The 55,383-nt window shown below is 72.2% G+C and carries 56 protein-coding genes and 1 riboswitch (1 of these 57 only partly in view); of the genes, 30 read left to right on the top strand and 26 right to left on the bottom strand.

All coding sequences use genetic code 11. The features are described from left to right. Nucleotides 1-444 carry the final stretch of an LLM class F420-dependent oxidoreductase gene (locus AB0D99_RS22940; RefSeq protein WP_362365131.1) on the top strand. Its footprint begins 567 nt before the window's first position, so the window shows 444 of its 1,011 coding nt (coding positions 568-1,011); its start codon lies off the left edge, out of view; it ends in the stop codon at nt 442-444. Between the two features lie 39 nt (nt 445-483). On the opposite strand, the gene AB0D99_RS22935 is transcribed toward AB0D99_RS22940, so the two are convergent. Further along, on the bottom strand, nt 484-1,026 hold the full coding sequence (locus AB0D99_RS22935; RefSeq protein ID WP_362365128.1) for a hypothetical protein: 543 nt from the start codon (nt 1,024-1,026) through the stop codon (nt 484-486). 430 nt (nt 1,027-1,456) lie between these two features. Between AB0D99_RS22935 and AB0D99_RS22930 the strand changes: the two genes are divergently transcribed. Further along, nucleotides 1,457-2,647: a transposase gene (locus AB0D99_RS22930; RefSeq protein ID WP_362365125.1), complete on the top strand. Its 1,191-nt coding sequence runs from the start codon at nt 1,457-1,459 to the stop codon at nt 2,645-2,647. A 62-nt stretch (nt 2,648-2,709) separates the two neighbouring features. Here AB0D99_RS22930 and AB0D99_RS22925 read toward each other — a convergent pair whose 3' ends face one another. After that, nucleotides 2,710-4,659: a helix-turn-helix domain-containing protein gene (locus AB0D99_RS22925; RefSeq protein ID WP_362365122.1), complete on the bottom strand. Its 1,950-nt coding sequence runs from the start codon at nt 4,657-4,659 to the stop codon at nt 2,710-2,712. 279 nt (nt 4,660-4,938) lie between these two features. Here AB0D99_RS22925 and AB0D99_RS22920 point away from each other — a divergent pair, with 279 nt between their 5' ends. Then, nucleotides 4,939-5,586 (top strand): 50S ribosomal protein L11 methyltransferase, encoded by a 648-nt coding sequence (locus AB0D99_RS22920; protein ID WP_362365119.1) that lies wholly within the window; start codon nt 4,939-4,941, stop codon nt 5,584-5,586. Nucleotides 5,587-5,725: 139 nt separating this feature from the next. Continuing rightward, a complete protein-coding gene (locus AB0D99_RS22915) occupies nt 5,726-7,285 on the top strand; it encodes a class I adenylate-forming enzyme family protein (RefSeq protein ID WP_362365116.1) in 1,560 nt (519 codons plus the stop codon). A 67-nt stretch (nt 7,286-7,352) separates the two neighbouring features. Here AB0D99_RS22915 and AB0D99_RS22910 read toward each other — a convergent pair whose 3' ends face one another. From AB0D99_RS22910 to AB0D99_RS22880, 7 genes are all read right to left on the bottom strand, one after another. Next, entirely contained in the window at nt 7,353-8,549 is a 1,197-nt protein-coding gene (locus AB0D99_RS22910) for a thiamine pyrophosphate-binding protein (protein ID WP_362365112.1), read from the bottom strand. Between the two features lie 14 nt (nt 8,550-8,563). Further along, nucleotides 8,564-9,775 (bottom strand): MFS transporter, encoded by a 1,212-nt coding sequence (locus AB0D99_RS22905; protein ID WP_362365109.1) that lies wholly within the window; start codon nt 9,773-9,775, stop codon nt 8,564-8,566. Nucleotides 9,776-9,869: 94 nt separating this feature from the next. Continuing rightward, complete coding sequence (locus AB0D99_RS22900) at nt 9,870-10,352, bottom strand: Rrf2 family transcriptional regulator (RefSeq protein WP_362365106.1); 483 nt, start codon at nt 10,350-10,352, stop codon at nt 9,870-9,872. 38 nt (nt 10,353-10,390) lie between these two features. Further along, complete coding sequence (locus AB0D99_RS22895; RefSeq protein WP_362365103.1) at nt 10,391-10,933, bottom strand: SRPBCC family protein; 543 nt, start codon at nt 10,931-10,933, stop codon at nt 10,391-10,393. Nucleotides 10,934-11,067: 134 nt separating this feature from the next. After that, nucleotides 11,068-12,144: a prenyltransferase gene (locus AB0D99_RS22890; RefSeq protein ID WP_362365100.1), complete on the bottom strand. Its 1,077-nt coding sequence runs from the start codon at nt 12,142-12,144 to the stop codon at nt 11,068-11,070. Further along, nucleotides 12,141-12,872 (bottom strand): class I SAM-dependent methyltransferase, encoded by a 732-nt coding sequence (locus AB0D99_RS22885; RefSeq protein ID WP_362365097.1) that lies wholly within the window; start codon nt 12,870-12,872, stop codon nt 12,141-12,143. Before AB0D99_RS22885 ends, AB0D99_RS22890 begins: the two co-directional genes overlap by 4 nt. Nucleotides 12,873-13,020: 148 nt before the next feature. Further along, complete coding sequence (locus AB0D99_RS22880; RefSeq protein WP_362365094.1) at nt 13,021-14,289, bottom strand: glycosyltransferase family 4 protein; 1,269 nt, start codon at nt 14,287-14,289, stop codon at nt 13,021-13,023. 318 nt (nt 14,290-14,607) lie between these two features. Between AB0D99_RS22880 and AB0D99_RS22875 the strand changes: the two genes are divergently transcribed. After that, nucleotides 14,608-15,282: a TetR family transcriptional regulator gene (locus AB0D99_RS22875; RefSeq protein WP_362365091.1), complete on the top strand. Its 675-nt coding sequence runs from the start codon at nt 14,608-14,610 to the stop codon at nt 15,280-15,282. A gap of 8 nt (nt 15,283-15,290) precedes the next feature. Here AB0D99_RS22875 and AB0D99_RS22870 read toward each other — a convergent pair whose 3' ends face one another. The 5 genes from AB0D99_RS22870 to AB0D99_RS22850 all read right to left on the bottom strand — a co-directional run bounded on the left by AB0D99_RS22870 (nt 15,291) and on the right by AB0D99_RS22850 (nt 19,339). Then, a complete protein-coding gene (locus AB0D99_RS22870; protein ID WP_362365088.1) occupies nt 15,291-15,788 on the bottom strand; it encodes a hypothetical protein in 498 nt (165 codons plus the stop codon). 141 nt (nt 15,789-15,929) lie between these two features. Next, a complete protein-coding gene (locus tag AB0D99_RS22865; protein WP_362365085.1) occupies nt 15,930-16,514 on the bottom strand; it encodes a hypothetical protein in 585 nt (194 codons plus the stop codon). Between the two features lie 63 nt (nt 16,515-16,577). After that, nucleotides 16,578-16,811 carry a ferredoxin gene (locus AB0D99_RS22860; protein ID WP_329121100.1) on the bottom strand — a complete coding sequence of 78 codons (234 nt, stop codon included), beginning with the start codon at nt 16,809-16,811 and terminating at the stop codon, nt 16,578-16,580. Beyond that, complete coding sequence (locus AB0D99_RS22855) at nt 16,811-18,280, bottom strand: aldehyde dehydrogenase (protein WP_362365080.1); 1,470 nt, start codon at nt 18,278-18,280, stop codon at nt 16,811-16,813. The genes AB0D99_RS22860 and AB0D99_RS22855 overlap by 1 nt, the downstream gene beginning before the upstream one ends. Before the next feature lie 147 nt (nt 18,281-18,427). Continuing rightward, nucleotides 18,428-19,339, bottom strand: coding sequence for a peptidoglycan-binding protein (locus AB0D99_RS22850; protein WP_362365077.1), 912 nt, complete (start codon nt 19,337-19,339; stop codon nt 18,428-18,430). A gap of 471 nt (nt 19,340-19,810) precedes the next feature. On the opposite strand from AB0D99_RS22850, the gene AB0D99_RS22845 reads away from it, so the two are divergent. From AB0D99_RS22845 to AB0D99_RS22815, 7 genes are all read left to right on the top strand, one after another. After that, nucleotides 19,811-20,848, top strand: a complete 1,038-nt coding sequence (locus tag AB0D99_RS22845) for an MBL fold metallo-hydrolase (RefSeq protein WP_362365074.1) — start codon at nt 19,811-19,813, stop codon at nt 20,846-20,848. A 191-nt stretch (nt 20,849-21,039) separates the two neighbouring features. After that, a riboswitch (cobalamin riboswitch) is annotated at nt 21,040-21,119 on the top strand. Nucleotides 21,120-21,214: 95 nt separating this feature from the next. Further along, nucleotides 21,215-22,471: a prenyltransferase/squalene oxidase repeat-containing protein gene (locus AB0D99_RS22840; protein ID WP_362365071.1), complete on the top strand. Its 1,257-nt coding sequence runs from the start codon at nt 21,215-21,217 to the stop codon at nt 22,469-22,471. 74 nt (nt 22,472-22,545) lie between these two features. Next, entirely contained in the window at nt 22,546-23,199 is a 654-nt protein-coding gene (locus AB0D99_RS22835; protein WP_362365277.1) for an SCO2322 family protein, read from the top strand. Continuing rightward, complete coding sequence (locus tag AB0D99_RS22830) at nt 23,196-24,293, top strand: energy-coupling factor transporter transmembrane protein EcfT (RefSeq protein WP_362365068.1); 1,098 nt, start codon at nt 23,196-23,198, stop codon at nt 24,291-24,293. Before AB0D99_RS22835 ends, AB0D99_RS22830 begins: the two co-directional genes overlap by 4 nt. Beyond that, the gene (locus tag AB0D99_RS22825; protein WP_362365065.1) at nt 24,290-26,041 is read left to right on the top strand and encodes an ATP-binding cassette domain-containing protein; all 1,752 of its coding nucleotides are present in this window, start codon (nt 24,290-24,292) and stop codon (nt 26,039-26,041) included. The genes AB0D99_RS22830 and AB0D99_RS22825 overlap by 4 nt, the downstream gene beginning before the upstream one ends. Continuing rightward, nucleotides 26,038-26,898 (top strand): ECF transporter S component, encoded by an 861-nt coding sequence (locus tag AB0D99_RS22820; protein WP_362365062.1) that lies wholly within the window; start codon nt 26,038-26,040, stop codon nt 26,896-26,898. Before AB0D99_RS22825 ends, AB0D99_RS22820 begins: the two co-directional genes overlap by 4 nt. 285 nt (nt 26,899-27,183) lie before the next feature. Continuing rightward, nucleotides 27,184-27,591, top strand: a complete 408-nt coding sequence (locus AB0D99_RS22815) for a transglycosylase SLT domain-containing protein (protein WP_362365059.1) — start codon at nt 27,184-27,186, stop codon at nt 27,589-27,591. A 131-nt stretch (nt 27,592-27,722) separates the two neighbouring features. Here the strand turns inward: AB0D99_RS22815 and AB0D99_RS22810 are convergent, their stop codons facing one another. Next, nucleotides 27,723-28,892, bottom strand: a complete 1,170-nt coding sequence (locus AB0D99_RS22810; protein ID WP_362365056.1) for a steroid 3-ketoacyl-CoA thiolase — start codon at nt 28,890-28,892, stop codon at nt 27,723-27,725. A gap of 276 nt (nt 28,893-29,168) precedes the next feature. On the opposite strand from AB0D99_RS22810, the gene AB0D99_RS22805 reads away from it, so the two are divergent. The 5 genes from AB0D99_RS22805 to AB0D99_RS22785 all read left to right on the top strand — a co-directional run bounded on the left by AB0D99_RS22805 (nt 29,169) and on the right by AB0D99_RS22785 (nt 33,183). After that, nucleotides 29,169-30,416 (top strand): cytochrome P450, encoded by a 1,248-nt coding sequence (locus tag AB0D99_RS22805; RefSeq protein ID WP_362365053.1) that lies wholly within the window; start codon nt 29,169-29,171, stop codon nt 30,414-30,416. A 144-nt stretch (nt 30,417-30,560) separates the two neighbouring features. Continuing rightward, nucleotides 30,561-31,619 carry a DUF2330 domain-containing protein gene (locus AB0D99_RS22800; protein WP_362365050.1) on the top strand — a complete coding sequence of 353 codons (1,059 nt, stop codon included), beginning with the start codon at nt 30,561-30,563 and terminating at the stop codon, nt 31,617-31,619. Beyond that, nucleotides 31,616-32,284: an O-methyltransferase gene (locus AB0D99_RS22795; RefSeq protein ID WP_362365047.1), complete on the top strand. Its 669-nt coding sequence runs from the start codon at nt 31,616-31,618 to the stop codon at nt 32,282-32,284. Before AB0D99_RS22800 ends, AB0D99_RS22795 begins: the two co-directional genes overlap by 4 nt. Before the next feature lie 31 nt (nt 32,285-32,315). After that, entirely contained in the window at nt 32,316-32,651 is a 336-nt protein-coding gene (locus tag AB0D99_RS22790; protein ID WP_362365043.1) for an antibiotic biosynthesis monooxygenase, read from the top strand. A gap of 55 nt (nt 32,652-32,706) precedes the next feature. Next, nucleotides 32,707-33,183 (top strand): GNAT family N-acetyltransferase, encoded by a 477-nt coding sequence (locus AB0D99_RS22785; RefSeq protein ID WP_362365040.1) that lies wholly within the window; start codon nt 32,707-32,709, stop codon nt 33,181-33,183. 94 nt (nt 33,184-33,277) lie between these two features. Here the strand turns inward: AB0D99_RS22785 and AB0D99_RS22780 are convergent, their stop codons facing one another. Continuing rightward, a complete protein-coding gene (locus AB0D99_RS22780; protein ID WP_362365038.1) occupies nt 33,278-35,332 on the bottom strand; it encodes an MFS transporter in 2,055 nt (684 codons plus the stop codon). Between the two features lie 150 nt (nt 35,333-35,482). Here AB0D99_RS22780 and AB0D99_RS22775 point away from each other — a divergent pair, with 150 nt between their 5' ends. Both AB0D99_RS22775 and AB0D99_RS22770 read left to right on the top strand, forming a co-directional pair. After that, entirely contained in the window at nt 35,483-36,718 is a 1,236-nt protein-coding gene (locus AB0D99_RS22775; protein WP_362365035.1) for a peptidoglycan-binding protein, read from the top strand. Nucleotides 36,719-36,898: 180 nt separating this feature from the next. Beyond that, on the top strand, nt 36,899-37,567 hold the full coding sequence (locus AB0D99_RS22770; RefSeq protein WP_362365032.1) for an HAD family hydrolase: 669 nt from the start codon (nt 36,899-36,901) through the stop codon (nt 37,565-37,567). A 179-nt stretch (nt 37,568-37,746) separates the two neighbouring features. Here AB0D99_RS22770 and AB0D99_RS22765 read toward each other — a convergent pair whose 3' ends face one another. Beyond that, nucleotides 37,747-38,529, bottom strand: coding sequence for an ABC transporter permease (locus AB0D99_RS22765; protein ID WP_362365029.1), 783 nt, complete (start codon nt 38,527-38,529; stop codon nt 37,747-37,749). A 187-nt stretch (nt 38,530-38,716) separates the two neighbouring features. Between AB0D99_RS22765 and AB0D99_RS22760 the strand changes: the two genes are divergently transcribed. The 4 genes from AB0D99_RS22760 to AB0D99_RS22745 all read left to right on the top strand — a co-directional run bounded on the left by AB0D99_RS22760 (nt 38,717) and on the right by AB0D99_RS22745 (nt 42,442). Continuing rightward, entirely contained in the window at nt 38,717-39,379 is a 663-nt protein-coding gene (locus AB0D99_RS22760) for an HNH endonuclease family protein (RefSeq protein ID WP_362365026.1), read from the top strand. A gap of 62 nt (nt 39,380-39,441) precedes the next feature. Beyond that, nucleotides 39,442-41,091, top strand: a complete 1,650-nt coding sequence (locus AB0D99_RS22755; protein WP_362365023.1) for an alkaline phosphatase D family protein — start codon at nt 39,442-39,444, stop codon at nt 41,089-41,091. Nucleotides 41,092-41,273: 182 nt separating this feature from the next. Next, nucleotides 41,274-41,726: a DoxX family protein gene (locus AB0D99_RS22750; protein WP_362365274.1), complete on the top strand. Its 453-nt coding sequence runs from the start codon at nt 41,274-41,276 to the stop codon at nt 41,724-41,726. 92 nt (nt 41,727-41,818) lie between these two features. Next, a complete protein-coding gene (locus AB0D99_RS22745) occupies nt 41,819-42,442 on the top strand; it encodes a VTT domain-containing protein (protein WP_362365271.1) in 624 nt (207 codons plus the stop codon). Here AB0D99_RS22745 and AB0D99_RS22740 read toward each other — a convergent pair. Then, complete coding sequence (locus tag AB0D99_RS22740) at nt 42,402-42,650, bottom strand: DUF2277 domain-containing protein (protein ID WP_362365020.1); 249 nt, start codon at nt 42,648-42,650, stop codon at nt 42,402-42,404. The genes AB0D99_RS22745 and AB0D99_RS22740 overlap by 41 nt on opposite strands. A 31-nt stretch (nt 42,651-42,681) precedes the next feature. Continuing rightward, nucleotides 42,682-42,906: a hypothetical protein gene (locus tag AB0D99_RS22735; protein ID WP_362365017.1), complete on the bottom strand. Its 225-nt coding sequence runs from the start codon at nt 42,904-42,906 to the stop codon at nt 42,682-42,684. Between the two features lie 191 nt (nt 42,907-43,097). On the opposite strand from AB0D99_RS22735, the gene AB0D99_RS22730 reads away from it, so the two are divergent. Next, nucleotides 43,098-43,856: a GntR family transcriptional regulator gene (locus AB0D99_RS22730; RefSeq protein WP_362365014.1), complete on the top strand. Its 759-nt coding sequence runs from the start codon at nt 43,098-43,100 to the stop codon at nt 43,854-43,856. On the opposite strand, the gene AB0D99_RS22725 is transcribed toward AB0D99_RS22730, so the two are convergent. Both AB0D99_RS22725 and AB0D99_RS22720 read right to left on the bottom strand, forming a co-directional pair. Beyond that, complete coding sequence (locus AB0D99_RS22725; RefSeq protein ID WP_362365010.1) at nt 43,798-44,634, bottom strand: MBL fold metallo-hydrolase; 837 nt, start codon at nt 44,632-44,634, stop codon at nt 43,798-43,800. The genes AB0D99_RS22730 and AB0D99_RS22725 overlap by 59 nt on opposite strands. Continuing rightward, nucleotides 44,634-45,179, bottom strand: coding sequence for a DUF4231 domain-containing protein (locus tag AB0D99_RS22720; protein WP_362365007.1), 546 nt, complete (start codon nt 45,177-45,179; stop codon nt 44,634-44,636). Before AB0D99_RS22720 ends, AB0D99_RS22725 begins: the two co-directional genes overlap by 1 nt. 341 nt (nt 45,180-45,520) lie before the next feature. Here AB0D99_RS22720 and AB0D99_RS22715 point away from each other — a divergent pair, with 341 nt between their 5' ends. After that, complete coding sequence (locus AB0D99_RS22715; RefSeq protein ID WP_362365004.1) at nt 45,521-46,486, top strand: DNA adenine methylase; 966 nt, start codon at nt 45,521-45,523, stop codon at nt 46,484-46,486. Between the two features lie 78 nt (nt 46,487-46,564). Beyond that, nucleotides 46,565-47,260, top strand: coding sequence for an HNH endonuclease signature motif containing protein (locus AB0D99_RS22710; RefSeq protein ID WP_362365001.1), 696 nt, complete (start codon nt 46,565-46,567; stop codon nt 47,258-47,260). 85 nt (nt 47,261-47,345) lie between these two features. On the opposite strand, the gene AB0D99_RS22705 is transcribed toward AB0D99_RS22710, so the two are convergent. Then, complete coding sequence (locus tag AB0D99_RS22705; RefSeq protein WP_362364998.1) at nt 47,346-47,747, bottom strand: hypothetical protein; 402 nt, start codon at nt 47,745-47,747, stop codon at nt 47,346-47,348. Between the two features lie 325 nt (nt 47,748-48,072). Between AB0D99_RS22705 and AB0D99_RS22700 the strand changes: the two genes are divergently transcribed. Both AB0D99_RS22700 and AB0D99_RS22695 read left to right on the top strand, forming a co-directional pair. Further along, nucleotides 48,073-48,690, top strand: coding sequence for a DUF1707 domain-containing protein (locus tag AB0D99_RS22700; protein WP_362364995.1), 618 nt, complete (start codon nt 48,073-48,075; stop codon nt 48,688-48,690). A 176-nt stretch (nt 48,691-48,866) separates the two neighbouring features. Next, complete coding sequence (locus AB0D99_RS22695) at nt 48,867-49,451, top strand: DinB family protein (protein WP_362364992.1); 585 nt, start codon at nt 48,867-48,869, stop codon at nt 49,449-49,451. Between the two features lie 98 nt (nt 49,452-49,549). On the opposite strand, the gene AB0D99_RS22690 is transcribed toward AB0D99_RS22695, so the two are convergent. The 3 genes from AB0D99_RS22690 to AB0D99_RS22680 form a co-directional block, all read right to left on the bottom strand. Beyond that, on the bottom strand, nt 49,550-50,338 hold the full coding sequence (locus AB0D99_RS22690) for a class I SAM-dependent methyltransferase (protein WP_362364989.1): 789 nt from the start codon (nt 50,336-50,338) through the stop codon (nt 49,550-49,552). A gap of 516 nt (nt 50,339-50,854) precedes the next feature. Then, the gene (locus tag AB0D99_RS22685) at nt 50,855-51,511 is read right to left on the bottom strand and encodes a hypothetical protein (RefSeq protein ID WP_362364986.1); all 657 of its coding nucleotides are present in this window, start codon (nt 51,509-51,511) and stop codon (nt 50,855-50,857) included. 124 nt (nt 51,512-51,635) lie between these two features. Further along, complete coding sequence (locus AB0D99_RS22680) at nt 51,636-52,049, bottom strand: hypothetical protein (protein WP_362364983.1); 414 nt, start codon at nt 52,047-52,049, stop codon at nt 51,636-51,638. 430 nt (nt 52,050-52,479) lie between these two features. Here AB0D99_RS22680 and AB0D99_RS22675 point away from each other — a divergent pair, with 430 nt between their 5' ends. Continuing rightward, complete coding sequence (locus AB0D99_RS22675; RefSeq protein WP_362364980.1) at nt 52,480-54,333, top strand: peptidoglycan recognition family protein; 1,854 nt, start codon at nt 52,480-52,482, stop codon at nt 54,331-54,333. A gap of 53 nt (nt 54,334-54,386) precedes the next feature. On the opposite strand, the gene AB0D99_RS22670 is transcribed toward AB0D99_RS22675, so the two are convergent. Further along, entirely contained in the window at nt 54,387-54,875 is a 489-nt protein-coding gene (locus tag AB0D99_RS22670) for a hypothetical protein (protein WP_362364977.1), read from the bottom strand. Nucleotides 54,876-54,940: 65 nt separating this feature from the next. On the opposite strand from AB0D99_RS22670, the gene AB0D99_RS22665 reads away from it, so the two are divergent. Further along, nucleotides 54,941-55,159 carry a hypothetical protein gene (locus AB0D99_RS22665; RefSeq protein ID WP_362364974.1) on the top strand — a complete coding sequence of 73 codons (219 nt, stop codon included), beginning with the start codon at nt 54,941-54,943 and terminating at the stop codon, nt 55,157-55,159. Nucleotides 55,160-55,383 lie beyond the last annotated feature (224 nt).

Below are 55,383 nucleotides of genomic sequence, written 5' to 3'. Positions count from 1 at the left end.
TGGCTGCCGCTCTACTGGTCGCCGACCCGCTACGCGGAGGTCTACTCGCTTCCGGACCGGCTCCCGGAGTCCTTCCTCGTCGCCCCCATGGTCCGCGCCCGGCTCTGCGACGATCCGGCCGAGGGGCTGCTGCCCGTCAAGGCGATGCTCGGCTTCTACATCGGCGGCATGGGGCACACGGCCCGGAACTTCCACGCCGATCTCATGGCGCGCATGGGGTACGAGTCCGAGGCCCGCCACATCCAGGAGCTGTTCGCGGCCGGTCGGCGCGAGGAGGCCGTGCTCGCCGTACCGGACGCCTTCGCCGACGAGATCTCGCTCGTCGGCCCGAGGGAACGGATCGCCGAACGGCTGGAGGTCTGGCGGAAGGGGCCGGTCACGGACCTGCTGGTCACCGCGCCGGACCCGGCCACGCTCAGACTGCTCGCGGAGCTCAACGCGTAGGCCGCGCCCCGATCGCCCGGGACCCTGCGCGACCGCGAGTCACCCGCCCAGCTGGGACGTGCTGGGAACCTGGTCGGTCACCACGGCGCCCGCGCTCCTCCCGGCGTCCTTCACGTCGTTGATGACGTCCTCGAAGGTCCCGATGTCCGCCTCGCCGGCCTCGCCCTTGCGGAGCTTGGTGCCCAGGTCCTTCAACTTGTCGATGCCTGCCGTCAGCGGTGCGACCGCCTTCGACAGCAGCTCGTCGCCCTTCGCGTTGTTCACCGCCGCCTTGAGGCGGTTGTACGCGAACGCTCCGGCGAGCCCCGCCTTGACCAGGGCGAACTTCTGTCCGTCGGCGCCCTTCTTGAACTTGCCCTCGCGGTACGGCTTGACGATCCACTGGTACGTCGCGCCGGCCGCCAGGCCCGCGTTGGCGACGAAGCGGGTCTTGGCGAGCCGTTGCTGCTCGACCGTGCCGGACGGCGACGCGCTGGCGCTCGCGCTCTCGTCGTCACCGCCGCACGCGGAGGTCGTCAGGAGCAGGGCGCAGGACAGGAGGAGCGCGGCGACTCCACGGCGTATCGGAACGGGACCGGGCACGACGTGACCTCCCTCGGGGGCTTCGGGCTCAGCCTCGTGCCGCCCCTTCGGCTCCGCCACCCGGGCGACGCCGTACGGGCGAGGGGCCCCGTTCCGGGGCCCCGACACGGTGGCGAGGTCACCCCTCGACCGTCCCGCGGCCGGCCGGGCGGGCCCGGCCCCGTCCGGCGAAGGGACCTGTCACCACCATCCGGGGCCGCCGCGCTGTGGTCCGGGCACACTGCCCGGGGCCCGTGCCGGTGGAACGTGCCGGGGCCGCCGGCACGGACGACGGGGTCACCCTGAGAGACCGCCGGTCGTGTGACCGGCGCTCCTTGTGCCGGGTCGCCGCCAGCCGGAAGCGTCTGAGGTGCGAAAACTCATTCGACGAGCGGCAGGAGGCCGGTCCGGCATGTATCCCATCGCTACGCACAGTGATGAGGACCTTTTCATGGACCTGAGCCGCGAGGTGTTCGCCTCGCTGCGCAGGAGCGACCAACGGCGCACCGCGGACCAGTACCTGCGGGGCATGCTCACGGTGCCGGGGCGCAAGACGGCACGGAACATCGCGACGCACTCCGGTGAGGCGGCGGCCGAACAGCGCTTCCACCACTTCATCGCCAGCTCGGGCTGGGACTGGCGGCCCGTGCGCGAGGCGCTGGTCGGCTTCCTGGAGCGGACCGCCCCGCCGGCCGCCTGGGTGGTGCGGCCGATCACCCTGCCCAAGACCGGGGAGCGGCTCGTGGGGGTCGACCGGCGCTGGGTACCGGAGCTCGGACGGACGGTGAACGGCCAGTTCGGCTACGGGCTGTGGCAGACCTCGTCGAGCGGCGAGATCCCGGTGAACTGGCACCTCGACCTGCCCGACAGCCTCCTCGGCGACCCGGCAGAGCGGGCCCGGGCGGGAGTACCGGCGGACTACGCGGCGCCCGTGTCACCGGAGGACTCGACGGTGGCCACCGCCCTGGAGCTGCCGCTCCGGCGGGCCTCGCCGTACCGTCCGGTCGTCGTCGACGCCCGGCGCGGCGCGTTGGTGCCGCTGCTGAGCCGGTTCGAGGCGGCTCGGGTACCGCTGCTGGCCCGGATCAGCGGGGCCACCCGGGTGCTGGCCGGCGAAGGGATGACACGTCAGCAACCGGTCATGGCACGGCAGTTGCTGTGCTCCACCGGGGTACGGCGCCCGGTGACCCGGGCCGACGGGTGCCGGATGGCGGTGGCGCTGCGGGTGAGCCTGCCGCCCGGGACGGGAGAGGAGAGCGGCGGACGTCGCGGGGGGCTGCGCGAACGGCTGCTGGTCGGGGAGTGGTTCGGGCCGCAGGCGGCGCCGGACCGGTTGTGGCTGACCGATCTGACGACGGTGCCGCTCTCCGCCCTGCTGCGGCTGACCGAGCTCGCGGGGGGCCGCTCGGCGGGGGCCACGCCGGAGGATCGGCCGGAGAGCGGGTCGGTCGGCCGCTCGGGGCTGCACGACTACGGCGGCCGGTCCTTCGCGGGCTGGCACCGGCACATGACGATGGTGTCGGTGGCCCAGGCGGTGCGGACGCTCGCGCCACGGGAACCGGACGCCGCCGCCGCGCAGGGGCGGCCGGCGGAGCGGAAGGGCGGTCCCCGGCCGCGTCGGCGGACCGCCGTGCCGGTCTGAGGCGGCACGGACCGCCGTCACCCGGGGCCCCGTCGGCCGAGGGGCCCCGGGCGGCGGCCCGTTCAGCCGTCCACCGACTCCGGGCAGGGTGCGAGGGACTCCCGTGTCCGGTGGAGGCGCAGGGCCAGCTGGATGTCGAGGCCCGCGGTGAGGTCCTGCCACTGGGCGCCGAGGAGCTCGGTGATCCGGTCCAGCCGTCGGGAGACGGTGTTGGGGTGGAGGTAGAGGCGGCGCGCTGCCCGGGTGGGACTGCCCGCGGCCGCGTAGTACGCCTCCAGGGTGACCGCGAGATCGGCGGAGCGCCGGGCGTCGAAGTCCAGGACCGGGCCGATCGTCGCCCGGATGAAGCCGTCGACGTCCCGCTCGTGGGAGAGCAGGGTCATCACCGGACCGAGTTGCTGCGCGGACGCCGCCTTGCCGACGGCGCCGAGCGCCGTGAGCGTGCCCAGGCAGCGCACGGACCCGTCGTACGCGGCGGGCAGGGCGCCCGGTCCGCCCGTCACCGGACCCGCGGCGCCCACGGTGGCCGGGCAGCCCGTGCCGCGGGCGAACGCCTCGACGGTCCGGGCCGCTTCGGCGGCGTCCTCGCCCGGCAGCAGCAGGACGAGGTGGTCGTCGATCCTGACCCTCAGGCCCCCGTGGTCGCGGGTGTACGCGGCGGCCCAGGCGAGGGCCCGGTCGGTGAGCCCCGCCACGGGCCTGGCCGCCACCACGACGAACGGTGCCGCGAGGTCGAGGCCGACGGACCGGCCGTGGGCCAGCAGCCGCTGCCCGATCCACTCGCCGCCGACCAGCAGGGCCTCGGCGAGCTCCTCGCGCAGCACGGTCTCCTCGGTGACCGCGCCGGGACGCACCAGCAGCGCCACCGCCTGGCCGCAGAGCCGCAGCAGTCCGGCGTCCTCGGCCGTCGGCGGCTCCGCCCGGTGCAGCACCAGATGACCGAGCCGGTCGTCCGCGCCACGGACCGGGGCGATCCACACCCCGGGCGCGGACTCCACCGGGGCGTCCTTCGCCCGCGCCGCCAGGGCGGCCGCCGTGAACGCCTCCGAGGCCGGGTGCGCCTCGTCGGCACCGCGCCCCACCACCGTGCGGCCCGTCGCGTCCGCGAGCAGCACGCTCCCGCCCAGCAGATCCCCGGCGGTGGCCAGCAACTGCGGCAGCGAACTGCCGTCCAGGGTGCGCTCCATGAGCGCGGCCTGCGCCTCGGCGAGCCGGCGCGCGGAGCGCAGCTCCTCGCCCACCCGGACGGCCTCGGTGCCGCGCGCGGTGGTCTCCGCCCGCAGCTCGTCCAGGAGTCCGGCGTTCTCCAGGGCCGCCCCGGCCATCTCGCCCAGCGTCCCGAGCAGCGCCACCTCCTCGGGCGAGAAGTGGCGGACCGTGCGGTGGCCCGCGTACAGGACCCCGAAGTGGGCGCCGTGGCCCCCGAGGGGGACGGCGATGATCGCGCGCAGCCCCTCCGCCCGTACCACCTCGTCGATGGAGGCGGAGTGGGTGATGCGGGCGTCGGCGAGGTAGTCCTGGGTCCACACGGGTGCGGCCCGCCGGGTGGCCGGGTTGGCGAGCCCCGCGCCGGGCGGCACCACGAAGCCCGGGGTCAGATCGGAGGAGTGGCCGTCGACGGCGTTGACGACGTGGCTCTCGGTCTTCTGGTCGTACAGGCAGAGGTACGCGATGTCGAGGCTGAGCAGCGTCCGCGCCCGTCGGCAGACCAGCCGCAGCAACTCGTCGACGCCGTGGCCGGCGAGGAGCTCGCGGGCCACGTCGAGCAGGGCCGTGCTGCCCATGTCCCGGCGCTGCTGCCGCTCGAACTTCCCCCGTATCTCGCCGGCGAGCTGCCGTGCCCGGTCGGCGGTGGCGCCGTCGCCCTCGGCGGCGTCGGCCGTCGGGGAGGGCGCGACGTGGCGCAGCGGCTCGTCGAAGTGGGCGGCGGGCGCCTCGCGCGCGAGCAGCTCCAGGTATGCAAAGGCGTCGCGGATTGCGGCGACCGGCTCCTCGTCCACGGATCCCCCCACGACGGTGTTCCCTCCATCACTACAGGTCAGGCGGCTTATCGTAGGGAAGTCGGACCGAGGTCACGAATGCGTCTCAACAGGCATGCGGCGACGGTTCCCGGAAATGGCCTGATCGTTTCGCCGCATCCGGTGGGCGAGGGAGAGTGGCGTCCTCTGCCGCCTGGGGCGGCGCCGTTCTTTCCAGCCGAGGTTTCCGTGCGACAGACGCAGAGTTACGAACGATCGCTGGCCCGTAGTGCCGAGTCGCGCACCCGAGCCGACCGCCCTCGGGTCTTCTCGATGCGCGGATACGAGTGGGATCTGCTGGACGAGGTGTTCGCGCCGGTCCACTCCCCCTCCACGGAGACCGCGCTCGACTTCCTGGGCCTCGGCTCCCCCGGCCAGGACGCCCCGGCCCCGCGGCTCGGCGCCTTCCTGGAGATCGGCTGTGGTGCGGGCGTGATCTCCGTGCTCGCCGCGCTCGCGGGCTGCGACCGGGTCGTCGCGGCCGACATCAACCCGAAGGCCGTGCGGAACACCGAACTGAACGCGGCCCGGCACGACATGGCCGAGCGGATGCGGGTCGTGCACAGCGACCTCTTCGAGGCGCTGGACCCCCAGGAACGATTCGACACCGTGTTCTGGAGCTCCAACTACGTCCTCGCGCCCGACGGCTACCGCTACGACAACGACCACGAGCGCGCCTACGTCGACCCCGGCTACGCCGCCCACCGGCGTTTCCTCGCGGAGGCGACGGGCCGCCTGACGCCCGACGGCCGGGCCCTGCTGCACTTCAGCAGCCGGGGGAACCTGCCCCTGCTGCGCGGACTCGCCGAGGAGTGCGGCCGCGAACTGCGGCAGGTGGCCGCGGTGTCCGTGCCCGAAGGGGACGGTCCGGTGGAGCACCTGCTCCTGGAGATCCGGGGCGCCGTCCCGCCCGCGACATGACGGACATCGGGACCACTTGACGGCGTGCCCGCGCCTTCGTTGCCGCATGCGCGACCCCTTCAGGATGCTCGACCGGGCAGCGCGGGCGAGGCGCCACGCCGGTCCCCGCGGACGCCCCGAGACCGAAGGGTTTTCCCGCATGTTCCTGCAACGCATCGGCAACAAGGGCATCCGGCTGGGCACGGTCTTCGACCGGGCCGCCGCGCGCCACCCCGCGAACCCGGTCCACCTCGACCACGACCTGGACATCGCACCCGGCCTGGGGCGTCGGCCGACCCTCACCGAACTCGCCGATCTGATCGACGACTTCGCCTCCCGTCTGTGGGCGGCGCGGGTTCGGCCGGGCCATCGGGTCGCCGTCTTCAAGACGGACAACTTCGACATCTCCCTGCTCGCCTACGCCGTGGCCCGGGTCGGCGGCGTGCCGGTGCTGCTCTCGCCCAAGCTCGACGGCGGGACGGTGGCCCGGCTCCTGGAGCGGCTCGACCGGCCGGTCCTGCTGACCGACGCGGCGAAGCTGGAAGGGGAGCTGCCCCGGGAGGTGTTCGCGCTCGCCGACCGGGTGGTGACGGCGGCCGGCGACTTCCCCGGGGCGGTGGGGCTCGAAGGGCTCGCGGGCGTGGAGCGGGTCGCCCCGGTGACCATGCCGCAGGACGGCCCGGCGCTGATCACCCACACCTCCGGCACGACCGGGCTGCCGAAGCTGGCGGTGCAGACGGGGCTGACGATCCAGGCCCGCTGCCGCCCGCAGTCGGCCGTCCTCGCGGCCGTCGGCCGGCACGAACCGCTCGCCATGCACGTCTCCTTCGCGCACTCCCGGATGATCAGCGGGGTCGCCCTGTTCGCGCTCCGCGGGCATCCCCTGATCGTGCTGCGCGACGACGACCCGGAGTCGGTCGCCGAGCTGTTCGCACGGGTTCCGCCCGGGGTGATCGAGGCCCATCCCAACACCCTGCTCGGCTGGGAGGTCCTCGCGGACCACCCGGCCCGTCCGCTGGCCCGGGTCACCTGCTTCAGCAACACGTTCGACGCCATCCACCCGCGGACCGTCCACACCCTGCTCGCCGCCTCCCGGCGCCGGGCGCCGTACTTCGCCCAGACGTACGGGCAGAGCGAGACCGGTGCCATCGCGGCCCGCACCTACACGCGCCGCCACCGCGAGGGCGCCGGAGGCCGGTGTGTGGGGAGCACCTTCCCCGGTATGACGCGGGTCCGGGTGGTCAGCCGCGACGGGCGGCCGGTGAGCCGCACCTCCCCGGGGCGCATCGAGGTGCGTAGCGGGGGACGGATCCTCACCTATCTGGGCGAGGAGAAGCGGTACGACGAGCAGGTCACGCCGGACGGCTGGTGGCGGATGGGCGATCTCGGCTACCGCACCAAGTACGGCTGTCTGCACCTGCTCGACCGCGAGGTCGACGAGATCCCGGGCATCCCCAGCACGCTGGAGATCGAGGACCGGCTCTTCAGCAGCCTGCCCTCGCTCATCGAGGTCATCATCGTCCCCGGGCCCGACGGCAGGGCGGTACCGGTGGTGTGCACACGGGACGACGAACCGCTGGACCAGGCGCAGTGGCGGCGGGCAGTGGCCGATCTGCCGATGCTCGCCCGGCCGGTGCAGCGCCGGCTCGACGAACTGCCGCACACGGCGACGACGAAGGTGAAGCGGCTGGAGCTGGCCCGGCTGCTGGCGGAGAGCTGACGGTACGGAGGACCGCGTACAGCGGAGAGGGGCATCCGCCGGTCGCGGATGCCCCTCTCGTCGCCTTTCAGGCCGCTTCGGGTACGACCACTTCAGGCCATGTTCGGTGCACCCCCGGATCGGTTCCGCCCGGGACGACGCACTCCACGAGCACCGGCCGGTCGTGCACGGCGTGTGCCCGCTCGACGGCGGCGGCGAGACCGGCCGGATCCGTGCGGCCGAGGGCGGCGCAGCCCATCGCCTCGGCCATGCCGCCGAGATCGGCGAAGGCCCCGTCCTCGTCGCGCAGGACGAGGACCTTGAGAGGCACCTTGTTCAGCGCCGCCGTGACCAGCTCCCGCCCGGTGGCCAGGAAGCAGCCGGGGTCGGTGACCACCCAGACGTTCCGGTCCGGCAGGCCCATCCGGGCGCCCAGGGCGGCCGGCAGGGCGTATCCGGGGGTGCTCCACTGGTGGGAGGCGAGCGGCGATTCCCCGCCCGCCTCCCAGTGCTGGTGGAGTTCGCCGCCGAGGACGTGCAGCGTGTCCGGGCCGGTGGCGCGGGCGAGGGCGGCCAGCGCGCCGCCCACGGGTGTGGCCCGGACGGCCGGGGCGCCCTGGGCCACCGCGGGGGCGGGCCTCGGCCGGACCGGGGCGGGCTGGTCGGGCAGGGCCGGTTGCCGCACGCGCCGCTGGAGCGCGTCCTTGGTGATGTCGACGACGACCGGGCCCGGGTGTTCGCCGCCGGCGATCCGGAAGGCGCTCAGGACGCACTCCGCGATCTCGGCGGGATCGCTGACGAGGTAGCTGTGCCGGGTGACGGGACGGGTCACGCCGCAGAAGTCGACCTCCTGGAAGGCGTCGGTGCCGACGAGTTCCTTGGGCACCTGACCGGTGATCACCACCAGGGGCACGTCGTTGACATGGGCGTCGGCGATGGCGGTGACCAGATTGGTGGCGCCGGGTCCCGAGGTCGCCATGCAGACGCCGACCCGGCCGGTGGCCTGGGCGTATCCGGCGGCGGCATGCCCCGCGCCCTGTTCGTGCCGGACGAGGACGTGCCGGATCGACGGGGCGTCCAGGAGTGCGTCGTACGCGGGGAGGATCGCTCCGCCGGGCATGCCGAAGACGAGGTCCGCTCCGGCGGCCTCCAGGGCGCGCATCAGGCAGTCGGCGCCGGTGATCTCGGGCGCGGGATCGTTCGCGGGGTCGTTCGCGGGGTTCGGTGCCGTGTCCACCACGGAGTTCGGTGCGGAGTCCGGTGCGGAGTCGGGTGCTGCCGTCATCGTCGTGGCCCCCTTCACGAGCGCTTCATGAGGAGGGCTCCGGCGCGGAGCCAGACGAGCGAGGCGAGCGCGAGGATTCCGCCGATCAGGAAGACCAGCCAGACGCCGGTGGGCAGGGCGAGTCCGCCGATGACCGTGCCGAGGCCGATGCCGAGGTAGATGCCGGAGGAGTTGAGCGACACCACCAGGGGTGCCTCCTGCGGGGCGGCGGAGATCAGCCGGTGCTGCTGCGGGGGTGTCTGGCACCAACTGCTCGCTCCCCAGGCCAGGGCGAGCACGCCGACCAGGACGGGAAGGTGGGTCGTCGCGCCGGCGAGCCAGGCCAGGAGGCCGAAGGTGGCGGCCATGACGACGTAGCCGATGGTCAGCACGCGGACGGAGCCGACCCGGTCGGTGGCCTGTCCGGCGGCGAAGTTGCCGACGACGGCGCCGACTCCGTACAGGAAGAGCATCAGCACCACGCCGGACTGCGGCACGCCGACGGCCTTGAGGGTGGGCACGCTGTAGGCGTACGCGGTGTAGCAGGCGGCCATGCCGAGCACCGTCAGCGGCAGCACGCCGACCACCCCGGGCCTGCGCAGGACGGCGAGCCGGGTGGCCAGCGGGACCCGGGGGCCGCCGGGCAGGTGCGGCATGACGAGCAGGACGCCGACCGCGCAGATCAGGCTGAGCGCGGCGACCGCACCGAGCGCGACCCGCCAACTCGTCCACTGCGAGGCGGCGTTGCCGAGCGGGACGCCGAGCGCGGTGGCGATGGTGAGGCCGCCGATGACGACGGCGAGGGCGCGGGCGCGCAGTTCGGGGCGGACCAGGGCGGCGCTGACGGCACCGGCGTTGGGGGTGTACGCGGCGGCGCCGGCCGCCGCGAGGACCCGGCTGACCAGCAGGGTCGGGTAGTCCTGGGCGAGCGCGGAGAGCAGGTTGGCCAGGGCGAGGACGACCAGCGCCGTGACGAGCAGCGTGCGTCGGGGGATGCGCGCGGTGAGGGTGGCGAGGACGGGCGAGAGGATCGCGTAGGCCGCGGCGAAGAGGGTGACGGACTGGCCGGCCGCGGAGGTGGACACGTCCAGCGACTGGGCCATGGAGGGCAGGAAGCCGGCCACGACGAAGGCGTCGGTACCGACGGCGAAGGTGCCGAGCGCGAGGACGAAGGTGGGGCCGAGTCCTCGGCTTCCCTCCTCCTGGTCCGTGACGCTCTTCCGTTCCTTATTCAGGATAGTTTTCATCTCGAATCTCCCGCTGGGAGGGTCAGGGCAGAGTAGGGGGTGAGTCGGCGGCGAGGGCGGCGCGAGGAGCCCACGCCCGTGGTGCTCGCGGGACTCAGGTGGAGACGCGGTCGTAACTCCTGCGGATCCTGCGCGGCGTGGCGGCCGGGGCGGATGCCATCAGATCGGCAAGGGTCTGGCCGGCGAGTTCACGCCGCCATGCCATCTCGGCCCGGCGCATCACGGTGGCGATGCCGCACGGTTGCAGGGACTCGGATGCGGGGATCTCCGCACCGCCCGCCCCCCGCTGTCTCAACTCCGAGCAGCGGAAGAGTTCGTCGCGACCCTCCAGGGCCGAGACGATGTCCATGACGGTGATGGCTTCGGGGGCCTTCGCCAGGCGCACGCCCCCGCGGGGTCCGGAGGTGGAGGTCAGAATCCCCGCCCGGACCAGGCGTTGCAAGCACTTGTTGAGGTACGAGGGCGACAGGTCGAAGACCGCCGCCAGCTTCGCCGACGGCGCCGGCTGCTTCTCGTCGAGCCAGGCCAACGTCAGGCAGCAGTGCAGGCCCCACTCGACGACTTCACCCGTACGCATAATCCTGGAGTCTAACTATCCAGGTTCTGTCGCGCCAGTCAGCCGCGCTCGATCAGCTCCTTGACGCGCCGCACCGTGGCCGTGAGGTCGTCGGCGACCTTGGCCTGCCACTCCGCGAAGAATCGCGCCCGGGTGGGCCCGTCCATTTCCGCGGTGATTCCCCTGATTCCCTCGGTGGGATCCCCCATCCGGAAATGGTGCGTCAGGAGGCTGCCGGATCCCGACGGTTCGACGTCGAATCCCCAGACGCTGTCCTGGCGTTCTCCGGAACTGTTCCGCATCGACCAACGAAACGTCACTCCCGGCTCGGCCGCGACGACTTCGGCCTCCGTGTGCCAGGTGCCCCGCACCACGGGTGCCCAGGCCACGACCTCGGGGCTGCGCTCGTTCTCCCCCCGGAAGACCGAGCCGACCGCACCCGGCTCACCGGACACCCATGTGCCCCCGAGGCATTCCGGGCTCCATTCACCGCTGCGCGGGAGATCACTGACGACGGAATAGACGACAGAAGGATCGGCGGAAATCACGACGGCCGATCGCGCTGCGAGCAGGACACTCGGGGAGTTCTCTGTCTGAGGCATGTCCCGAGCGTCCTCCGGACGGTCGGGACGCGTCAAAAGAACCGCGGACCGGTGTGTCACGTTACGACGCGCCGACGCCGGGCGGGCTCGTGGGCCCGCCCGACCGCCCGGACCGGGCCTCCGTCAGCAGCCGGCTACCCGCAGCAGTCCGGCTCCAGGCCCCTCGGCAGCCGTTCCCCGCCGAAGACCGCCACGGTCGCCTCGTCGCCGCCGAGCGCCGCCACCGCGAGCAGCAGGGAGCCCGCGGTCCAGGTCGTGAGCTCCTCGGGCCACACGGCCTTGTCGCCCTCGAAGACGTACCCCGTCCAGTACATGCCGCCCTCGGCGCGCAGGTGCTGGATCGACTGCAGGATCTCCAGGGCCCGGTCGGACTCCCCCATGGCCCAGAGCGTGAGGGCCAGTTCGCAGCTCTCGCCGCCGGTGACCCACGGGTTGGGCAGCACGCAGCGCACGCCGAGTCCCGGGACCACGAACTCGTCCCAGCGCGCGTCGATGCGGGCCTGCGCGGCCGCGCCCGTCACCGCACCGCCGAGGACCGGGTAGTACCAGTCCATCGAGTAGCGGGACTTGTCGAGGAAGCGCTCGGGGTGGTTGCGGATCGCGTGGCCGAGCGCGCCTGCGGCGAGCTCCCAGTCGGGCTGGGGCTCCTCACGGGCCTCGGCGATGGCGAGCGCGCAGCGCAGGGCGTGGTGGATGGAGGAGCTTCCGGTGAGGAGCGCGTCGCCCACCGGTATGCCGTCCTCCTCGCGCTTCCAGCCGATCTGCCCGCCGGACTGCTGCAGGCCGAGCACGAACTCGACGGCGGCGTAGACGACCGGCCACATCCGGTCGAGGAAGGCGTCGTCGCCGGTCGCGAGGTGGTGGTGCCAGACGCCGACGGCGACGTAGGCGACGAAGTTGGTCTCGCGGCCGCGGTCGGTGACGTCCCGGTGGTCGCCGTCCTGGTAGGCCGCGTACCAGGAGCCGTCGGCGTTCTGGTGGCGGGCCAGCCACTCGTAGGCACGGGCCGCGGCGGCGTGCTCGCCCGCGGTGTCCAGGGCCATGGCGGCCTCGGTGTGGTCCCACGGGTCGAGGTGGTGGCCCCGGAACCACGGGATCGCGCCGTCCTCGCGCTGGACGGCGAGAATCCCGGCGACGGTCTCGGCGGCCTGCTCGGCGGTGAGGACCCCGGGCAGGAGCAGGTGCTCCGCGATCTGCTCCGGGCTGCTCACGCCTCGGCCTTCGGCAGGTGGGGCTTGGTCGCGTAGGCCACGAAGCTCTTGCCCACGACCGGGTTGAGCAGTTGCTCGGCGACCCGGGTGAGGGCGGGCTTCTTCATGATGTCCCAGACCAGGAGCTTGTGGTACGCCCGCACCGGCAGCGCCTTGTCGTTGTCCACGCCGAAGGCGCACTTCAGCCACCAGTACGGCGAGTGCAGCGCGTGCGCGTGGTGGGTGCCGTACGGCTTGAGACCGGCCTGGCGCATCTTGGCCAGCAGTTCGTCCGCCTTGTAGATGCGGATGTGGCCGCCCTCGACCTCGTGGTACGCGTCGGAGAGCGCCCAGCAGACCTTCTCGGGGCCATAGCGCGGGACGGTGACGGCGATCCGGCCGCCGGGCTTCAGGACCCGGACCATCTCGGCGAGGACACCCTTGTCGTCCGGGATGTGCTCCATGACCTCGGAGATGATCACGACGTCGAAGGACTCGTCGGGGAACGGCAGGTTCAGCGCGTCGCCCTCCATCGCGGTGGCGGTCGCGCCGGCCGGGGCCTCGCCGGCCTCCTTCATCGCCGCGAACCACTTGGCGACCTCGCGGATCTCCTCGCCGTTCTGGTCGAGAGCCACGACCTGGGCACCGCGCCGGTAGCACTCGAAGGCGTGCCTGCCCGCACCACAGCCCAGGTCGAGCACGCGGTCGCCGGGGGCGAGCGGGAATCGGGTGAAGTCGACGGTCAGCACGGGGTCCTGCTTTCGGTATTGACGGGGGGCTGTGGGCAGGCGTTCCGCGGGGCGACGGCGGTCCCCCCGGCTCCGGCGGAGCCGAGGGCGCGGGGGACGGTGGGCACGACCCGGCCGGCGGGCCGTGCCGGGCGCACACGGCGAGGCGTCACCGGGCGCCTCCGCGCACCCCGGCACCCTGTGCGGCGATCGCCTCGCGGTACAACTCCGCCGTGCCCTGGGCGGCCTTGGCCCAGGTGAACCTGGACAGCACGCGCTCGCGTCCTGCCGCGCCGAGGCGCGCGCGGAGCTCCGCGTCGCCCAAGACCCGGCCGAGCGCGGCCGCCAGGGCGCCCGCGTCGCCGGGCGGCACGGCCAGGCAGGTCTCGCCGTCGGGGCCGGCGACCTCGGGGATCGCGCCGCCGGTGGTGGCGACGAGTGGGGTCCCGGTGGCCATGGCCTCGGCGGCCGGCAGCGAGAACCCCTCGTACAGGGAGGGCACGCAGGAGACCTGGGCGGAGCGGACGAGGTCCACGAGCTCGGCGTCCGAGATCCCCTTGACGAACTCGACGGCGCCCTCGAGTCCGTACCGCTCGATGGCCTGCGCGACCGGTCCGTCCTCGGCACGCCTGCCGACGACGACGAGGTGTGCGGCCGGGTTCTCGGTGCGGACCTTGGCGAGGGCCTCGACGAGGTGGACGAGGCCCTTGAGCGGGACGTCGGCGCTGGACGTGGTGACGATCCGGCCGGGGACCTCGGCCACCGACGGGTCGGGGGACCACAGGTCGGTGTCGGCACCGATGTGGACGACCCGGATGCGGTCGTCGCGTACGCCGAGGTGCTCGACGATCTCCTGCCGGGAGGTGCCGGAGACGGTCAGCACGGACGGCATGCGGCGGGCGACCCGCTTCTGCATCCGGGTGAAGGCGTACCAGCGGCGGACCGAGGCGCGGCGCTTCCAGTCGGCGGCGGCGTCGAGTTCGAGCTGCCGGTCGACGGTGATGGGGTGGTGGATCGTGGTGACGAGCGGGGCGCCGAGCGCACGGGGGCCGCCGAGGAGCCCGTACCCGAGGGTCTGGTTGTCGTGGACGACGTCGAAGTCACCGCGGCGCGCGGCGAGCATCCGCCGGGCGCGCAGGGAGAAGGTGAGGGGCTCCGGGAAGCCGCCGGTCCACATCGTCCCGACCTCGAGGGCGTCGATCCAGTCGCGGTACTCGTCCCGCTTCGGCGTGCGGAACGGGTCCGGGGACCGGTAGAGGTCGAGGCTGGCGATCTCGGTGAGGGGCACGCCCTCGTCGAGGGTGGGGTACGGCTGCGAGCCGATGACCTCGACGTGGTGGCCGAGCCGGGCGAGCTCACGGGACAGGTGCCGGACATAGACGCCCTGACCGCCGCAGAACGGGTTCCCCTTGTACGTGAGGAGAGCGATCCGCAACATGGGGGTCCCCCCTGGTCGAGCGGAGCCGGAAGCCTGGGGGACGTCACCGCCGACGGGAGCCTCTGGGGCGGCGCCCCGGCGGGGGCCTGCTTCTATGGCCTCAGCGGTCACTCGCTGCCCCCTTCGAGCTTGCGTTTCGCGGGAGCGTAACCGCTCGCGCTAATCTAGAACAAGTTGCAGACTTGATCGTTCTTGATCGTTCAAGGAGCACAGAATCTACCGGCAGGTAGCCCCGCTGTAAGAGCCGGATCAGGTGATTCGCGCCACGGCCGGAGCCCCGCCATACTGTCGCTCCCCCACCGCACGGAACGGGACCTCATGACGTCGGATGACAGACCCGCCTCGCCACCCCTGACAGAGCGCCAGGAGGCACGTCGTCGCCGCATCCTGCATGCCAGCGCGCAGCTCGCCGGGCGGGGCGGATTCGACGCCGTGCAGATGCGTGAGGTCGCCGAGGCCGCCGGCGTGGCGCTCGGCACCCTGTACCGCTACTTCCCGTCCAAGATCCATCTGCTGGTCGCGACCATGCAGGACCAGCTCCAGCACCTGCACACCACCCTGCGGAAGCGTCCGCCGGCGGGCGAGAACTCGGCGGAACGGGTCGCGGAGACGCTGATGCGGGCGTTCCGGGCGCTCCAGCGGGAGCCGCAGTTGGCGGATGCGATGGTACGGGCGCTCACGTTCGCGGACCGGAGCGTGAGCCCCGAGGTGGACACGGTCTCGCGGCTGACGACGGCGATCATCCTGGACGCGATGGGACTGGAGCACCCCACGCCGCAGCAGCTGTCGGCGGTGCGGGTGATCGAGCACACCTGGCACTCGGCGCTGATCACCTGGCTGTCGGGGCGGGCGTCCATCGCCCAGGTGAAGATCGACATCGAGACGGTCTGCCGGCTGATCGACCTGACCGCGCCGGACGCGCCCGTGGCCGGGCGGCCGGTGGCCGCCGCTCCCACCGCGTCCGCGGCCCCCGAGGGCCGCGGGACGGCGTGAGCGAGGCGTTACGGCTTCTTGTTCTTCTCCAGATCGGCCTTGAAGAGGGCCTCGCACGTCGCGGTGTTGTTCGTGCCGATGAACATCACGATCGAGAAGCCCGCGGCGCCGTGGTTGCTGGCCTTGACCGACCACGTGCCCTTGTTCAGCGTCTTGATGGTCGAGCCGGCCTGCTCCGTGCCCTGGCCTTCCGTCCAGCCGCCGCCGGCCAGCGTCTTCACCGTGGCGTCGTAGGACTTCTTCGGGTCGGCGACCTTCTTGGTGTCGGCCGTCCAGGAGACCATGCAGTCCTTGAGCTCGGCCGGCACGTCCTCGCCCGAGGCGTCCTGGGCGAAGCCCGCCGCCGTGGCGGCGGCCTCGATCTCCTTCTCCACCGCGGCCGCGTCCGGGCTGTCGCCGCCGCCCGCCTCCGAACCCCCGGTGGTGGAACCGGAGGTGCTGGAGGACGAGCCGCCCTTGTTCTTGCCCGAGCCGCCCTCGCCACCGCAGCCCGCGACCAGCAGCACCGCACCGACTGCCGCGGCAACACACTTCGCCTTGCGCACAACTCTCCCAATCCTGGGCGCACGACGGCCTGTTGCCCCCGTGCCCGGTGGAGAAGTTTTGCACACGGGAACGGTCGGGCGAAGCAACTCCGGCCCGCGCCGCTACTCGTCGGTGCTCAACATCAGCTTCCAGTCCGCCTCGGTGAACCCGTTCATGCAGGCGTCCTCCGCCGCCTGGAAGGACAGCATCTCCAGCGCTCCGGTGGTGTGGCGGCCCATCAGCGTCCAGCCGGACCTCTTGAGCGTGACGTTGACGATGACGTCCTGCCCGACCTTCTCCTCGCGCGGGTCCCCCGCCGCCTGCCAGCCGCGCTCCTTCAGCTGAGTCAGCGTGGCGTCGAACTTCGCCCGGGGATCGCCGCCTTCGCCGAGGCCCCGGCCGCCCTCCGTCCAATGGGCCATGCACGCAGCGGCACGCGCCTTGAGCCTGTCCTTCTCCGAGACGTCGGCGGGCGTGGGGGTCGGGAGCGGCTGGGGCCGTCCGGAAGCCGGCAGACCGGCGGCGGAGGTGGCCGCGTCGATGTCGGCCTGCACCGCGGCCCTGTCGAATCCCTTCCCCTTGACCGGAGAGGACGCCGACGCGGAGGACCCGGGCGGCCCGGCGTCCTCCGCGTCGGCGCAGCCCGTCGCGGACAGCGCCAGAATCGCCGCCGCCCCGAAGACGGTCACCCGCCAGGTCCTTCGCATGTGCCCCACCCCTGTCGTCCGTGTGCCGGAGGAGTGTCACACGAGCCCGGGAGATCGAAAACCTCATTCCTCGGGCGGGAAGACCGGCTCCCCGCCGTCGAGGAGGGTGATCAGGATGGCCTCCACCGGGCATCCCTCGGCCGCCGCGAGCACCTTCTCGTTCGCGTCCGACTCCGGTTCGCGCGGGTGGGACTGACGGGCGGTGTCGAGGCGGAAGCCGTCCGGGGCGTGGTTCACGCACATGCCGGAGCCGATGCAGACCCCGCGGTCGACCTCCACGTGCCAGCGGTCGCCCATCAGGCGCCACCCTGCCCCTCGTAGCCGGCCGGCAGGTGGATCATCTTGTGCTCCAGGTACTCGCCGAAGCCCTCCGGGCCGAACTCCCGCCCCAGGCCGGAGTTCTTGTAGCCGCCGAACGGCCCCAGCATGTCCAGGCTGAAGGTGTTCACGTTGAACGTGCCCGTCCGCACCTGCCGCGCGAACTCGATGCCGTGCTCCACGTCCCCGGTCCAGACGCTGCCGCTGAGCCCGTAGTCGGAGTCGTTCGCGATGCGGAGCGCCTCGTTCTCGTCCCCGTACGGGAGGAGACAGATGACCGGCCCGAAGATCTCCTCGCGGGCGATCCGCATCGTGTTGTCGACGCCCCCGAAGAGGGTCGGCTCCACGTACCAGCCGCGGTCGAGGCCGGCCGGACGGCCGCCGCCGGCGAGGACCTTGGCCCCCTCCTCCTGGCCGATCCCGATGTAGTCGAGCGAGCGCTGCTGCTGCCTCCTGGCCACCAGGGGGCCGACCTGGGTCGCCGGGTCGAGCGGATCGCCCACCACGAGCGCCCCGGCGGCCGCGGCGAACGCCTCGGCGATCTCCTCGTACCGGCTGCGCGGGGCGAGGATGCGGGTCTGCGCGACGCACGCCTGGCCGTTGTTCATCCAGGCGGCCGGGACGATCCCGGCGACCGCCGTCGCCACGTCCGCGTCGGGCAGGATCACGGCCGCGGACTTGCCGCCCAGTTCGAGGGTGACGCGGGTGAGGTTGCGGGAGGCGACCTCCATCACGCGCTTTCCGGCCGCGACGGATCCGGTGAAGGAGACCTTGTCGACGCCCGGGTGCCCCACCAGGTACTCGCTGACCTCCCGGTCGGCGGGCAGGATCGACAGGACGCCCTCGGGCAGCCCGGCCTCGCTCGCGATCTCGGCGAGGATGTACGAGTCCAGCGGGGACTCGGGGGACGGCTTGAGGACCACGGTGCAGCCCGCGAGGAGCGCGGGTCCGAGCTTGGCGGCGGCGGTGAACTGCGGGACGTTCCACGGCACGACCGCCGCGACCACGCCCACCGGCTCGCGCCGCACGAGGATCGGCCCCAGGACGCCGGCGCGCTGGGTCTCGTACGGGTAGTCACGGGCGACGGTGATGGCCGCGTCCCACACCATCATCGCGCCGAGCGCCTGGGCGAGGACGCTCCAGGAGTACGGGGAGCCGTTCTGCGCGCTGATCGAGCGGGCGATCTCCTCGTGGCGTACGGCGATGGCGTCCTTGATCCGGGTGACGACCTCGATCCGCTCCTCGACGCTCATGCGGGGCCAGGGGCCGCGGTCGAAGGCCGCGCGGGCGGCGGCGACGGCCCGGTCGACGTCCGCCTCGGAGGCGTGCGGCACCCGGCCGATGACCTCCTCGGTGTGGGGCGATATCACCTGGATGACGTCGGCGCCGAGCGGATCGGTCAACTCCCCGCCGATGAACAGCTTTCCGTGCTCCACAAGCTCGGTCATGACCGACTGCCTCCCGGAACCCGCGATGTTTCTGACTGTGTATCAGAACTGATATCAGTTCTAGTTATCGTGGGCAATGCTCAGGACGAGATGGGCCCCACCAGCCGCTTTGCCGCTGGTGGGGCCCCACCCGGTCGATCGCCGGGGTCAGTCGCCCCAGGCGTCCCAGCCCCAGTCGCCCCGGTGGTCGCGATCGCCTCGATCGTCGCGAGAGGTCTCGGCCTGCAGGGCCGCGCGCGTCAGCGGTCCGTAGACGCCGCGCTCCTCGGGGATGTCGCGGGCCTCCTGGAAGCGGATCAGAGCCACCTCCAGGGACGTGCCGAACACGCCGTCGACCGACCCCAGGTACAGATGGAGCTGCCGCAGGCGACGTTGCAGGTCGTCGACCCGCGGGCCGGTGCTGCCCAGCCGGACGACGTCCGCGTCCGACGTCCGTCCGGTCGTCGTGGAGCCGCCCGTCGCGGCGGGAACGGGTCGCCGCGTGGCGGGGGGCGCGGTCGGGGTGCGGTGCGTGGACGTGCCCGTCGGGGCGCGCGGGCCGGAAGGCGCGGGTGAGGCCGCCGGAGCGACGGTCGCCGTCGAGGGAGGCCGGGGGGACACCAGGGTGATGGCCGGCGGCTCGGCGTCCGGGGTGGCGCTGGGCGGCGGGAGGTCGGGCATCACGAGGGACAGGCTGTCCGGGCGCGTCCGGTCCAGCCCCGACGTGAGACCGACGGTCAGCCCGATTCCCGCGGCGAGTGCGCCCGACAGGAGCAGGGGGAGCGCGAGGCCGGCCCCGCCCTCGCGCCCGTACGTCGGGGCGGCCCGCCGCGCCCGCGACCCCTTCCGTGCGCGCCGGGGCTTTCCCGCCCCGTGGCGTGCGCGCGGCCCGGGGTCCGCGGGGGTGCGGGGCGGTGGCGGCGTGCCGTCGAAGAGCTCGACGTCCTGCGCGCGGGCCCCTTGGCCCGGACCGCCGGGCCGCGCGACCTTCCCGAAGACGAGGTCGTCCTGCGCGGGACGCGACTCCGGCCCAGGGGCGCTGGAGGCGACTGCTGCGGTCAGGGCAGTCCTGTTGCGCATTCGGGTGCTCCAGGTGTGGAGAAGCTGTGGATGGTGTGACGGGCCGAGGAGCTTCGGTCGGAAGCTGGGGAGACTTTGACCGGCATTCAAGTCGACCGTCAACTGTGGTCGCATCACGAGAAAACGGGTCAGTCGCGACGTTGATTCTTAAACAACCCTTAATAAGTGACGCACCTCACTCTCCTGCGGGCCGCGGACCGCGGACCGCGGACCGTCCAGACCCTCACGTCACCGCCCAGGCAGGGCAGTTGCCCGACTCCCGCGATTCGGGGGCACCGGGTGGGGGCGCCGGCGGCGGCCCGACGGCGACCCCCGGCGACGGGCGGCGAGGGAGCCGCGCGACGGCCGGACTCCGCGGCCCGCGGAAGGGTGAAGGGGCGCCCGCGCACGCTACTCTGACGATCCGTCAGTTCTCGTTATAGTGAGGCGATGGCCGAGCAGGTCCCCGCCGTCACGGAGAGATGAGGGCCCATGAGCCAGGTGACCGAACACGGCGGAGGCGTCTGGTCGATCCAGGTCCCCATCCCCGACAACCCCCTCGGCCACACCCTGGTCCACGTCCTCGACACCGACCGCGGCCCCGTGCTGATCGACACCGGCTGGGACGACCCCGCCTCCTGGACCGAACTGTCCGACGGCCTCACCGCGTTGGGCACCTCCGTACGGGACGTCCACGGGGTGGTCATCACCCACCACCACCCCGACCACCACGGCCTGTCGGGACAGGTCCGCGAGGCGTCCGGCGCGTGGATCGCGATGCACGCCGCCGACACCGCCGTCGTCCGCCGCACCCGCGATGCGGAGCCGGCCACCTGGCTCGGGTACCTCGCCCGCAAACTCACCGCCGTCGGCGCCCCCGAGGAACACATAGCCCCGCTCCTCGCCGCCCGCTCCGGCGGCCGGACCAGGACGCTGCCCGGACTCGGCTCGGCACTCCCCGACCGCGAGATCGTCCCCGGTGAACTCCTCGACCTCGCCGGCCGGCGGCTGCGTGCGATCTGGACCCCCGGCCACACCCCCGGCCATGTCTGCCTCCATCTGGAGGAGGAGCACCCCGCCCGGCTGCCCGGCCGCGGCAGGCTCTTCTCCGGCGACCATCTGCTGCCCGGGATCTCCCCGCACATCGGCCTGTACGAGGACCCTGACGACTCCACCGTCACCGACCCGCTGGGCGACTACCTGGACTCGCTGGAGCGGATCGGAAGGCTCGGCGTCGCCGAGGTGCTCCCCGCCCACCAGTACGCCTTCGCGGACGCGGAAGGCCGGGTACGGGAGCTGCTCGCCCACCACGAGGAGCGGCTGACCGGCCTCCTCGACCTGCTGGCGACCCCGCTCACGCCGTGGCAGCTCGCCGAGCGCATGGAGTGGAACAGGCCCTGGGAGCAGATCCCGTACGGCTCCAGGAACATCGCGGTCAGTGAGGCCGAGGCCCATGTGCGGCGCCTGGTGAAGCTGGGCCGGGCGGAGGCCGTGGCGGGCACCGACCCGGTGACGTACGTGGCGGTCTGACGGACCCCCGCGCCGACGGGCCCGGTCCCCGGCGATCCGGAGGCGGGACACCACGAGGTCACGTGAGCGCGCCGTCGGCATGGGACGGCCCCCGGCACCCGGGTGCGGGCCGTGTGTGAGGCGCCTCGCACCCACCGACCGCACGGCGTACGGGCCGGTAGAGTGTGCGAGTCGTCATCATGCCCGTACGGGGGGAAGCCGGTGCAATTCCGGCACTGACCCGCAACCGTGAACCGTCGCTCCGAACCGTCGACGGTGAGTCGGAATGCCCCGTCGGGACATGACCGCCGGCACCGTCGAGGAATACGGAGCCGAGCCTGGTGCCTTCAGCGTGCCGGTGCCCGGCCGCAGGAGAGGCCAGCACGCATGTCCACCGTCCGCCGCGGCGCCGCCGCGTTCGCCACCGCCGCGGTGCTCTGCGCCGCACTGGCCCCCGCCGCGTCCGCCGCGCCCTCTCCGACCCCCACGCCGGCACCGGCGATCCCCGCCGGTCTCTACGGCACGAAGGACCCGACGTACGACGGTGTCTGGCGTCAGTCGCTCGCCTTCATCGCCCAGCGGATCAGTGAGGTGCAGCCCTCGGAGCAGGCCGTGACCTGGCTGAAGGGGCAGCAGTGCGAGAGCGGCGCGTTCTCCTCGTACCGGCCGGACCCCGCCAAGCCGTGCACCCCGGCCACCATGCTGGACACCAACGCCACGGCCGTCGCCCTGCACGCGCTCGCCGCCGTGCAGAAGCAGAGCGCCGACCCCGAGGCGGTGTCCAAGGCCGTCAAGGCGGGCTCCGGCTGGCTGAAGGGCGTCCAGAACAAGGACGGCGGCTGGGGCTACAACCCCGGCAGCCCCAGCGACGCCAACTCGACCTCCATCGTGGTCAGCGCGCTCGCCGCCCTGGGCGACAAGCCCGGCGAGGTGGCGTCGGCCGAGGGCCGGACCCCGTACGACGCGCTGCTCACCTTCGCGACCCCCTGCTCCACCAAGGACGGCAAGGGCGCCTTCGCGTACCAGCCGGACAAGGACGGGAAGCTCCTCGCCAACGCCGACGCCACCGCGGCCGCGACCATCGCCGGGCTCGGCAAGGGCATCACCGCCGGCGGTGTGAAGCCCGAGCAGTCCCCCACCTGCAAGGACCTGCCGAAGCCCACCGCCGAGCGGGCCGCGCTCAACGGCGCCTCCTACCTGGCGGGGGCGCTCGCCAAGACCGGTCACCTGAACACCCCGCCGATGCCCGGCGCCACCGACCCGACCGAGCTGCCCGACTTCGGCAACACGGCCGACGCCGTCGTCGCGCTCGCCGCGACCGGTGCCACCAAGGAGGCGGCCGGGGCGCTGACCTGGCTGCAGCAGAACTCCGCGGGCTGGGCCGAGGAGAACGGGCCGGCCGCCTGGGCGCAGCTGGTGTTCGCCGCCAACGCGATGGGCGCCGACCCGCGCGCCTTCGGCTCGACCGACCTCGTCGCGAAGCTGAACGCCACCGGCCCCGCTCCGCTGAGCACGCCGTCCGCGAGCGCCTCCCCGAGCGAGCAGGACGGGGACTCCGGCTCCTTCGACCTGTGGTGGATCATCGGCATCGGCATGGTGGTCGGCGTCGGGATCGGCTTCCTGCTGAGCGGGCGCAAGAAGTGACGACACCCCCGCGACGGAGGCCCCGGCTCCTCGGCGCCGTGGCCGGCCGCCCGGGCCGCCGCGCGGCCGGTGTCGTGGCGGGCGCGGCGACCGGTGTCGTCCTGACGCTGGCCGCCGCCGCTCCCGCGCAGGCAGCGGGGTACCGGTACTGGTCGTTCTGGGAGAGCGACGGCGGCGGGACGTGGACGTACGCGACGCAGGGCCCGGCGACCGCCCGGCCCGGTGACGGGGACGCGATCGGCTTCCGCTTCGCCCTCAGCAGCGACACCAGTGACGCCTCCCGACCCTCCGCCGCCCCCTCCTTCACGACGGTCTGCGCCGGTGTCGGGGAGAAGGCGGACACCAAGCGGGTCGCCGTCGTCGTCGACTTCGGCGGCGCCGAGGACGCCCCGCCCGGCGAGACGCCTCCGGCCCAGCGGCTGAAGACCGGCTGCGCGCAGGTCAGGGAGAGCGCGACGGCCGCGGAGGCGCTGGCCGCCGTGGTCAAGCCGCTTCGGTACGACAGCGCGGCCCTGCTCTGCGGGATCGCCGGCTATCCGGCGAAGGGCTGCGGCGAACAGGTGGCGGAGACGTCGGCGCCCGAGCCGACGCCCACCACGCGTCCCACGGCGTCCGCCGCCCCGGAGGCCGACGGTGACGGCGGTCCCTCCGCCGGCATCGTCGTGGGCGGGGCCGCCGTGCTCGCGCTCGGCGGCGCAGCGGTCTGGAAGGCACGCCGCCGCGCATGATCCGTGCCCCCGAGGCGAACCGCTCCAACGCCCTGCACGCCGGCGCCTGGTGGATCTGGGCGCTGGGGCTGGCCGTGGCCGCCTCCCGTACCACCAATGTGCTGCTGCTCGGCATGATCGTCGCGGTCGCGGGCTACGTCGTCGCGGCCCGCCGCACGGACGCCCCCTGGGCACGCTCGTACGGCGCCTTCGTGAAGCTGGGCCTGTTCGTGGTGGCCCTGCGGGTGGTGTTCTCGATCGTGCTCGGCTCGGCGATCCCGGGGACGGTCGAGCTGTTCACGCTGCCCGAGGTGCCGATGCCGGAGTGGGCGCAGGGCGTGCGGATCGGTGGCCGGGTGACGGCCGAGCAGGTCGTCTTCGCGGTCTACGACGGGGCGAAGCTGGCGACCCTGCTGATCTGCGTGGGCGCGGCGAACGCGCTCGCCAATCCGGCGCGGCTGCTCAAGTCGCTGCCGGGCGCGCTGTACGAGGCGGGGGTCGCCGTCGTCGTGGCGATGACCTTCGCGCCGAACATGGTCGCGGACGTGGTGCGGTTGCGGACGGCCCGGCGGCTGCGGGGGCGTCCGACGGGCGGGGTGCGGGCGGTGCTCCAGATCGGGCTGCCGGTCCTGGAGGGCGCGCTGGAGCGGTCGATCGCGGTGGCGGCCTCGATGGACGCGCGCGGATACGGGCGCACGGCGCGGGTGCCGGTGGCCGTGCGGCGGACGACGAACGTGCTGACGCTGGGCGGGCTGCTCGGCGTGTGCGCCGGTTCGTACGGTCTGCTGGCCGCGCAGGGGGCGGGGTACGGGCTGCCGCTGGTCGTCGCCGGCCTCGTCGCGGCCATGGCCGGGCTCCGGCTCGGCGGCCTGCGGGCGGTGCGGACCCGGTACCGGCCGGACCGGTGGGGGGTCCGGGCGTGGCTGGTCGCCGGATCGGGGGTGGCGGTGGCGGCGCTGATGATCTGGGCGAACGTCTACGCGTACGAGGCGCTGCACCCCGGCGTCGTGCCGCTCGTGGCGCCGGAGCTTCCGCTGTGGCCCGCCGTGTCGTTGCTGGTGGGCCTGGTGCCCGCGTTCGTGGCCCCCGTGCCCGTCTCCAAGGAGTCGTCGTGATCCGGTTCGAGAACGTCTCGGTGAGGTACGGGGACGAGGCGGAGCCCACGCTGCGGGACCTGGACCTGACGGTCCCGGAGGGCGAACTGGTCCTGCTGGTCGGCCCGTCCGGGGTCGGCAAGTCGACGCTGCTGAGCGCGGTGTCGGGGCTCGTCCCGCACTTCACGGGCGGGACGCTGTCCGGACGCGTCACGGTCGCGGGCCGGGACACCCGGACGCACCGGCCCCGCGAACTGGCGGACGTCGTCGGCACCGTGGGCCAGGACCCGCTCGCGCACTTCGTCACGGACACGGTCGAGGACGAGCTGGCGTACGGGATGGAGTCCCTGGGCCTCGCGCCCGGGGTGATGCGGCGCCGGGTGGAGGAGACCCTGGACCTGCTGGGCCTCGCGGAGCTCCGTGACCGGCCGATCGCCACGCTCTCCGGCGGCCAGCAGCAGCGGGTGGCGATCGGCTCCGTGCTGACCCCGCATCCCGAGGTCCTGGTCCTCGACGAGCCGACGTCCGCGCTGGACCCGGCCGCCGCGGAGGACGTCCTGGCGGTGCTCCAGCGACTGGTGCACGACCTGGGCACGACGGTCCTCCTCGCGGAGCACCGCCTGGAGCGGGTGGTGCAGTACGCGGACCAGGTGATCCTCCTGCCCGAGGGCCTGATGGGCCCGCCGGCCGAGATCATGTCGGTCTCACCGGTTCATCCGCCGGTCGTGGCACTGGGCCGGCTGGCGGGCTGGAAGCCGCTTCCCCTGACGGTCCGCGACGCCCGCCGCGTGGCGGGTGACCTGCGCGAACGCCTGGAGAACCGGTATCCGCGGACGGCCTCCGCGGAGCCTGGCGGCGACGCCCCCGCGGAGCCGACCGGGCTTCGTCGGCCCGCGGTGGAGCCGCTCGTGGACGGTCCGGAGGCGGGGAAGCCCGCCGCGCGGCGTTCCGCGGGCGGCCGGGGCGGGGGTGTCTCCCGGTTCTGGCGGCGCGACACCGCCGTCCGGGCCCCGGCCTTCGACCACCTCGTCGACGTCGCCGCCCTCGGTGTCCGGCGCGGGCGCGTCGAGGCGCTTCGCCGGGTGGATCTGCGGGTCGGGGCCGGCGAGACCGTCGCGCTCATGGGGCGCAACGGCGCCGGCAAGTCCACCCTGCTCAACACGCTCGTCGGCACCGTCGCCGCCACCTCGGGAACCGTCCTCGTCTCCGGCCGCGTGCCCCACCGGACCGACCCCCGCGAGCTGATCCGGCAGGTGGGGCTCGTACCGCAGGAGCCGCGCGATCTGCTGTACGCCGACACCGTCGGCGCCGAATGCTCGGCCGCCGACTCCGACGCGGGCGCCGCGCCCGGCACGTGCCGCGACCTGGTCTCCGAGCTGCTGCCGGGGGTCGCGGACGACACCCATCCGCGCGACCTGTCGGAAGGCCAGCGCCTCGCGCTCGCGCTGGCCGTCGTGCTCACCGGACGCCCCCCGCTCCTGCTCCTCGACGAGCCGACCCGGGGTCTCGACTACGCGGCCAAGGCCCGTCTCGTCGCGCATCTGCGCGGCCTCGCGGCCGACGGCCACGCCATCGTGCTGGCCACGCACGACGTGGAGCTCGCCGCCGAGCTGGCCCACCGGGTGGTGATCCTGGCGGGCGGCGAGGTCGTCGCGGACGGCCCGACGGCCGAGGTGGTCGTCTCCTCCCCCGCCTTCTCCCCCCAGGTCGCCAAGATCCTCGCCCCGCGGCCGTGGCTCACGGTCGAGCAGGTCAGGGGGGCGCTGTGAGCGGCAGAGGTCCCGTCCGGCTCGGGCCCCGCTCGGTCGCCGCGCTCGTCCTGGTCTCCCTCATCGGTCTCGTCGCCATCGGCTGGCCCCTCGTCGCGGACGCCTCCTCGGCCGTGACGACACATGCCGCCGACGCCCCCTGGTTCTTCGCCGCCCTCCTCCCCCTGCTGATCGCGGTCGTGGTCGCCACGATCGCCGACTGCGGGATGGACGCGAAGGCGGTGGCGATGCTGGGTGTGCTGGCCGCCGTGGGCGCGGCGCTGCGCCCGCTCGGGGCGGGGACGGCGGGCCTGGAGCCGATGTTCTTCCTGATGGTGCTGAGCGGCCGCGTGCTGGGACCGGGTTTCGGCTTCGTGCTCGGCGCGGTGACGATGTTCGCGTCCGCCCTGCTCACCGGCGGTGTGGGCCCGTGGATGCCGGTCCAGATGCTGGCGATGGGCTGGTTCACGATGGGTGCGGGCCTGCTGCCGGAGAGGGTTCGGGGCCGGGCCGAGCTGCTGATGCTGTCGGCGTACGGGTTCCTGGCGGCGTTCGCGTACGGCACCGTCACCAATCTGTACGGCTGGGTCACCGTCGGCGGCCTGGGGACGGGGATCTCCTTCGTGCCCGGCGACCCGGTCGACGAGAACCTGGTCCGTTTCCTCGCGTACGTCCTCGCCACGTCCCTCGGGTGGGACCTCGGCCGGGCCGTCCTCACGGTGGTGCTCACGCTGACCGTCGGCCGGACGCTCCTCAAGGCGCTGCGGAGGGCCACCAGGCGGGCGAACTTCGAGGCCCAGGTCACATTCGAGGCCCCGGAAGGGCCCCCTCGGGGTGAGGCGCCCCACAGGACCTACGTCACGTACGAAGGAACATAGGAGAGGGTCCAGACCCTCCCAAATCACCCCATAGCCCGCCTTGAGCTGCGAAAACCCCAGAGACCCGGCTCCGGGACGTTCGGCGCGAGTCCGAGCCCGGGTCGTACCGGGGGTCGTTGCGTCGGCGTACCGGCCCTGGTTGTCTGGTGGACGTCGCCAGGCAGCAGCGCTCAGCGCAGCGCCTCGGACAGGCCGATTCCCCACCGGATCCGGATTCCCCGGGCTCTGGTTCCGGCTTGCCGAAAACGCCCGGCGCAGCCCATGTCCCCGACGTTAGGTCGCTTCGTGTTCCGCTCCCTCGCCACCCGTGCCAACTCCCGCAAGAAGACCCTGGCCGTCTCCGCAGCCGTGCTGCTGGGTGCCTCGGGCGCGGTTCTGGGCACGACGGCTTCGGCCTCGGCCGCTCCCAGCGACGCCAAGACGATCGCCAAGCAGATCGTTCCGGCTTCGCAGTTCGCGTCGTTCAGCAAGATCGTGGAGCACGAGTCCGGCTGGAACCCCTCCGCCACCAACGCCTCCAGCGGCGCCTACGGTCTGGTCCAGGCCCTGCCGGCCTCGAAGATGTCTTCGGCCGGTTCCGACTGGAAGACCAACCCGGCCACCCAGATCAAGTGGGGCCTGGACTACATGAACGACCGCTACGGCAGCCCGAACGGCGCCTGGGCGTTCTGGCAGGCCAACGGCTGGTACTAAGAGTCACCAGCCGGCCATCGGCCGCCCGCGTCTTCGCAAGGCCCCGCCCTCCGCACGGAGGGGCGGGGCCTGCGGCGTTTCGGGCACGGCTCGGGCGACCGGATCCCCGCCCCGCAGCCGTTCGTTCCGCGCTACAGCCGCTGGATGATCGTGCCCGTGGCCAGCGCCCCGCCCGCGCACATCGTGATGAGCGCGAACTCCTTGTCCGTACGTTCCAGTTCGTGCAGCGCGGTGGTGATCAGCCGCGCCCCGGTCGCACCGACGGGATGACCGAGCGCGATGGCACCGCCGTTGACGTTGACCTTGTCGAGGTCCTGGTCGAAGACCTGGGCCCAGCTGAGGACCACCGAGGCGAAGGCCTCGTTGATCTCGACGAGGTCGATGTCCCTGAGGGACATCCCCGCCTTGCCGAGGACGGCTCGGGTGGCGTCGATCGGCCCGTCCAGATGGAAGTGCGGATCGGAGCCGACGAGAGCCTGGGCGACGATCCGGGCGCGCGGCCTGAGTTTCAGCGCGCGGGCCATCCGCTTGGAGGCCCACATCAGAGCGCAGGCGCCGTCGGAGATCTGCGAGGAGTTTCCGGCGGTGTGGACGGCCGTCGGCATGACCGGCTTGAGCCGGGCGAGCGCCTCCATGCTGGTGTCGCGCAGCCCCTCGTCGCGGTCGACGAGCCGCCACATGCCCTGCCCGGCGGCCTGCTCCTCCTCGGTGGTCGGGACCTGGACGGCGAAGGTCTCGCGCTTGAACCGCTCCTCGGACCAGGCGATCGCGGCCCGTTCCTGGGAGAGCAGCCCGAGGGAGTCGACCCTTTCGCGCGTCAGGCCACGGTGCCTGGCGATGCGCTCGGCGGCCTCGAACTGGTTGGGCAGGTCGACGTTCCACTCGTCCGGCCAGGGCTTCCCGGGCCCGTGCTTGGACCCCGAGCCGAGCGGGACGCGCGACATGGCCTCGACACCGCAGCTGATGCCGATGTCGATGACGCCCGAGGCGATCATGTTGGCGACCATGTGGCTCGCCTGCTGCGAGGAGCCGCACTGACAGTCGACGGTGGTGGCGGCGGTCTCGTAGGGAAGGCCCATGGTGAGCCAGGCGTTGCGCGCGGGGTTCATGGACTGTTCGCCGGCGTGGGTGACGGTGCCGCCGACGATCTGCTCGACGCAGTCGGCGTGGATGCCGGTGCGCCCGAGGAGTTCGCGATAGGTCTCGCCCAGGAGATAGGCGGGGTGCAGATTGGCGAGCGCGCCTCCGCGCTTGCCGATGGGGGTGCGTACTGCTTCGACGATGACGGGTTCCGCGGCCATGAGCTCGTCCTCTCCTCGCCCGGCGGGGTGTCCCGGCACTCCGCGACGGGGGCGGTACGGGTAACTAGTACGCGTTCTAGTTCTGACTGAAGTCTTATGACTGCTACCGCCGGTACGCAAGGGTTGTGCACACACCCGCGCACACCGGTCACCGGCAACAGTTCCCGTCGCATCCCTTGCGACTTGTAGAACCCGTTACTACCTTGCGGTCAACTTCTGATGGACCGTCAGACATGCTGTCAGGCACGCGTGTCTCAGACATGGAGTGTGTTGCCGATGCCCTGCCCTCACCTCCCCGAAGGGTTCGACGCCACCGACCCCGATCTGCTCCAGAGCCGCATCCCCTTCCCGGAGTTCGCGCGACTGCGACAGACCGCGCCCGTCTGGTGGTGCCCCCAGCCGCGCGGCGTCACCGGCTTCGACGACGAGGGCTACTGGGCCGTCACCCGGCATGCGGACGTCAAGTACGTCTCCACGCACCCCGAGCTGTTCTCCTCCACCGAGAACACGGCCGTCATCCGCTTCAACGAGCACATCAGCCGGGACCAGATCGAGGTCCAGAAGCTGATCATGCTCAACATGGACCCGCCCGAGCACACCCGGGTCCGCCAGATCGTCCAGCGCGGCTTCACCCCCCGCGCGATCCGCACCCTGGAGTCGGCGCTGCGCGAACGCGCCCGGGCGATCGTCGAGGAGGCGAAGCGGAACGCGGGCTCCGACGGCTCCTTCGACTTCGTCACCCAGGTCGCCGTCGAGCTCCCGCTCCAGGCCATCGCCGAACTCATCGGCGTACCGCAGGAGGACCGCGCCCGGATCTTCGACTGGTCCAACAAGATGGTCGCGTACGACGACCCCGAGTACGCCATCACCGAGGAGATCGGCGCCGAGGCCGCCATGGAACTCATCGGGTACTCGATGAACCTGGCCGCCGAGCGCAAGGAGTGTCCGGCCAAGGACATCGTGACCCAGCTCGTCGCCGCCGAGGGCCAGGGCAACCTCTCCTCCGACGAGTTCGGCTTCTTCGTGCTCCTGCTCGCGGTGGCCGGCAACGAGACCACCCGCAACGCCATCAGCCACGGCATGCACGCCTTCCTCACCCACCCCGAGGAGTGGGAGCTCTACAAGCGGGAGCGGCCCGCGACCGCCGCCGAGGAGATCGTCCGCTGGGCGACCCCGGTGGTCTCCTTCCAGCGGACGGCCACCCAGGACACCGAGATCGGCGGCCAGAAGATCCGCAAGGGCGACCGCGTCGGACTCTTCTACTCCTCCGCCAACAACGACCCCGAGGTCTTCGAGAACCCCGAGACCTTCGACATCACCCGCGACCCCAATCCGCACCTCGGCTTCGGCGGCGGAGGCCCGCACTTCTGCCTCGGCAAGTCGCTCGCCATCCACGAGATCGAGCTGATCTTCAACGCCCTCGCGGACGCCCTGCCCGATCTGACACTCGCCGGCGAGCCCCGCCGGCTCCGTGCGGCCTGGCTGAACGGGATCAAGGAGCTGCAGGTCCGGGTCGGCTCCTGACAGACCGGAAGGCGGGAGCTCATCCCCCTACGCCCGAGGCTCCCGCCTCCCGCCTCCCGCCTCCCCGGCCCTTCCGGCCCCCGGAACCGGAACCCCGCGCCCCGCGTCTGAGCGCACATGCGGGGGACACAGAGAATTCTGGCCATGATCATCGCGCTGCTCGCGCTCCAGTTCGGCTCACTGATCGCACCGGCCCACGCCTGCGGCTGCGGGGCGATGATCCCGGACGGGAACCAGCGCATCGGCGTCGACCGGGAGACGTCGGCGGTCCGCTGGGACGGCCGTACGGAACAGATCGTCATGCGCTTCACCGTGCGCGGCAACGCCGAACGGGCCGCCTGGATCATGCCGGTCCCCGGCCGGGCCGACGTCACGCTCGGCGACCCGGAACTCTTCGACGCGCTGGAGGACCTCACCCGGCCCGAGCGCAAGGACCGGTACTACTTCTGGCCGCGCGGCGGCGACTGGCCGTTCGACCTCAGCACCACGGACGGCGCCGCCGCCGCTCCGCCCGGGAACGACGCCTCGGACGTCGGAGTCGTGGGGCGCGAACGGCTCGGCCCCTTCGACGTGGCACGGCTGACCGCCACCGACCCGAAGGCCCTGAGCGGCTGGCTGGAGGAGAACGGCTTCGAACTCTCCGACCGCCTCTCGACCGAACTGCGGCCCTACGTCGAGCGGAAGTGGGAGTACGTCGCGGTGCGTCTCGCGCCCGACGTCACCGGCACGGCGCTGGCCGGCGAACTCACCCCGCTCAGGATCAGTTTCGCCAGCGACCGGCTCGTCTACCCGATGCGGCTCTCCCGCCTGGCGCAGACCCCGCAGTCCCTCGGCCTGTACGTCCTCGCCGACCACCGCATGGAGCCCCGCGACGACATCGGCGGATCCGCTCCCGAGGTGACGTTCGCGGGCGGCATCGAGGAGAAGGAGGGCGCGGTGGCCGCGCTCACCGGCGGGCGCCCGGTCTATCTGACCGCCCTCGACCAGGAGTTCCCCGTACCCTCGCGGATCGACGGCGACCACGAACTGGCGACGGTCGCCGACACCCCGTACCGGCGGGTGATCTACACCGGTCGGCTGCTCACGGTCGGCGACGTCCCGGTCTGGATCCTGACGGTCACCGGCGTGCTGCTCGCGGCGGCCGGAACGGCCGTGGCGGTACGCGCCCGGCGCGGGCGCCCTGCGGTACGTTCGGCCGTATGACCAACGACCAATGGACCGCCGTAGACCGCTACTTCACCGACCTGCTCGCCCCCGCCGACGAGGTGCTCGCCGCCACGCTCGCCGACTCCACGGCGGCGGGACTCCCCGAGATCGCCGTCGCCCCCAACCAGGGCAAGCTGCTGAACCTGCTCGTCGCGACGCGGGGCGCGCGCACGGTTCTGGAGATCGGCACGCTCGGCGGCTACAGCACGATCTGGATGGCCAGGGCGCTGCCGGCCGACGGCCGGATGATCAGCCTGGAGTACAGCGAGGCCCACGCGGAGGTCGCCCGCGCCAACATCGCCCGCGCCGGCCTCGACTCGGTCGTCGAGGTACGGACGGGCGCGGCCCTGGACACCCTGCCGAAGCTGGAGGCCGAGGGGGCGGGCCCGTTCGACTTCGTCTTCATCGACGCCGACAAGGCGAACAACCCGCACTACGTGGAGTGGGCGCTGCGCCTCTCCCGCCCCGGCACGGTCATCGTCGTCGACAACGTGGTGCGCGGCGGGAAGGTCGCCGAGGAGGACCCGAACGACGCGGCGATCACCGGCACCCGCGCCATGTTCGACCTGATCTCACGCGAGCCCCGCCTGGACGCGACGGCGTTCCAGACGGTGGGGGTACGGGGGTACGACGGCCTGCTGCTGGCCCGGGTCGTGGAGTAGACACCTCGGGACCGGCCATATCCTGCCCCTCATGAGCATCGTGAAGATCAACGTCCTGACCGTTCCGGCCGAGCAGCGCGAAGTCCTCGAGCAGCGCTTCGCGTCCCGTGCCGGTGCCGTGGAGGGCTCCGACGGCTTCGAGTGGTTCGAGCTGCTGCGGCCGCTGGAGGGGACGGACCAGTACCTGGTCTACACCCGCTGGCGCAGCGAGGAGGACTTCCAGAACTGGATGAGCGGTTCCATGAAGGCGGCCCACCAGGGCACCTCCGGCGGCCCCGAGGGCGAGGGGCGTCCCAAGCCCGCGGCGAGCGGCTCCACGCTGTGGTCGTTCGAGGTCGTCCAGCAGGCCGCGCCCAAGCAGGGCTGAGGCACCGCCCGAAAAGCGGGCGACGGGTCCGGGTCGTGCGACCACAATGACGCGCATGACCTGGACCTTCACCCCCGAGCCCGTCGACACCCCGGACGCCGCCGCCCTGCGCCGCGACTACTACGACGACGTCGCGAGCCGCTACTGGCGGCGGCCCGCGACCGCGGCGGAGATCGACGAGGGGCTGGCCGACGACGGGGCGGAGCTTCTGACGCCGCCGACCGGACGGTTCCTGGTCGGCCGGTACGCGGGCGAGGCGGCCGGCTGCGGTGGCGTGCTGCTCCTCGACGCGGAACGCGCCGAACTGACCCGGGTGTTCGTGCGCCACGCCTTCCGCGGAACGGGCGGCGCGGGGGCGCTGCTGGGCCGGCTGGAGGACGCGGCCCGTGAGCTGGGCGCGCGTCGCATGGTCCTCAACACCCGTCTGGACCTGGTCGAGGCACGCGCCCTCTACGGCCGCCACGGGTACGGCGAGATCCCGGCGTACTGCGAAGGCCCGTACATGGACGTCTGGTACGGCAAGGAGCTCTGACCGCGCCGGTCACACCACCACGACACACGGCGGTCGCGCGCGGGGTTCCCGGGCCATGCGCGCGGGCGGTCGCTCCCGGTGGGCGCGCCGAGGGTCACGCGCGGTGGTCCCGGGGCGGATCCGGGAGGTGGGGACGCTCCGCGTCCGAGCCGTTGAGCTCGGCCGTCAGCTCCTCCACCAGCTGCACCAGATCCGTCGGCCGTTCCGGCCCCCACCAGTCCCCCAGCAGTTCGGCGAGCGAATCCTCACGTGCCTTCGCCAGCTTCGCCGCGGCCTCGACCCCGTCGTCGGTGAGGATCAGCTGCAACCCCTCCCGGCGCGCGAGATGGCGCTCCTCCACCTGACGGGACGCCTCGGTGATGGCCCGCAGCGGTACGGGGGTGGTCTCGGCGAGCCGCGCGGGCTCCACGGTCCCGTGGCGGCGGATCCGCAGCAGCAGCCAGCTCGCCGCGGGCAGCAGATCCAGCCCCGCCCTCGCGGTGATCCGCTCGTAGATCTCCCTGCGACCCTTGCGCGACCCGAGGACGGAGAGCGCGCGGGCGCACTCCTCGTAGGAGGACCGCTCCACCGGGTTGGACGCCAGGGTCTGGCTGGCGTCGGGGGCGGTGACCGAGCCGCGCAGCTTGTCCTCCTTGAGGAACCAGGCGACCACGAAGGCGACGAAGACCACCGGCGCCGCGTAGAGGAAGACGTCGGTGATCGAGGTCGCGTAGGCGTGCACGACCGAGGGCTGCAGCTCGGACGGGAGCTCGGCGATCGCGCGCGGGTCGGCGGCGATCTGCTCGGGGCCGGTTCCCGGCGGCAGCGACTGTCCGGCGAGGGCGCTGTCCAGCTGGGAGTTGAGCCCATGGGTGAAGATCGCGCCGAACACGGCGACACCGAACGACGCCCCGATGGAGCGGAAGAAGGTCGCGCCCGCGGTGGCGACGCCGAGGTCCTGGTAGGAGACGGCGTTCTGCACGACGAGGACGAGGACCTGGATGACCAGGCCGAGCCCGACGCCGAAGACGAAGAAGTCGACGCTCATCTGCCAGGTGGAGCTGTGTTCCGTCAGTCGGTGGAGCAGCAGCAGTCCGATGGCGGTGACGGCCGTGCCCGCGATGGGGAAGACCTTCCAGCGGCCGGTGCGGGAGACGATCTGACCGGACGTCGTCGAGGCGAGGAACATGCCGACGACCATGGGCAGCATGTGGACGCCGGACGCGGTCGGGGTCACGCCCTGGACGACCTGGAGGAAGGTCGGCAGATAGGTCATCGCGCCGAACATCGCGAACCCCACGACGAAGCTGATGACCGAGACGAGGGTGAAGGTCCGGATCCGGAAGAGCTTCAGCGGCAGCACGGGTTCGGCGGCGCGCCGCTCGACGTACACGAAGCAGACGAGGAGCACCGCCCCGAGGACGGCGAGCCCGACGATCTGCGGGGAGGTCCACTCCCACGTGGTGCCGCCGAGGGAGGCCACGAGCACCAGGCAGGTGGCGACCGAGGCGATGAGGACGGTGCCGAGGTAGTCGATGGTGTGCCGGGTGGCGCGCGCGGGGATGTGCAGCACGGCGGCGATCACGAAGAGGGCGACGATGCCGATGGGCAGGTTGATGTAGAAGACCCAGCGCCAGGAGAGGTGCTGGGTGAAGAGCCCGCCGAGCAGCGGGCCGAGGACGCTGCTGCCACCGAACACGGCGCCGAACATCCCCTGGTACCTGCCGCGTTCCCGGGGCGGGACGAGATCGCCGACGATGGCCATCGACAGGACGATGAGCCCCCCGCCGCCGAGCCCCTGGAGCGCGCGGAAGCCGATGAGCTGCGGCATGTTCTGCGCGATGCCGCAGAGGGCCGAGCCGACGAGGAAGATGACGATGGCCGCCTGGAAGAGTTTCTTGCGGCCGTACTGGTCACCGAGCTTGCCCCACAGGGGCGTCCCCGCCGTCGACGCGAGGATGTACGCGGTGACGACCCAGGAGAGGTGCTCCATCCCACCGAGCTCGCTGACGATGGTCGGCAGCGCGGTGGAGACGATGGTCTGATCGAGTGCGGCGAGCAGCATGCCGAGCAGCAGCGCGCCGATCGCGATGACGATGCTTCGGCGACTCCGCCCCTCCCCAGGAGCGGGGTCGCCGCCGAGGTCCGGCGAGCGTACTTCCTGGGCCATAAGCATCTCCGGGGCGTCCTCTGGGGGTCCGTATCCCCTCATCCTGATCGTTCTGTCCCTTTATGTCCTCCCGAGGGGAACGGCTGTTCAGGTGACGGAGAGGGGGTGCATGCATAATCGCTGCCAGGTGAACTGGGGAGGGGATCCACCATGACCGGACACACCTGTCCTGAATGTGGTGTACAGAGAAGACCGGGCTGCGCCTGCGCCCAGGCGGAGATCGCCGCGGCGGAGGACTTCGACCCGCTGCGGATCAGGCCGTACGTGATCCTGGACGCGCCGGAGCAGAGCAGGAACGATGCGCCACCGCCGCCACTGGTTCCGGTTCCGCTTCCGGTTCCGGGGCTGGGGCCGGGGCCCGTTCCCGCGGCACCCCCGGCCGCCGGTCCGATGGCCGGCCAGGCACCCGGTCCGGTGACGGGTCAGACGCCCGGTCCGGTGACGGGTCCGGTGACGGGTCAGACGCCCGGTCCGGTGGCGCCCGCGGCGGAATCCGAGCCGCCGGCGGTGGCTCCCCCGGCCGGGGACGGCCCGGAGACGATGCCTCTGCTGCTGCCCGGGATCGGCACGACGCCCGCCCCGGCCGGCGACGGCGCGTACGCCGGACCCGGCGGTCCCGAAGGGCCCGCGGAGCACCACGGAGACGTCGGACCCGCGGGGTACTACGGACCCGAGGGACCCGCGGACCCTTACGGAACCGCCGCCCCCGGGGAGCACTACGGCGTCGTCGTGCCCGAGGGGCACCACGGGCACGACGACCACTACGAGTACGACAGGTACGACGAGCCCGAGCCGCGGCCCGCCACGCGCCGGCGCGGCGCGATCGTGGCGCTCGCCGCGGCGGTCGCGGTCGCGGTCATCGGAACGGCGGCCGTCGCCGCCGGCCTGCTGGACAACGGCGAGGAGGCGCACGACCGCGCGGCCGTGCCCACGGTCACCACCAGCGCGTCCCAGAACGTCGCCGTGTCGGAGGAGCCGACGTCCACGCCCTCCACGTCCGCCTCGGCATCGCCCTCGGCCTCCGCATCCCGCTCCGCTTCGGCCTCGCCCTCACCGTCCGCCGTCCGCACGACGAAGGCCACCACCGCTCCGGCCGCACCGGCGCCCACGGCCACCCGGACCACCTCCGCCCCCACCCCCACGGCCACCCAGGAGACGGCTCCCCCCACGCTGCGCCAGGGCGACTCCGGAGCGGAGGTCGCGGAGCTGCAGCGGCGGCTCGAACAGGCGTGGGGGGTCTACGACGGCCCGATCGACGGCGAGTACTCCAGGCAGGTGAGGCGCGCGGTGGAGAGGTTCCAGGAGTACCACTCCATCGAGGACGACGAGGAGGGCGTGTACGGGCCCGAGACCCGTCGCGCCCTGGAGGCGATCACGACCGGCTGACGTCACCCCGGGCACTCGTCGGCCCCGCCGGCCGGCCGCCCGGGGTCCGCGATACGGAACGGATTGGCGCAGACGGCTCCGCGTTTTGTATCGTGGAGAAACAAAGTGGCTCCCGCCCGCACTCCCTGACCGGTGGGCGGGACCACTCTGTTCTCCTCCCACCCCCTCTGGAGACCGTCGATGCCCGCCACCACCCCGGCAACGCTCACGACCCGCGCCCTCCTGCTCGACATGGACGGCACCCTCGTCAACTCGGACGCCGTCGTCGAGCGCTGCTGGCGCCGATGGGCGGTCCGCCACGGCCTCGACCCGGAGCAGGCGCTCAAGGTGGTCCACGGCCGCCAGGGGTACGCGACGATGGCCGTCCTCCTCCCGGACCGGCCCATGGAGCAGAACCACGCGGACAACCGGGTGATGCTGGCGGAGGAGACCGCCGACGTCGACGGCGTCGTCCCCGTCCCGGGCGCCCCGGCCTTCATGGACGCGATCGACGGCCTCCCGCACGCGCTGGTGACCTCGGCGGACGAGGCTCTCGCCCAGGCCCGGATGGGCGCGGCGGGGCTGCGGATGCCGGAGACCCGGGTCACCGCAGAGCGGGTCGGCGCGAGCAAGCCCGACCCGGAGGGCTTCCTCAAGGGCGCCGCGGAACTGGGCTTCGACCCGGCCGACTGCGTGGTCTTCGAGGACTCGGAGGCCGGCATACAGGCAGGGCGCGCGGCCGGAATGCGCGTGGTGGGCGTGGGCCCGAGGGCGGCCGCCTTCGCCCCGGACATCCACGTCACGGACCTCACGACGCTCACGGTGGAGCGTACGGCCGACGGCGCCCTCCTCCTGACGTTCTCCGCGTAGCGCCCGGCGGCACCCCGGGGGAACCACGGGCCGCGCCGCCACCCCTGGGCCCCGCCACCACCCACCGGGCCCCCGGGACCCACAGGGGACGCGCCGGCGGCGCCCCGCCCGGACGCACCGTCACCCATGGGACCCGCCCGCCGCGAGGTCCCGTGGCGGCGCCCCGCCCGGACGCCCCGTCAGTCGCGGGAGCGCCTTCGCCCCGAGGCGTCGTCGGTCGCGGGGCCGCGCGCCAGGGCGCCCCGCGCCACCAGCTCCAGGACCGCGGCCACCGCCACCGCCTGGACGAGCATCAGCGCCACCAGCACGAACAGTTGCACCGCCCCCGCCTGCCACGGTGACGCGCCGCCCAACAGCATCCCCACGAACGCGCCCGGCAGCGTCACGAGCCCCACCGTCCGCGTCTGGTCGAGCCCCGGCAGCAGCGCGTCCGACGCCGCCCGCCGCGCGACCTCCAGGCGCGCCTCGCGCTCGGCCAGACCGAGGGCGAGCCCCGCCTCCACCTCGCCGCGCCGCGTCTCCAGTTCGTCCAGCGCGCGCCGCCCGCCCAGCACCGTCGCCGTCAGCGCCCCTCCGATGAGGATGCCGGTCACCGGGATGAGCGCCACGCCCCGCACCGGCACGAGCCCGGTGAGCACCAGCGTCCCGACGACCGGCACCACACCCGCGGCGATCGGCACCCCGGCCCACCACCAGCCACGCCCCGGGGAGGGCACCACCCGCCGCCCGGCCGTCCACACGGCCACCCCGTACATCAGCAGCAGGAAGCCCAGCAGCAGCGGCAGCTCCCGCATCACCCAGCCGATCACGAGCGACACCGCGATCAGCTGGACCGCCGCGCGCCCACCCGCGACCAGCGTGTCGCGGGCGCGCCCGAGCCGGGCGAGCGCGACGACGCCCGCCGCGACGGCGAGCAGAACGGCCAGAACCACCGCAAAGGTGATGTTCACGTCCAGAAGCACACGCCAACCCTAGGGCCGAGAAACGGAACTGTCGTTCCGTCATACCCCTTGATGTGACGTGCCCATGTCGCCACTCTGTTACCTGGCGCACCCTCCCCCGCAACCTGGCGCCGCAACCATGACCTGGCCGCCCGGCACCCGCTCGGGGACGGCATGGCCAAGGTCCCCCCACCTCCAGGGAGTTCACATGCTCGTCGCAAGCGTCTACGCGCGTCGAATAGCCCGCCGCACGACCGTGCTCGCCGCCACCGCCGCCCTCTCCGTCACCGGCCTCCTCGCCACCGCCCCCACCGCGCAGGCCGCCATGCCCACGCCGGTCAGCGCGGCCACCGCCCGCACCTACCTCGCCTCGCTCACGGTGAAGGCGGAAGGTTCCTCCTCCGGCTACAGCCGCGATCTCTTCCCGCACTGGATCACCCAGTCCGGCGCCTGCAACACCCGCGAGGTCGTCCTCAAGCGCGACGGCGTGAACGTCGTCCAGGACTCGAGCTGCGCGGCCGTCAGCGGCAGTTGGTTCTCCGAGTACGACGGCGCGACCTGGACCGTCGCCTCCGACCTCGACATCGACCACATGGTGCCGCTCGCCGAGGCATGGCGCTCGGGCGCGAACTCCTGGACCACCTCCAAGCGCCAGCAGTTCGCCAACGACCTGACCCGTCCGCAGCTCATCGCCGTGACGGACAACGTCAACCAGGCCAAGGGCGACCAGGACCCCGCCGAGTGGCTGCCGTCGCGCACCTCGTACCGCTGCACCTACGCCCGCGCCTGGGTCCACACGAAGTACTACTGGGGCCTGAGCGTCGACTCGGCCGAGAAGAGCGCCCTCCAGTCCGTCCTGAACGGCTGCTGAGAACGCTTCCTGCGCCCCTCCGTCGTTCCGTACCGTACGGCGGGACGACGGAGGGGGATCACATGGCGGCCGGGCTCAGAATCGGACCACTGCTGCGGTACGTCGACGGGGTGACGGGCGACTCCGCGACGATATGGATCGAGGCCGACCGCCCGTGCGCGGCGGAGGCGCGTTGCGCGTCCGGCGCGGGCGGCAGCACGCGCACGTTCCAGATCGGCGGCCACCACTACGCCGTGATCCCGGTGACCGGGCTGACGCCGGGCACCACGACGGAGTACGAGATACGGCTGGACGGCCGCCGGGTCTGGCCCCTGCCGGACTCCCGCTTCCCGCCGAGCGTCATCCGCACCCCGGCCCCCGGGGACGCGGTCTCCGTGGCCTTCGGCTCGTGCCGCTGGGCGGCGAAGCCCGCGAGAGGCCACGACCCGGTCGGACCGGACGCCCTCGACACCCTCGCGACACATCTGGCCGCCCACCCCGACGCCGAACGCCCCGACGTGCTGATCCTGTTGGGCGACCAGGTGTACGCGGACGAGACCTCGGCCGACACCCGCCGCTGGCTCGCGGCGCGCCGCGATCCGCGCGACCCTCCGGGCTACGAGGTCGGCGACTACGAGGAGTACACCCGGCTCTACGACGAGTCCTGGCAGGACCCCGAGGTCCGCTGGCTCCTCTCCACCGTCCCGAGCTGCATGATCTTCGACGATCACGACGTCATCGACGACTGGAACACCAGCGCCGCCTGGCTGAGCCGGATGCGCGCCACGCACTGGTGGAGCGAGCGGGTGCTGAGCGGGCTGATGTCGTACTGGGTCTATCAGCACCTCGGCAACCTCTCCCCCGCGGAGCTCGCCGCCGACCCCCTCTACGCCGAGGTGTGCGGCTCGCCCGACGGCACGGACGCGCTGCGCCGGTTCGTGGCCGAGGCCGACGCCGATCCGGCGTGCGTGCGCTGGAGCTACCGCCGCGACTTCGGCCGCACCCGGCTGCTGATGGTCGACACCCGGGCGGCCCGCGTCCTGCGGGAGGACGGCCGGGCGATGCTGGACGAGGCCGAGGCGGACTGGGTCCGCGAACAGGCGCTGGCCGACCGGGGCTCGTACGACCACCTCCTCGTGGGCACCTCGCTGCCCTGGCTGCTGCCGCCGCTGATCCATGACGCGGAGACCTGGAACGCGGCACTGTGCCGGGGCGTTCGGGGCGGCCCGGACGGGCGGTGGGCGCGGTTCGCGGAGAATCTGCGACAGCGGGCGGACCTGGAGCACTGGGCGGCTTTCCCGTCGTCCTTCGAGTCCCTGACGCGGCTGTTGGCGGAAGCGGCCGGCGGTCCGCAGGCACCGGCGACGGTGTGCGTCCTGTCGGGGGACGTCCATCACGCGTACGTCGCGGAGCCCCGGTGGCCCGGGGACGGGCCCGAGGCGAAGGTGGCGCAGCTGACCTGCTCGCCCCTCCACAACGCGATCCCACTCTCGGTTCGCCTGGGCTTCCGCTTCGGCTGGAGCGGCCCGGGCCGCCGGCTGGGCCGCGCCCTCGCCCGGCACGCCCACGCGGGCCCGGCGCCGGTCAGCTGGCGCAGAACGGGCGGCCCCTGGTTCGGCAACCAGGTGATGACCCTCGTCCTGCACGGCCGTTCGGCCCGTCTGACGCTCACCCAGGCCCGTCGGGGCGGACGCCTGGTGACCGTGGACGAACGGACCCTGAGCGGAAGTTGAGCCCCGGCCCGGGCCGCCGCGCGGACCGCGTGACGATGGCCACAGATCTTCGAATGACCGAATGTTGAACTTGCAAGCACTAGTGAGGTGAGCCTAACCTGACGGCCTCATCGGTTCCGTCCCCCACGTTCCGTTTCCCCGGAAGCGGACCCGACCGAAGGAGTCCCGTCCCCATGAACAACCTGCCGACCCGTCTGAATCAGGTCCAGCCGTACGCGCTCGGCCTGTTCCGGATCGTCATAGGTCTGCTCTTCGCCTGCCACGGCGCCGCCTCGCTCTTCGGTGTCCTCGGCGGCGCGATGGGCGGCGGCACCGTGCCCACCGGCACGTGGCCGGGCTGGTACGCGGCCGTCATCCAGCTCGTCGCGGGCGCGCTGGTCCTCGTCGGCCTGGGCACCCGTAGCGCCGCGTTCCTCGCCTCCGGCTCGATGGCGTACGCGTACTTCAAGGTCCACCAGCCCGAGGCGCTCTTCCCGCTCCAGAACAGCGGCGAGTCCGCGGCGCTCTTCTGCTGGGCGTTCCTCCTGCTCGTCTTCACCGGCCCCGGCGCGCTGGCGCTCGACCGGCTCTTCGGCGCCGGCCGCGGGGCCGAGGCGGTACGGAGCGAGAAGCAGGGCGCTCCGGTCGCGGCCTGACACCTGGACGGGGGCCGGATTCCGCTTGTGCGGTTTCCGGCCCCTGCCCCGTTTTCGGCCACCGCGCCCGCGTAGGCTCTGGCGCTGTGAATGTGCTCGACAGCATCGGGTCACTGCGGTCACTGACCGCGGGCCCGTGGATCTACGCGGTGGTGGCCACGTCGGTGCTTCTCGACGTCTTCCTGCCGGTGCTGCCGAGCGGGGTCCTCGTGATCACGGCGGCGACGGCGGCGGCGACCGCCACGGCGGCCTCCCCGGACGTCCCCTCCGTACTCCCCCTGCTCCTCTGCGCGGCCACGGCCTCCGTCCTCGGCGACTTCGTCGCGTACCGGCTGGCCTGGCGCGGCGGGCCCCGGCTCGACCGGGCCATCGCCCGCTCGCGCCGGCTGACCGTCGCGCAGGAACGTCTCGGCGTGGCGCTGGCGCGGGGCGGAGGGCTGCTCGTGGTGATCGCGCGCTTCGCCCCCGCGGGCCGCTCGGTGGTCTCGCTGGGCGCGGGCGCGGCCAAGCGCCGGATCGCGGAGTTCCTGCCGTGGTCGGCGCTCGCGGGCGTCGCCTGGGCGAGCTACAGCGTGGCGCTCGGCTGGTTCGGCGGACTGTGGCTCGGCGCGACCTGGATCGGCGTGGGGGTGTCGATCCTCGCGCTCTTCCTCGCGGGCGCCCTCGCGGCCTACGTCATACGGCGTCCGGCTGCGGCTCCCGCGCCGGCTTCCTGAGCCCGCGCACCTCCAGGTTGTCGAGGAGCCGCTCGGTCGCGGCGGCGATCTCGTCCACGGCGCGGTCGAACACCTCGCGGTTGTGCGCGGCCGGGTGGTGGAAGCCGGAGACCTTGCGTACGTACTGCAGGGAGGCGGCGCGGATGTCCTCCTCGGTGGCCTCTTCGGGCAGGGCGGGCGGTCGGAGAGTCTTGATGCTGCGGCACATGCCTCCAGTGTGACGCGCCCCACCGACAACGTCAGGTCCCGAGACCCCGTCTGCTCCGCGCGTTGATCTCGGCGGCCCGTGCCCTCAGCTCCCGCATGGGCGTGGCGAGCTGCACGTCCCCGGGTTCGGCCTCCCACTCGCAGCCGCCGTGCACGGGCCGGATCAGAAGCCGGCCGGCGACGCTGTCCATATAGAAGCCGACCCGCCCGGTGGCGGCGTCACGGACGAGGTCACCGACCTCGGGCAGTGGCTGCACGAATCCCCTCCGTCCCGGAGCTCCAGATCTCTAGAGATACACCCAGAGAAACGCGATGACTCCCCCCTGTCAACGTATCTCTAGAGATGTCCCCCGATGGATGGATCGACCGCACGGGTCGGCGCACACACGTGCATCCGCTCGTCCGAGCGCGCCGTAGGGTGTCCCGCAACGAAGGGAGTGGTCCACCCATGACTGACCAGGACAGCGGTCGTCGGCCCAAGTACCAGCGCATCGCCGACGAGTTGAGAACCGCCATCCAGTCAGGCGCCTTCGCCCCCGGCGACCGCCTCCCCGGCGAGAACGATCTGATGACCACGTACGACGTGGCCCGGATGACGGCCCGCCAGGCGCTGTCCGTCCTCCGCAACGAGGGCCTGGCCGAGGCCCGCAAGGGCGCCGGGGTCTTCGTCCGCTCCTTCCGCCCCCTGCGCCGGCGGGGCATCCCCCGGCTGGCCCAGGACCACTGGGGCACGGGCCGCTCGGTCTGGTCGGCGGACATCGAGGACCGCGCGCTGGTCGTGGACCAGATCGAGGTCGGCGAGGCCGCTGCGGACGCACGGGTGTCCGCCGCGCTGGGTCTGCCGCCGGACTCCCCCGTCTGCGTCCGCAGCCGCCGCTTCGTCCTCGACGACAAGCCGGTCCTGCTCTCCGTCTCCTACCTGCCGGCCACCCTTGCCCAGGGCACCCCGATCACGGCCCCGGACACGGGCCCCGGCGGCACGTACGCCCGGCTGACCGAGCTCGGCCATCAGCCGGTCCACTTCCGCGAGGAGATCCGCTGCCGGATGCCCACGGCGGACGAAGCCACCCGCCTCTCGCTGGAGTTCGGGACGCCGGTGATCCTGATCGGCCGCACCGCCTTCACCGACAAGGGGGTCGCGGTCGAGCTCAACGAGATGACGCTGGACTCGGCGTCGTACATCCTGGAGTACGACTTCGACGCGTGACGGATCCCGGCTCGCCGGTCCGCCGCGTCACCGCGAACACGGCGCCGGGAGCGGCGTACTCCACCGCGCCGGCGAAGGCCCGCTGAGCGCCCGCCACGGCGCGCTCGGGTCCCGTGCCGGGCCCCACATGGGTCACGACCAGTCTGCCGACGCCCGCTGCGGCGGCCGTCGCCCCCGCCTGCCCGGCGGAGTGGTGGCCGGGCCCCTCACCGTCCGCCTCGCAGACGAACAGCTCGCAGTCGGCGGCGAGTTCGGTGACGGCGGGGCAGGGCTCGCAGTCACCGGAGTACGCGATCCTGCGCCCGTCCCGGTCCTCGATCCGGAGTGCGAAGGCAGGAATCCCGCCATGGTCGACGGCGCGTGCGTACAGGTCGAGACCGCCGACACGGGCCCGATGACCGTCGTACAACTCCTCGACGGCGAAGGCGTCCTCGACGGGGCTGCGCCGCGGGCCGTTGGTCAGGAACCCCGCGAGCCGGTCGGCGACGCCGGGCGGCCCGTAGAGAGGCACGGGCGAGTCGATCCGGATGTCGGCGTGGAGCAGCGCGTAGTAGGCCGTGAGCAGGTCGGAGCAGTGATCGGCATGGAGATGGGAGATCCACACCGCGTCGATGGCACCGAGCCCGGTGTACCGCTGCAGCTCCCCGAGCGAACCACTGCCGGCGTCCACCCACACGCGGACGCCGCCGCCCTCGACCAGATACCCGGAGCAGGGATTCCCCGGCCTGGGGTACGGCGTGGCGGATCCGAGCACGGTGATCCGCAGCTCGTCGTCCATCAGCTTCCGCCCGCGGGCACCCCGGCGTCGGGGCGCGGCGCCGGCACTCCGTTCTGCTGGACGTCGGCGTTCACCTGCCCGCCGAGGGTCATGACGTTGAGGGTGGCGGAGTTCTCGTTGGCGATGGCCTTCTCGACGCGGGCGACCAGGGTGCTGAAGGAGTCCCGCTCCGTGAGGTTCCGGTAGGGCCCGACCTTGGCCTCGAAGTAGACCCGCTCGTGCCCGAGCAGCTGCTCGGTCGACCGGTAGTTCTTCCACTGCTCGCGGTACCGGTACACGCTCTCCAGCGAGACGGAGGCGACGACGACCAGGCTGAGGCCGGTGGCGGTCACCCGTGCGAACGACAGATCGAGGTTGACCAGGACGGGCACGAGCGCCGCCCCGACCACGGAGACGGTCCGCATCCGCAGGTGCATGGCCTTCATCCTGGTGGCCTTGCGGTCGTACCACTCCTGGTACTGCACGAGCCGGCTCTCGATGTACCCCTGCGGAGTCATGGCCCCGCCCTCGACCCCGGCGTCCGGAGCGTCCCCCACGTCATCCATACCCGGGAGTACACCGCCCCGGACACGCAGGGTCAACTCCTCACCACGGGAGGAGGCCCCGGACCGCGGGAGGCGGCCGGACCGCGGGAGGCGGCCGGACCGCAGAGGCCGGTCCGGGCCGCGGGAGCCGGTCCGGGCCCGGACCTCGGAGGCCGGCTCGGGCCGCGGGAGCCGGTCCGGGCCGCGGCGCGGGCGAGCGGTGGCTTCTCGGCACTCGGACCGGTCGGCACTCGGACGGGTCGACGCTCGGACGGGTCGGCGCTCGAACCGGTCGGCACTCGGACCCGTCGGCGCTTCTCGGCCACGCGGGGGCCGACAGGCCGGACGGTAGACTGCCCGCCATGACCCTGGCCTCCCTGGACACCGCGCACACCCCCTGGAAGACCGAGGGTCCGCGCACCGTCGCCCAGGCGTTTCCCTACCAGGGAAGCAAGCGGATCCTGGCCGGTCAGATCCTTTCGCTCTTCCCCGACGGGAAACTCGATCGTCTCGTCGAACCCTTCGCGGGCTCGGCGGCGATCTCGATGGCCGCCCGCCACTACGGCCTCGCCGACCACGTGACCATCTCGGACGTCAACGCACCCCTCATGGGCCTGTGGCGGATGATCGCGAACGAGCCGGACGAGCTCATCGCCTCGTACGCGCGCATGTGGCACGAGCAGCAGGAGGACCCGCGCTCGTACTACCTGGAGGCGCGGGAGGAGTTCAACCGGACGCAACAGCCGGATCTCCTGCTCTACCTGCTGTGCCGGTGCGTCAAGGCCGCCGTGCGCTACAGCAAGACCGGCGCGTTCAACCAGGGAGCCGACCACCGGCGGCTGGGCGCCCGCCCGAAGGTGATGTCGGAGCGCGTTCTCGCCTCGTCGAGACTGATGAGGACGGCCGAGATCGTCACCGGTTCCTACGAGGACCCCCTCGTGAACGCGAACCCCGAGGACCTCGTCTACATGGACCCCCCTTACCAGGGGACCAGCGACGTCCCGGACCACCGCTACCTCAAGGGCCTCACCCGGGACACCTTCGCCGAGACGCTCCGGAAGGCCGTCGACAACGACGTCTCCTTCATCGTCTCGTACGACGTGGTCACGGAGGACAACAAGTACGGCTTCGCGCTGCCGGACGACCTCGGCCTGACCCACCGGCACATCGTCGCCGGCGTGTCCTCGCAGGCCACGCTGCAGGGCAAGAAGAAGACGACGGTGGAATCCCTCTACCTCTCCCCCGCGTTGGTACGGCGCCTCGGCGGCCCCGGGGAACTCGACAGGCGCATGGGCCGGACGGCGTGGCACCAGGACAGCCTGGTCTAGCTCGCTCGGTCGCTCCGCCTCTTCCGCTCCAGCCCTTCCACCCTGGCCTCATGATCATCTTCGCTCTATAGTCTCGCCATGGCGAGCTACAGTGAAGAATTCGTTGCATGGATCACGGCGCTTCCCATGTCGGCCCGCGCCCGCAAGGCTCGCGACCATCTGCTTGAATTCGGCTCGCTGACCACGGAGCAACTGGCGAACATGGGATACGACCACGCCCCCAGCGCCGTCAGGGACTTGCGGGACGCGGGAGCGACCATCGCCAGGTCGAACGTGAAGAGTTCCACCGGCAAGACCATCAGGCGCTACACGCTCGTCGAGGAATTCACCACCGGAAGGGCGGGCCGCGTCGGCATTCCGAAAAAGTTCAGGGAGAGGCTGAACAAGGAATTCGGAAACCGATGCGGAATATGCGACGGCCACTTCGAGGACAGGGAACTCCAGGCCGACCACCGCGTCCCCTTCCTCATAGGCGGGGACAAGTCCGAGCTGCGGCTGGAGGACTACATGCCGCTGTGCGCCTCCGACAACCGCTCGAAGTCCTGGTCCTGCGAGCACTGCCCGAACCTCGCGGCCAAGGACGAGTCGGTCTGCGGATCCTGCTTCTGGGCCTTCCCCCTCGCCCACACCCATGTGGCGACCCGCGAGGAACGCAGGCTGTCGATCATCTTCCAGGGCGCGGAGATCGAGACCTACGAATCACTGAAGGCCCAGGCGACCCACGAGGCGTCGTCGCTCGCGGACGTGGCCAAGCACCGGTTGGGCACCCCCTGACGCGCCGATCCACCGCCCGACCCCACCGTCGGCTCCGACCCGACGCGCGCGGACCGTCCTGAGCGGCCGATACGACCAGGGCCGCTCACCGACCTCCGGCGGGGACGGTGAGCGCGAGCGCCGCCGTGTAGGCCCGCTCGACCTCGCCCAGGTACTGCTCCAGGTGGAAGCGGACCTCCTCGACCGGCCTGCCGTCGCCGCCGGGATACATCAGGTCGGACCAGACAACCGTCTTCCCCCGGAGCCGGATGGTCACGGTGAGCCCCCGCGGCCCCGGCTCGGGCCGCACCTGTGCCGCCAGATCCACCGCGCGCGGCATGTCCGCCGGATAGAGCGGACCGCCCGGGCGGAGCAACCGCCCGGGCTGGAGCCCGGCCATCCCCGCATCGCTGCGCGCGATCAGGTCGAGACCGTCGACGAAGAGATGGGTGTGCACGGCCGCACAGACCGGCGGCCCGGGGCACGCGCTGATCAGCAAGGTGCTCACGGCACCGTCACTCAGCCCGCCGGGCACCGCGCCCCGCAGCGCGCGCGGGGCTCTACGCGGCATCCGCCCGATGTGACGTCATGACGGGATCGTATCGGCTGCGCGGCAGCGCGGGGGGGGTGCCGTCAGCGGCAGACCTCGCCCGTACCGGGACATGCGGAAAGAGAAGCACCACCGGCCCACGGAGCGGGAGTTGGCGTCACCAGGGTCTCGGGCGGGAGGTGCCGCCACCGGCGTCTGCGCCCCGAGTCGGCGGCCGCGACCGCCCCGTCTTCGCTGGGGGAATTCCCGACGGCGGAACCCGCCGGGCGGTTACGCTGCGATCATGACTGCCCAGCCCCCGGAGCCGCTTCCGCGCCCTGTTCCCACGGGAGGGCTCCGCGCCTCCCACGACGACCGGGAAGCCGTCGTGGAGCGTCTGCGCGACGCGGCGGCCGAGGGGCGCATCGACTTCGCCGAACTGGATTCGCGCGTGGAGCAGGCGCTGACGGCGAAGACCCAGGCGGAGTTGGCGACCCTGACCGCCGACCTGCCGAGCCCCGCATCCGCAGCGAGCCTCCCGCCACTGCTGCTCAAGGGCGGGCTGAACGGCGCATCCCGGGGCCCCGGGCGGTGGGACGTTCCCACGCACGTGATCGCTCACGGCGGAGTGGGCGGCGTGAAGGTCGACTTCACCCGGGTGGAGTGCCGGCACCAGGAGGTCACCGTCGAGGCGTACGGGGAGACCTCAGGTGTCACGGTGGTCATCCCCGACAGCTGGGCCGCCGACACCGGCGGGATGGATCCCGGCGTGGGCGGCCTGAAGAACGAGACCACGTCCGACCGGCTTCCGGGAACTCCGCTGATCCGTCTGACCGGGTCCGGCGGCATGGGAGGAGTGGTCATCCGCCACCCCAACCGCCGGGAGCGGCGCAAGCTGGAGAAGAACCCGACGCGGGGCTAGGACACTTCTTCCGCATCTTGCCGGGGCCGAGGCGCACCCCGCTGGTCGGCCGGACGCATTGCCTGTCGCACCCCGGCCGGCCCCGGCCGCCCCCCGGCCCCGAGGTCCCTGCCGGCCGTCGCGGAGCACGTACGTGATCTTGAGACGGCGAGCAGCCCGTGGCAGGCTCATGCCGCATGATCGATGCATTCGCGAAGGACAACCTGCACGGGCGACTGCGGCGGGACCGCGAGGCGCTGCTCTGGAAACTCGACGGCTTGTCCGAATACGACGCCCGCCGACCTCTGACAGCGACCGGCACCAACCTGCTCGGCCTGGTCAAACACCTGGCCACCGTCGAGGCCAGGTACTTCGGCGAGGTCTTCGACCGTCCCTCCCCCGAACCGCTGTCCCGATGGCAGGACCACGACGGCAGCGACCTGTGGGCGACCGAGGACGAGACCCGGGACCGGATCGTCGGCTTCTACCGGCGCACGTGGGAACACTCGGACGCGACGATCGACGAGCTTCCCCTCGACGCCCCCGGCCACGTGCCGTGGTGGCCGGAGCCTCGCCCCAACACGAATCTCTTCGCCGTTATGGTCCACGTCCTCAGCGAGACCGTCCGGCATGCAGGCCACGCCGACATCCTGCGCGAGAGCCTCGACGGCCGGACCGGATCGCGCGCCGAACTCGAGATGCAGATCGACGAGGAAGCCCGTGCGGCCCACCGCGCGAGGGTCGAGCAGGCCGCCAGGTCGGCCGCACCCATCAGAACGTAGCGACTGTCTCCCGAGACACGATGGTCACGCGGCGGGCCGCCGGTCGCGGGTGCCGACCCGGCGGATCGGTGCGGGACCCGAGGAAGCGTCGGTGCCTCTCAGGTCGCCTTCTCGAACACCGAGACGACGGTCGGAGAAGACTCTCCGTAAGGCTCTCCGTTCAAGCCGCTCAGGCTGGCGATCCGCCGCAGACCCGACGCGTCGGCGAGCTCAAGAAGTCGTTCCTCGCCGATCAGCAGCGCACGCTCGGGAAGGACGCGGATGTCTTCGTCATCGATCCAGACCTGCTTGCAGCTCCACTGCTCCCCCTCCAGCTCGGAGAAGATGACCATGCCGCGCCTGACACCGGGGTAGGGCATGAACATGCTGCCGCCGTTCTCCTGGAGCCTGTGGACCCACGGCAGGTTGTGCGTCTCGGTGATCAACAGCCCACCGGGCGCGAGATGTTCGGAGAACGTCCGCATCGCATCCAGCTGCGCCGCCGGATCCGTCAGGATCGCCAGGCTGCCGCAGACACAGAGGACGAGGTCGTACTGGCGCCCGTCCCGGTAGTGCTGCATGTTGCCGAGCCGGGGTGTGATCGTCGGGAACCCGCGCTCGGCCAGGATCGACAGCATCTCCTGCGAGGCGTCGACCCCGACCAGCGAGGCGTCCAGACCCTCGTCACGCAGCCGCTCCGCGAGCGGGACGAGGACCCGTCCCGTACCGACTCCGAATTCCACCACGGAAGGAGAGGTGCGACCGCGGACCTGCTGCGCGAGCCAGTCGATTTCGAGGGTCTGGAGCGGCGGGAAGATCGAGTCGTAGACTTCGGAAAAGCGTTTCCCGTAATTTCCGCTGTCAAGCAGATCGCCGGGGGAATAAGCGCCTTTACCGTCTAACGCCATGTCTGGCCAACCTCCACATACGGATGGAACCGATCGGCATGAATCGCAGAATTGATCCAATTCGGAGGCTAGCACGGCCCTGGCCGACGATCGAGTGATCGACGAATGGATGTGAAGAACGCGCGGCCGGACATGAAGAATTCACCGAACTCTTCGACGACGCGGCCGTCATGCCGATCCGATCGACCACCCCCCGGGGGCTCGCCCTCGGCCCCACACGAGACCGAGGGCGGGACCGAGAGCGCTGGCCAGGGCGGGACCGAGAGCGAGGCGAGGGCGGGATCGAGAGCGAGGGCGCAGGGGGAGGGCGAGGCTCACGAGGAGATGCCAGCGGCCCGCCCCCTCTCTGGCAAGCGCCGGCGCCACTCCCGCCTCCGCCCCTCACCAGCCGTTCCGCGGTTCGAGGTTCTCGGTTCGCGGTTCTCGGTTCGCGGTTCGCGGTTCTCGGTTCGCGTTCGCGGTTCGCCCAGGACCTCGCCACCGATCAGCGGCGCCCGGACTCGGAGGCCGGTTGGATCACGCGTCGGGGTTCGTGCCCGCGGCGGTCTTCTTCAGCCGGTCGATCTGGAGCTTCGCGAAGTCGTTGTAGTTCGGCTTCTCCACGAAAGTACCGTCGCCGTTCACCACCACGACGACGCTGCCGATCCGCATCATGACCATGGTCTCGCCGTCGGCGTCCTCGAACGCGTCGGTCTCCTCTGCGCCGGCGTCGATCTCCACCGGCTTCGCCTTCTTGCCGTCCTTCTCGGCCTTGCCGCGCTCCTCGGTGACCAGGGCCTTGTACGTGGCACTGGCATCGCCGGGGCTCTGGAAGGCCAGGATGCCGAAGACGACCTCACCGTTGTACTCGGAGCTGTCGCTCCGGCCGCTGTCGTCCGTGTCGAAGTCGGTGCCGCCCATGCTGAGCAGCCCGCCGCAGTTGGACTCGGTCGATTCGGTGCACGCCTCGACGGCCTTGTCGCCGTCCACGACCTCGATGTCGTCGGCTTCGAAGCCCTTCGGGGCGCTCGCCTTGCTGGGGAGGGCGGTGCGGACCATGTCCGGTGTCAGCGTGACCGGGGGCTTGTCGCCGTCCCCACGGAAGGCGTCCAGACCGTCGTCCGAACCCCCACACGCCGTCAGTACGGCCATCAGCGCCACTCCGGCTGCGATCCCCCGTGCTGCCTTACTCAACGTCAACCCCTTGCACTCACTGTTGATTTGACGTGCACACTCAAGCGTATGAGGGCTGATCACACCAAATGCGTCTCACTGCGGCCGAGCCACGCCGGGGAGTCCCGGCCGCGGGGCGACCGGGTCAGCTCGCCGGTCTCTTCAGCACGCAGTTCGGATAGTCGTGGTCCGGGTCGCCAACGGCGGTCCAGAGCTTCAGGACCTCGCCGTTCCGCAGGGCGGCGTACGAGTCGGGCTTCCGCTCCCCCGTTTCGGGGTCGGTGTCGTCGAAGGTCACACTGACGACACTCTGCTTCTCGTTGGAGCCCTGCTTCCAAGTGCCTGCGCCGGACCAGGCCAAGCCCTCCTCCCAGCTGACGGCGACGCACACCTTGTCGGCGACGAACGTCCCGTCCTGCTTCAGCGTGAGGGTGCCGCCGTCGGCATCGGTCCACGTGGTCGCGAGTTCGGCCGGCTTCAGAACGACCGGTTCGCCCTCGGGCGGCGGCAGGTCGTACAACCTGCCGCAGGCCGTGAGAGCAAGGGCCGTGGCCAACAAGATCGGCCTGGTACGACGGGAACGCGACACACTCCACCCCTAGCGGATTCCGCAGGTCGCGTGCGCGACCGATGGGCTCAGGAACCCACGCCGTACCCTGGCACGGAGTTTGAACATGTTCAAGCCGTGGTCGAAGGCCACGAGGCACGCGGGAACCGCGGATTCCCTCCGCCGGGCGGGACGGCCTGCCGATCCGACGCCCAGGCCGCCACCGGGCGGGCGGTCTCCGACCCCGGCGTGATCGTCAACTGCTCCGGTGCGGTGACGGGCCCGCGCGTGTTGGGCGTGTCGGTCGGACCAGGAGGCCGCCGCCCGAAGGATTGTGGCGGCCGTGGGACCGGCCGCGAAGACAGACTCCGACCGCCAGAGCGAAACGGGACGTGGTGTGGCCAGACGACGAAGGGCACGACGGGGTCTCGGAGCGGCGGGAGTGGCGGTAGCCCTCGCCTGGGGCTGCGCCGCCGCCGGGAACGCCCGGCCGTCCGACGTGACACCGGGCGGCTTCGAGTGGGCGGCCGAGCGGGCGGCAGCGGAGTTCGGCGTGCCGAAGGAGGTGCTCCTCGGCGTCAGCCACGAGTCCTCCTGGTGGGAGGGCAACCACGGACGCCCGAGCACCAAGGGCGGCTACGGTCCGATGCACCTGACGGACACGACGTCGGGGAAGACGTACGCCCACCGCCCGGGCGAAGGGCCGGTGGACGCCACCGGCACCGACGACCCCTCCGAGCACACCCTGCGGGCCGCCGCCGCGATGATCGGCCTCGCACCCGGGACGCTCAAGACGGACGAACGGCAGAACCTCCGAGGGGGCGCCGCCCTCCTCGCCTCGTACCAACGGCAGATCACCCGTGGGATCTCGCCTGATCCAGGCGCCTGGTACGGGGCCGTGGCACGGTACAGCCAGGCCGCCGACACCGCGACGGCCGGACGGTTCGCCGATGGTGTGTTCACGGCGATCCGCGCCGGTCGAGAGCGGGTGCGCGAGGACGGCCAGACGGTGTCGCTGTCGAAGAGACCGGACGTCCGCCCGTCGACGTCGCAACTCGCCTCCCTGGGGTTGCGAGCGCTTCCCGCGACGCCGGTGCCGGAGTGTCCCGCCGAGCTGAACTGCCGCTTCGTTCCCGCTGCCGCCTCGAACTACCAGGTGGCGACGCGGAACTCCGACGGCATCGACGTCGACTTCATCGTCATCCATGACATCGAAGGGCCCTACGACGCGGGAATCAGCTGGTTCCAGGACCCGGCCAGCGGGGTGTCCGCGCACTACGTGCTGAAGGCCGACGGCAGTGGGGCAACCCAGATGGTCGCCACCAAGGACATCGCGTTCCACGCCGGGAACTACTGGGTCAACCTTCACGGCGTGGGCATCGAGCTGGAGGGGTACGCCGCCCAGGGGCCGACCTGGTTCACCCCGGCCCAGTACAAGGCGACTGCCGCGCTGGTGGGCTACCTCGCGCGGCGCTTCGACGTCCCGCTGGACCGCAAGCACATCATCGGACACGACAACGTCCTCCCGCCGAGGCCGGCCCGCGCGCCGGACGCACACTGGGACCCCGGCCCCTACTGGGACTGGGAGAGGTTCATGGCCCTCCTCGACGCCGATGCCCCCCGGAAGCACGGGGCGGAGGGAGGAGCAGGACGGGAGAGCATCGGGATCGGACAAGCGGTGATGATCGCCCCCGACTACGGCAAGAACCCGCAGACGGTCTCGGTGTGCGATCCGAAGTGCCGTACCCAGAAGCAGCCTTCGAACTTCCTCTACGTCCGCACGGCGCCCGGCGACAACGCCCCGCTCGTATCCGATCGCGCCCTCCATCCGGACGGAACGGCGGGAACCGACCGCATCGACGACTGGGGAGCCACCGCGATGTGGGGCCAGGAGTTCGTCGTCGCCGACGTGCGAGGGGACTGGACGGCCATCTGGTTCGGCGGACAGAAGGGATGGATCCACAACCCGGCGGGCATCCACACCCGCCCGGCCCCGAACGCACGGATCGTCCGTCCGGCGAGCGGGGCGGAGTCCGTCTCCGTCTACACGACGGCCTACCCGCGCGCCGCCGAGTACCCCCGGGGAGTGACGGCGTCGGAACAGACGCGGTTCGACATGTACGCGTTCCCCCAAGGACAGGCGTACGTGGCCGCTCGCACCCCGGTGGACGCCGACGACTTCTTCCCTGCCACCCCCACCCGCCCGGAGGTCGTGGTCACGGGCGCCCAGAAGTACGAGGTGATCCAGTACAGCCGCCGCCTTGCCACCGTGAACCACGCACAAACCCGCCACTGAAACCGGACGCACGAACCCCGCCCGAGCGGGCGACTGCCGCCGAGGCCAGGGGATCAGTCGTGTCGCAGAGCTGGTACGCGGGTACTGGGACCGAGGTCGGTAGAAGCCGCCAACAACCGGGCTGCCGCTCGTAGCTTGCGTTCCCATTCCGGAAAATCGTCCGGTCCGATCCATTCGCTGTACTCCGCCGCGATGGAGAGGAACTGCATCTCCTCCTCGGTGTGTGCCGCGACGGTCATCGAGAGGCCGTCGCCCACCTCCTTGGGACTCAGCTCACCTTGCACGAGGCCGAACGCGAGGCTGACGAGGAGACGTCGACCGGCCGTCTCCTCGTCAGGAAGAGGCACGTCGAGCTCGCTCAGCGCCTGGACGTACAGCTCGCGGACCTCGGCCACATCACTCCGGCGCGGCAGGCCGGCCAGCTCACGCAGGGCAGGAGAGTCGTGCCCGTCAACGAGCGCGTACGCAGCGAGCATCGGGAGATCATCAGGTCGGAGTATCTCCGCCACGTACTGCCACGCACTGTCCTGCAACCGGTCCATGACGGCCATCGTGGAGGGCGCAAGGCGTTCTGGCCAGCAGATTGCTCGTAGGTTCGGATGCCACAGTGGCTTCCCTGCACACAGCTCTGGAGGGCAAGGGCTCCGGACCAGCCGAGACGGCCGAGCGGCCGTTCGGCGTCACCGAGGTCTTCCAGCTCGCCGTCGCCGTACCGGCGCGCTTTCGGGTGTTCATCCTGAGGGCGACCTTCACGACCGCCGCTGCGGCGAGCTCGCCGCACTGCAACGCCAGGGCGTCGACCTCGAACGGCGCACCGTCGCCGTAAGCCGTGCCAGCCACATCTGACACCTAACTGGCACAACGCCCCTCCCCCGCCCCTGCGGCTGAGGAACGAACAAGGCCCGGGTTCCCGGTTCGATACCGGTGACCTGGGCCTTCGTCGTGGTTCCTGCTGGTGGGCGCGGACGGTTTCGAACCGCCGACATCTGCTTTGTAAGAAACCGTAAGGCGATCATGAGGCTCCGTGAGGCGGGATGAGCGCAGGTGAGG

This window comes from Streptomyces sp. NPDC047971 (assembly GCF_040653355.1).
Classification (GTDB): domain Bacteria; phylum Actinomycetota; class Actinomycetes; order Streptomycetales; family Streptomycetaceae; genus Streptomyces.
This window is presented reverse-complemented; position numbering and strand designations above follow the sequence as displayed.

Excerpts from the sequence above, each read along its gene's own strand:
- AB0D99_RS22845 (WP_362365074.1), top strand. The coding sequence starts at position 19,811 with ATGAGCCAGGTGACCGAACACGGCGGAGGCGTCTGGTCGATCCAGGTC.
- AB0D99_RS22910 (WP_362365112.1), bottom strand. The coding sequence starts at position 8,549 with ATGACGGCAGCACCCGACTCCGCACCGGACTCCGCACCGAACTCCGTG.
- AB0D99_RS22900 (WP_362365106.1), bottom strand. The coding sequence starts at position 10,352 with ATGCGTACGGGTGAAGTCGTCGAGTGGGGCCTGCACTGCTGCCTGACG.
- AB0D99_RS22710 (WP_362365001.1), top strand. The coding sequence starts at position 46,565 with ATGGCGAGCTACAGTGAAGAATTCGTTGCATGGATCACGGCGCTTCCC.
- AB0D99_RS22725 (WP_362365010.1), bottom strand. The coding sequence starts at position 44,634 with ATGGACGACGAGCTGCGGATCACCGTGCTCGGATCCGCCACGCCGTAC.
- AB0D99_RS22730 (WP_362365014.1), top strand. The coding sequence starts at position 43,098 with ATGACTGACCAGGACAGCGGTCGTCGGCCCAAGTACCAGCGCATCGCC.
- AB0D99_RS22690 (WP_362364989.1), bottom strand. The coding sequence starts at position 50,338 with ATGGCGTTAGACGGTAAAGGCGCTTATTCCCCCGGCGATCTGCTTGAC.
- AB0D99_RS22880 (WP_362365094.1), bottom strand. The coding sequence starts at position 14,289 with ATGTTGCGGATCGCTCTCCTCACGTACAAGGGGAACCCGTTCTGCGGC.
- AB0D99_RS22790 (WP_362365043.1), top strand. The coding sequence starts at position 32,316 with ATGAGCATCGTGAAGATCAACGTCCTGACCGTTCCGGCCGAGCAGCGC.
- AB0D99_RS22775 (WP_362365035.1), top strand. The coding sequence starts at position 35,483 with ATGACCGGACACACCTGTCCTGAATGTGGTGTACAGAGAAGACCGGGC.
- AB0D99_RS22850 (WP_362365077.1), bottom strand. The coding sequence starts at position 19,339 with ATGCGCAACAGGACTGCCCTGACCGCAGCAGTCGCCTCCAGCGCCCCT.
- AB0D99_RS22805 (WP_362365053.1), top strand. The coding sequence starts at position 29,169 with ATGCCCTGCCCTCACCTCCCCGAAGGGTTCGACGCCACCGACCCCGAT.
- AB0D99_RS22865 (WP_362365085.1), bottom strand. The coding sequence starts at position 16,514 with ATGCGAAGGACCTGGCGGGTGACCGTCTTCGGGGCGGCGGCGATTCTG.
- AB0D99_RS22795 (WP_362365047.1), top strand. The coding sequence starts at position 31,616 with ATGACCAACGACCAATGGACCGCCGTAGACCGCTACTTCACCGACCTG.
- AB0D99_RS22740 (WP_362365020.1), bottom strand. The coding sequence starts at position 42,650 with ATGTGCCGCAGCATCAAGACTCTCCGACCGCCCGCCCTGCCCGAAGAG.
- AB0D99_RS22830 (WP_362365068.1), top strand. The coding sequence starts at position 23,196 with ATGATCCGTGCCCCCGAGGCGAACCGCTCCAACGCCCTGCACGCCGGC.
- AB0D99_RS22875 (WP_362365091.1), top strand. The coding sequence starts at position 14,608 with ATGACGTCGGATGACAGACCCGCCTCGCCACCCCTGACAGAGCGCCAG.
- AB0D99_RS22860 (WP_329121100.1), bottom strand. The coding sequence starts at position 16,811 with ATGGGCGACCGCTGGCACGTGGAGGTCGACCGCGGGGTCTGCATCGGC.
- AB0D99_RS22895 (WP_362365103.1), bottom strand. The coding sequence starts at position 10,933 with ATGCCTCAGACAGAGAACTCCCCGAGTGTCCTGCTCGCAGCGCGATCG.
- AB0D99_RS22810 (WP_362365056.1), bottom strand. The coding sequence starts at position 28,892 with ATGGCCGCGGAACCCGTCATCGTCGAAGCAGTACGCACCCCCATCGGC.
- AB0D99_RS22695 (WP_362364992.1), top strand. The coding sequence starts at position 48,867 with ATGATCGATGCATTCGCGAAGGACAACCTGCACGGGCGACTGCGGCGG.
- AB0D99_RS22905 (WP_362365109.1), bottom strand. The coding sequence starts at position 9,775 with ATGAAAACTATCCTGAATAAGGAACGGAAGAGCGTCACGGACCAGGAG.
- AB0D99_RS22700 (WP_362364995.1), top strand. The coding sequence starts at position 48,073 with ATGACTGCCCAGCCCCCGGAGCCGCTTCCGCGCCCTGTTCCCACGGGA.
- AB0D99_RS22720 (WP_362365007.1), bottom strand. The coding sequence starts at position 45,179 with ATGGATGACGTGGGGGACGCTCCGGACGCCGGGGTCGAGGGCGGGGCC.
- AB0D99_RS22755 (WP_362365023.1), top strand. The coding sequence starts at position 39,442 with ATGGCGGCCGGGCTCAGAATCGGACCACTGCTGCGGTACGTCGACGGG.
- AB0D99_RS22840 (WP_362365071.1), top strand. The coding sequence starts at position 21,215 with ATGTCCACCGTCCGCCGCGGCGCCGCCGCGTTCGCCACCGCCGCGGTG.
- AB0D99_RS22770 (WP_362365032.1), top strand. The coding sequence starts at position 36,899 with ATGCCCGCCACCACCCCGGCAACGCTCACGACCCGCGCCCTCCTGCTC.
- AB0D99_RS22915 (WP_362365116.1), top strand. The coding sequence starts at position 5,726 with ATGTTCCTGCAACGCATCGGCAACAAGGGCATCCGGCTGGGCACGGTC.
- AB0D99_RS22780 (WP_362365038.1), bottom strand. The coding sequence starts at position 35,332 with ATGGCCCAGGAAGTACGCTCGCCGGACCTCGGCGGCGACCCCGCTCCT.
- AB0D99_RS22715 (WP_362365004.1), top strand. The coding sequence starts at position 45,521 with ATGACCCTGGCCTCCCTGGACACCGCGCACACCCCCTGGAAGACCGAG.
- AB0D99_RS22920 (WP_362365119.1), top strand. The coding sequence starts at position 4,939 with ATGCGCGGATACGAGTGGGATCTGCTGGACGAGGTGTTCGCGCCGGTC.
- AB0D99_RS22855 (WP_362365080.1), bottom strand. The coding sequence starts at position 18,280 with ATGACCGAGCTTGTGGAGCACGGAAAGCTGTTCATCGGCGGGGAGTTG.
- AB0D99_RS22760 (WP_362365026.1), top strand. The coding sequence starts at position 38,717 with ATGCTCGTCGCAAGCGTCTACGCGCGTCGAATAGCCCGCCGCACGACC.
- AB0D99_RS22670 (WP_362364977.1), bottom strand. The coding sequence starts at position 54,875 with ATGGACCGGTTGCAGGACAGTGCGTGGCAGTACGTGGCGGAGATACTC.
- AB0D99_RS22800 (WP_362365050.1), top strand. The coding sequence starts at position 30,561 with ATGATCATCGCGCTGCTCGCGCTCCAGTTCGGCTCACTGATCGCACCG.
- AB0D99_RS22930 (WP_362365125.1), top strand. The coding sequence starts at position 1,457 with ATGGACCTGAGCCGCGAGGTGTTCGCCTCGCTGCGCAGGAGCGACCAA.
- AB0D99_RS22785 (WP_362365040.1), top strand. The coding sequence starts at position 32,707 with ATGACCTGGACCTTCACCCCCGAGCCCGTCGACACCCCGGACGCCGCC.